Source organism: Dendronalium sp. ChiSLP03b, assembly GCF_034531165.2.
GTDB lineage: Bacteria > Cyanobacteriota > Cyanobacteriia > Cyanobacteriales > Nostocaceae > Dendronalium > Dendronalium minutum.
Genome location: NZ_JAVRBR020000132.1, coordinates 1 through 57,671, shown reverse-complemented (window position 1 = coordinate 57,671; position 57,671 = coordinate 1). Strand labels below are relative to the sequence as shown.

General features: G+C 42.0%; 42 protein-coding genes. 31 read left to right on the top strand and 11 right to left on the bottom strand.

Annotation, left to right across the window (positions count from 1 at the left end; genetic code table 11):
- Positions 1-152: 152 nt before the first annotated feature.
- Complete coding sequence (locus RMY31_RS30850) at positions 153-1,013, bottom strand: phycobilisome linker polypeptide (RefSeq protein WP_322658261.1); 861 nt, start codon at positions 1,011-1,013, stop codon at positions 153-155.
- Between the two features lie 394 nt (positions 1,014-1,407).
- Between RMY31_RS30850 and RMY31_RS30845 the strand changes: the two genes are divergently transcribed.
- From RMY31_RS30845 to RMY31_RS30825, 5 genes are all read left to right on the top strand, one after another.
- Positions 1,408-1,983 (top strand): rRNA large subunit pseudouridine synthase E, encoded by a 576-nt coding sequence (locus tag RMY31_RS30845; RefSeq protein WP_322658262.1) that lies wholly within the window; start codon positions 1,408-1,410, stop codon positions 1,981-1,983.
- Positions 1,984-2,023: 40 nt separating this feature from the next.
- A complete protein-coding gene (locus RMY31_RS30840; RefSeq protein ID WP_322658263.1) occupies positions 2,024-2,473 on the top strand; it encodes a hypothetical protein in 450 nt (149 codons plus the stop codon).
- Positions 2,474-2,570: 97 nt separating this feature from the next.
- Positions 2,571-4,403, top strand: coding sequence for a PAS domain S-box protein (locus RMY31_RS30835; RefSeq protein WP_322658264.1), 1,833 nt, complete (start codon positions 2,571-2,573; stop codon positions 4,401-4,403).
- A gap of 313 nt (positions 4,404-4,716) precedes the next feature.
- Positions 4,717-6,720, top strand: coding sequence for a serine/threonine phosphatase (locus tag RMY31_RS30830; protein ID WP_322658265.1), 2,004 nt, complete (start codon positions 4,717-4,719; stop codon positions 6,718-6,720).
- A gap of 591 nt (positions 6,721-7,311) precedes the next feature.
- Positions 7,312-8,589: an FHA domain-containing serine/threonine-protein kinase gene (locus tag RMY31_RS30825; RefSeq protein ID WP_322658267.1), complete on the top strand. Its 1,278-nt coding sequence runs from the start codon at positions 7,312-7,314 to the stop codon at positions 8,587-8,589.
- 63 nt (positions 8,590-8,652) lie between these two features.
- Here the strand turns inward: RMY31_RS30825 and RMY31_RS30820 are convergent, their stop codons facing one another.
- Entirely contained in the window at positions 8,653-8,874 is a 222-nt protein-coding gene (locus RMY31_RS30820; RefSeq protein ID WP_322658268.1) for a DUF4327 family protein, read from the bottom strand.
- Positions 8,875-9,941: 1,067 nt separating this feature from the next.
- Between RMY31_RS30820 and RMY31_RS30815 the strand changes: the two genes are divergently transcribed.
- From RMY31_RS30815 to RMY31_RS30800, 4 genes are all read left to right on the top strand, one after another.
- Positions 9,942-10,337, top strand: coding sequence for a tetratricopeptide repeat protein (locus RMY31_RS30815; RefSeq protein ID WP_322658269.1), 396 nt, complete (start codon positions 9,942-9,944; stop codon positions 10,335-10,337).
- A gap of 32 nt (positions 10,338-10,369) precedes the next feature.
- Positions 10,370-13,510: a glycosyltransferase family 1 protein gene (locus tag RMY31_RS30810; RefSeq protein WP_322658270.1), complete on the top strand. Its 3,141-nt coding sequence runs from the start codon at positions 10,370-10,372 to the stop codon at positions 13,508-13,510.
- A gap of 8 nt (positions 13,511-13,518) precedes the next feature.
- Positions 13,519-15,174, top strand: a complete 1,656-nt coding sequence (locus RMY31_RS30805; RefSeq protein ID WP_322658271.1) for an O-linked N-acetylglucosamine transferase, SPINDLY family protein — start codon at positions 13,519-13,521, stop codon at positions 15,172-15,174.
- A 161-nt stretch (positions 15,175-15,335) separates the two neighbouring features.
- Positions 15,336-15,914, top strand: coding sequence for a Uma2 family endonuclease (locus RMY31_RS30800; protein ID WP_322658272.1), 579 nt, complete (start codon positions 15,336-15,338; stop codon positions 15,912-15,914).
- A 248-nt stretch (positions 15,915-16,162) separates the two neighbouring features.
- Here the strand turns inward: RMY31_RS30800 and RMY31_RS30795 are convergent, their stop codons facing one another.
- Positions 16,163-18,394, bottom strand: a complete 2,232-nt coding sequence (locus RMY31_RS30795) for an O-linked N-acetylglucosamine transferase, SPINDLY family protein (protein WP_322658273.1) — start codon at positions 18,392-18,394, stop codon at positions 16,163-16,165.
- Between the two features lie 112 nt (positions 18,395-18,506).
- Entirely contained in the window at positions 18,507-19,067 is a 561-nt protein-coding gene (locus RMY31_RS30790; RefSeq protein WP_322658304.1) for a type IV pilin-like G/H family protein, read from the bottom strand.
- Positions 19,068-19,359: 292 nt separating this feature from the next.
- On the opposite strand from RMY31_RS30790, the gene trxB reads away from it, so the two are divergent.
- The 4 genes from trxB to RMY31_RS30770 all read left to right on the top strand — a co-directional run bounded on the left by trxB (position 19,360) and on the right by RMY31_RS30770 (position 23,206).
- Positions 19,360-20,754 carry a thioredoxin-disulfide reductase gene (gene trxB / locus RMY31_RS30785; RefSeq protein ID WP_322658305.1) on the top strand — a complete coding sequence of 465 codons (1,395 nt, stop codon included), beginning with the start codon at positions 19,360-19,362 and terminating at the stop codon, positions 20,752-20,754.
- Positions 20,755-20,875: 121 nt separating this feature from the next.
- Positions 20,876-21,772: an ABC transporter permease gene (locus tag RMY31_RS30780; protein ID WP_322658274.1), complete on the top strand. Its 897-nt coding sequence runs from the start codon at positions 20,876-20,878 to the stop codon at positions 21,770-21,772.
- A gap of 108 nt (positions 21,773-21,880) precedes the next feature.
- Positions 21,881-22,081, top strand: coding sequence for a hypothetical protein (locus RMY31_RS30775; protein WP_322658275.1), 201 nt, complete (start codon positions 21,881-21,883; stop codon positions 22,079-22,081).
- A 228-nt stretch (positions 22,082-22,309) separates the two neighbouring features.
- Complete coding sequence (locus RMY31_RS30770; RefSeq protein WP_322658276.1) at positions 22,310-23,206, top strand: ROK family protein; 897 nt, start codon at positions 22,310-22,312, stop codon at positions 23,204-23,206.
- A gap of 52 nt (positions 23,207-23,258) precedes the next feature.
- Here the strand turns inward: RMY31_RS30770 and RMY31_RS30765 are convergent, their stop codons facing one another.
- Positions 23,259-23,681, bottom strand: a complete 423-nt coding sequence (locus tag RMY31_RS30765) for a hypothetical protein (protein ID WP_322658277.1) — start codon at positions 23,679-23,681, stop codon at positions 23,259-23,261.
- Positions 23,682-23,809: 128 nt separating this feature from the next.
- Positions 23,810-25,447, bottom strand: coding sequence for a CTP synthase (locus RMY31_RS30760; protein ID WP_322658278.1), 1,638 nt, complete (start codon positions 25,445-25,447; stop codon positions 23,810-23,812).
- A gap of 170 nt (positions 25,448-25,617) precedes the next feature.
- Between RMY31_RS30760 and RMY31_RS30755 the strand changes: the two genes are divergently transcribed.
- Complete coding sequence (locus RMY31_RS30755; RefSeq protein ID WP_322658279.1) at positions 25,618-27,447, top strand: N-acetylmuramoyl-L-alanine amidase; 1,830 nt, start codon at positions 25,618-25,620, stop codon at positions 27,445-27,447.
- Between the two features lie 93 nt (positions 27,448-27,540).
- Positions 27,541-30,369 carry a GAF domain-containing protein gene (locus tag RMY31_RS30750; protein WP_322658280.1) on the top strand — a complete coding sequence of 943 codons (2,829 nt, stop codon included), beginning with the start codon at positions 27,541-27,543 and terminating at the stop codon, positions 30,367-30,369.
- Positions 30,370-30,463: 94 nt separating this feature from the next.
- On the opposite strand, the gene RMY31_RS30745 is transcribed toward RMY31_RS30750, so the two are convergent.
- Positions 30,464-32,284, bottom strand: coding sequence for a bifunctional serine/threonine-protein kinase/formylglycine-generating enzyme family protein (locus RMY31_RS30745; RefSeq protein ID WP_322658281.1), 1,821 nt, complete (start codon positions 32,282-32,284; stop codon positions 30,464-30,466).
- Between the two features lie 462 nt (positions 32,285-32,746).
- Here RMY31_RS30745 and RMY31_RS30740 point away from each other — a divergent pair, with 462 nt between their 5' ends.
- Complete coding sequence (locus RMY31_RS30740; protein ID WP_322658282.1) at positions 32,747-34,729, top strand: amylo-alpha-1,6-glucosidase; 1,983 nt, start codon at positions 32,747-32,749, stop codon at positions 34,727-34,729.
- A gap of 44 nt (positions 34,730-34,773) precedes the next feature.
- On the opposite strand, the gene RMY31_RS30735 is transcribed toward RMY31_RS30740, so the two are convergent.
- Positions 34,774-35,361: a Uma2 family endonuclease gene (locus tag RMY31_RS30735; RefSeq protein WP_322658283.1), complete on the bottom strand. Its 588-nt coding sequence runs from the start codon at positions 35,359-35,361 to the stop codon at positions 34,774-34,776.
- A gap of 260 nt (positions 35,362-35,621) precedes the next feature.
- Between RMY31_RS30735 and RMY31_RS30730 the strand changes: the two genes are divergently transcribed.
- Entirely contained in the window at positions 35,622-38,330 is a 2,709-nt protein-coding gene (locus RMY31_RS30730; RefSeq protein ID WP_322658284.1) for an MGH1-like glycoside hydrolase domain-containing protein, read from the top strand.
- 345 nt (positions 38,331-38,675) lie between these two features.
- On the top strand, positions 38,676-40,094 hold the full coding sequence (locus tag RMY31_RS30725; RefSeq protein ID WP_322658285.1) for a sensor histidine kinase: 1,419 nt from the start codon (positions 38,676-38,678) through the stop codon (positions 40,092-40,094).
- A gap of 321 nt (positions 40,095-40,415) precedes the next feature.
- Here RMY31_RS30725 and RMY31_RS30720 read toward each other — a convergent pair whose 3' ends face one another.
- Positions 40,416-40,919: a hypothetical protein gene (locus RMY31_RS30720; RefSeq protein ID WP_322658286.1), complete on the bottom strand. Its 504-nt coding sequence runs from the start codon at positions 40,917-40,919 to the stop codon at positions 40,416-40,418.
- Between the two features lie 316 nt (positions 40,920-41,235).
- On the opposite strand from RMY31_RS30720, the gene RMY31_RS30715 reads away from it, so the two are divergent.
- The 6 genes from RMY31_RS30715 to RMY31_RS30690 all read left to right on the top strand — a co-directional run bounded on the left by RMY31_RS30715 (position 41,236) and on the right by RMY31_RS30690 (position 45,085).
- Positions 41,236-41,517: a Mo-dependent nitrogenase C-terminal domain-containing protein gene (locus RMY31_RS30715; RefSeq protein WP_322658287.1), complete on the top strand. Its 282-nt coding sequence runs from the start codon at positions 41,236-41,238 to the stop codon at positions 41,515-41,517.
- Positions 41,518-41,677: 160 nt separating this feature from the next.
- The gene (locus RMY31_RS30710; RefSeq protein ID WP_322658288.1) at positions 41,678-42,244 is read left to right on the top strand and encodes a HAMP domain-containing sensor histidine kinase; all 567 of its coding nucleotides are present in this window, start codon (positions 41,678-41,680) and stop codon (positions 42,242-42,244) included.
- Positions 42,245-42,303: 59 nt separating this feature from the next.
- Positions 42,304-42,978, top strand: coding sequence for a response regulator transcription factor (locus RMY31_RS30705; RefSeq protein WP_322658289.1), 675 nt, complete (start codon positions 42,304-42,306; stop codon positions 42,976-42,978).
- Between the two features lie 234 nt (positions 42,979-43,212).
- The gene (locus RMY31_RS30700) at positions 43,213-44,004 is read left to right on the top strand and encodes a tryptophan-rich sensory protein (protein ID WP_322658290.1); all 792 of its coding nucleotides are present in this window, start codon (positions 43,213-43,215) and stop codon (positions 44,002-44,004) included.
- Positions 44,005-44,102: 98 nt separating this feature from the next.
- The gene (locus RMY31_RS30695; RefSeq protein ID WP_322658291.1) at positions 44,103-44,402 is read left to right on the top strand and encodes a hypothetical protein; all 300 of its coding nucleotides are present in this window, start codon (positions 44,103-44,105) and stop codon (positions 44,400-44,402) included.
- Positions 44,403-44,455: 53 nt separating this feature from the next.
- On the top strand, positions 44,456-45,085 hold the full coding sequence (locus RMY31_RS30690) for a Uma2 family endonuclease (protein WP_322658292.1): 630 nt from the start codon (positions 44,456-44,458) through the stop codon (positions 45,083-45,085).
- Positions 45,086-45,303: 218 nt separating this feature from the next.
- On the opposite strand, the gene RMY31_RS30685 is transcribed toward RMY31_RS30690, so the two are convergent.
- Positions 45,304-46,002 (bottom strand): Uma2 family endonuclease, encoded by a 699-nt coding sequence (locus RMY31_RS30685; RefSeq protein WP_322658306.1) that lies wholly within the window; start codon positions 46,000-46,002, stop codon positions 45,304-45,306.
- Between the two features lie 114 nt (positions 46,003-46,116).
- Between RMY31_RS30685 and RMY31_RS30680 the strand changes: the two genes are divergently transcribed.
- The 4 genes from RMY31_RS30680 (at position 46,117) to RMY31_RS30665 (ending at position 52,961) form a co-directional block, all read left to right on the top strand.
- Positions 46,117-47,763 (top strand): type II CAAX endopeptidase family protein, encoded by a 1,647-nt coding sequence (locus RMY31_RS30680; RefSeq protein ID WP_322658293.1) that lies wholly within the window; start codon positions 46,117-46,119, stop codon positions 47,761-47,763.
- A 783-nt stretch (positions 47,764-48,546) separates the two neighbouring features.
- Positions 48,547-48,822: a TM2 domain-containing protein gene (locus RMY31_RS30675; protein WP_322658294.1), complete on the top strand. Its 276-nt coding sequence runs from the start codon at positions 48,547-48,549 to the stop codon at positions 48,820-48,822.
- A 630-nt stretch (positions 48,823-49,452) separates the two neighbouring features.
- A complete protein-coding gene (locus RMY31_RS30670) occupies positions 49,453-51,933 on the top strand; it encodes a heavy metal translocating P-type ATPase (RefSeq protein ID WP_322658295.1) in 2,481 nt (826 codons plus the stop codon).
- 521 nt (positions 51,934-52,454) lie between these two features.
- On the top strand, positions 52,455-52,961 hold the full coding sequence (locus RMY31_RS30665; RefSeq protein ID WP_322658296.1) for an FHA domain-containing protein: 507 nt from the start codon (positions 52,455-52,457) through the stop codon (positions 52,959-52,961).
- A 128-nt stretch (positions 52,962-53,089) separates the two neighbouring features.
- On the opposite strand, the gene RMY31_RS30660 is transcribed toward RMY31_RS30665, so the two are convergent.
- The gene (locus RMY31_RS30660) at positions 53,090-53,437 is read right to left on the bottom strand and encodes a hypothetical protein (RefSeq protein ID WP_322658297.1); all 348 of its coding nucleotides are present in this window, start codon (positions 53,435-53,437) and stop codon (positions 53,090-53,092) included.
- 322 nt (positions 53,438-53,759) lie between these two features.
- Between RMY31_RS30660 and RMY31_RS30655 the strand changes: the two genes are divergently transcribed.
- From RMY31_RS30655 to ssuE, 3 genes are all read left to right on the top strand, one after another.
- Entirely contained in the window at positions 53,760-54,680 is a 921-nt protein-coding gene (locus tag RMY31_RS30655; protein ID WP_322658298.1) for a TIGR01777 family oxidoreductase, read from the top strand.
- A gap of 664 nt (positions 54,681-55,344) precedes the next feature.
- A complete protein-coding gene (gene ssuD / locus RMY31_RS30650; protein WP_322658299.1) occupies positions 55,345-56,505 on the top strand; it encodes an FMNH2-dependent alkanesulfonate monooxygenase in 1,161 nt (386 codons plus the stop codon).
- Positions 56,506-56,762: 257 nt separating this feature from the next.
- The gene (gene ssuE / locus RMY31_RS30645) at positions 56,763-57,329 is read left to right on the top strand and encodes an NADPH-dependent FMN reductase (RefSeq protein ID WP_322658301.1); all 567 of its coding nucleotides are present in this window, start codon (positions 56,763-56,765) and stop codon (positions 57,327-57,329) included.
- Positions 57,330-57,671: the final 342 nt, after the last annotated feature.

Below are 57,671 nucleotides of genomic sequence, written 5' to 3'. Positions count from 1 at the left end.
AATTTCCTAGCTTGAGCTATGGATTACTACTCAGTACTCAGCAACGTTATTTGCTACAACTTGGGTAACCGAAGCAACACACTGGCTCCACACTGCGAAAAACCGCGCAAGCGTTTACAGTATTCAGCACTCAGTACTGCTGAAAGCCTATACTAAACGACTGAAACACTGGCAATAATACCGCCTTGTTGATGAATCCGCTGATACTCCTGCGATAGCTGCTCGTAGGGCACCAGAAAGACTTGGTTGGAGCGGCGGAACTTTGAAACTGCGTTGACGGCTTTCGACCGATAGCCAGTAACTTCGATGCGGTAGACCTTGCCGTCAGAGCTAGCACCCACTCCTTGACGATAGCGGGAACCCAATGCTGGTGTGCGGAAGGTTGCACCATCACTAGCAGGTGACACCACCGGAGTGGCGATGGACTGAATGACTAGGGAATTCAGTTTAGGACTCTTTCCTGCTAGGTCGCCCTTCAAGCTGCTGCTAGAAGCACCGCGCACCAATTGGAAGGTATGAGTAAACTGAACCATGTTTTGAATAGCGACACTTTTGTAGCCCCGGATGTAAGGTACAAAGTTTTCACCAAAGTTATCTTGGTATTCATCGCTGTCGAGATAGGAATCAATCTCGGCTTCAAACCCCTTAGTGTCCAAAATGGTGCTGTGCAACCGTGTTTCTTCCAAATCGCGTGGGGCACGACCGAGAAGATGTCTGAAATTGAGTTCAATAAAGCGGTAACGAGCAGTATTGTCGAAAAAGCGAGAACGGTACAAGTCAGATTTTGCCACAGCGCGCACAAACTCGCGGACGCTAAACTCACCCAGTTTAAACTGCGACTCAGGTATGGCAAGCCTCTCACTTTCCATGACGTAGGCATTACCCAACACTTGCCTGTAAACTGCTTGAATAATCGACTCTTTCTCTTCTTCTGATTGACCGGGTATCCATTCAATAGGAGGGGTTTCATCAAATAGGCTGACCCCCAAGCGTGAAGCTGGTCCAAAAGGCATTAACGATATCTCCTGCGTTAACGACAGAGTTTAAGAAATTTGTTTCAAAAAGTGAAGAAATCTCAGATTGTTCACCCAGGCAAATCAAGCTGTTGGATTGATTTGTTGAACAACAAAGCTTGAATTTCTTCACAGAAAATCTTACCCCGCGAATTATATAAATTTTCGGGGGTTTTATACGCTTTGTTATGATCAATCTTCATATGAGTCTGTAACGAACAACATGAAGATTTATGAATCTTATTGGATATTGGAGACTGGGTACTAGAAGAAATCATTTTAGAACAGGACTTACGCAACTGTCATAAGCGAAGACACTGCACAACTGCTAGGAAGAATAATTACTGATAACTGTACAGACGCGATTAATCGCGTCTCTAATGACTAATGACTAATGACTCTTGACCATCGATATATTATTTTTCACAAACCCTACGGCGTTCTGAGCCAATTTACTCAGGAAACTCATCAACATCACACTCTCAAAGATTATATTGATGTACCTAACGTATATCCTGTAGGACGTTTGGACTGGGATAGTGAAGGCTTGCTGTTGTTGACGAATGATGGACAATTGCAACATCGCCTTGCCAATCCGCGTTTTGGTCATAAACGAACTTATTGGGCACAGGTAGAGCGCATTCCCGATATAGATGCTATAAACAAGTTGCAAACAGGTGTGGAAATTCAAGATTACCGCACTCGACCAGCAAAAGTGAGGCTATTGCCAGAAGAACCACCTGTATGCGATCGCAATCCACCAATTAGATTTCGCAAAAATGTCCCAACAGCATGGTTAGAAATGATCTTGACTGAGGGCAAAAATCGCCAAGTGCGTCGAATGACTGCGGCTGTGGGGTTTCCGACTTTAAGACTAATTAGGGTGAGCATAGCCCATCTACACTTAGACAGTCTACAACTAGGTCAGTGGCGCGATCTGACTCCATCCGAACTCAAGCTTATGCTTTAACTAGGACTGGGGACTGGAGAGACAAGGAGAGAAGTCGCTCATGAGGAGCCACTGCGTTGGTGTTAGCGTAGCGTTAGCGACGCAGGAGCGTCACCCAAAGGGTCTTGGGGGTTTCCACGCCACTTCCTACCCTACGGGAAGGCGTTCCGCCTACAACGGGGGTAACCCTCCTTCGGGTTCGCAGTTCCTTCAAGTCGGCGAAGCCGCCCAACGGACTGCTCACCGCAACGGAGTGGCTCCCCATGAGCGACTGCCGTTAGCGCAGCGAAGCGCGAGTCCTCGCCCAAGGGGCGACGCTAAAAGCGAACGAACGTCAAAGGTTCCCCGGCTTGTAGACGCGCTCTGCGCGGCTTCCCGCAGGGTAGCAAGTGGCGTGGTTTCCCGCAGGGCTAACTTCTCCTATGGTCGACGCTACGCGAACGGACAGACAAAGGAAGATAATTCTTCACTCCTGATTTCTAACTCCAAAAAGCTTCGTATGACTTTTTAATTGCCTTGTTTGACAAAAATTAGATGAAAAGTAGTATAATACTATTTTTTTACTTACGCCGAATAAACATTAGCCATTGGGTGCAAGTTTAAGTCTTATGAGCCTTAATCAACAATCGCTCTGGCATCAAACGCGCCAACAACAGGATATCTTGTCGGCAACACCTGTACGCTTGGAACTTGTGCCCGAAAGAGCCTCCGATTTAGAACTGGGCATAGCAGAGAAACTGCGTCGCACCCAAGAGGAACTCCAATGGTATCGCAAGCTTTATGAAAATGCCCCTGCTATGTACTTCAGCTTGGATGCGACAGGGATAATTATGTCTGTAAACCAGTTCGGTGCAAACCTTCTTGGTTACACACCAGAACAATTGATACAACAGCCTGTCTTTAACTTGTTCGATCGGTCAGACCAACAAAGGCTCTCTGATGTATTCACAAGTTTATTAAAAATTGTGCCTCACGAAACTACCGGAGAGTTTCGTTTAGATTGCCCTACCAGTAAAATTATATGGGTAAAAGTCTTAGTGCGGATATTGCCGAGTGTGGACGAACACTTTCTGGCGGAGGAAAGTCAACGAACACTTGCTACTTTATCCTATCCTTTAGGTACTGCAAAGCAGTATGGAAACGATTTCGGTGTTGAGCGAGAAGGCGTTTCGCTAACAACTGTGGAAACTCCCATACCACTATGTTCTCAGAAAAGTCCAGTCATACTCATGGTATGTGAGGACATTACTGCTCGCAAACAGGCGGAAGATGCTTTAAGAGAAAGCGAACAACGCTTTCAAACTCTGGCTAATAGCGCACCAGTAATGTTGTGGATGGCAGGATGTGACGGGCTGTTTACCTTTTTTAATAAGTCTTGGCTAAATTTTACAGGACGCAGTATAGAGCAACAGCAAGAATGGGGCTGGTTGGAAGCAGTACATCCACAAGAGCGAAATTTCTGCCAAGAAAACTATGATTCTGCCTTTCATGCACGAGCCAAATTTGAGATAGAGTATCGCCTCAAGCGCCACGATGGTGAATATCGTTGGATGTTAGATACTGGTATTCCTAGATTTACACCTAGCGGCAAGTTTGCTGGTTACATTGGTTGCTGTCTTGACATTACAGAACGCAAATTAGCAGAAGTAGCCCTCAAACAAAGTCAAGAAGCAGCGCAAGCGCGGTTAGAGGAGATGGAAAACCTCAATCGTCTAAAAGAAGAATTTCTCAGTACGGTTTCCCACGAACTACGCACACCATTAACTAATATGAAAATGGCAATTCAGATGCTGGGAATTGCACTGCATCAAGAGCAGAACTTTTTAGCGGAAATGGCAAAGCCAGCAGCAGAACGCTCAAAAGCAGCTCGCTATTTTGAAATTTTAGACAACGAGTGCGATCGCGAAATCAATTTAATTAACAACTTCTTAGATTTGCAACGACTAGATACCAGTGCTAAACCTTGGGTACTGGAAACAATTCAAATACAGCAATGGCTTTGGCGGGTGGTAGAGCTATTTAAAGCACGTAATGGCAATTCCTGTAGACAAAAGTTACGCCTCAGCATAGCCTCCAATCTTCCTTCTATCGCCTGCGACCCATACAGTTTAGAACGCATCTTGATAGAATTGCTTACCAATGCCTGTAAATTTAGTCCTCCAGATGCAGAAATTACCATTTCCGCCCAACTGAAAGCTCACAACATCCAGTTTCAAGTAATCAATTCTGGTGTAGAAATTCCAAGCTCTGAATTACCGCGTATTTTCGACAAATTTTACCGTATTCCCAGCAACGATCCTTGGAAGCAGGGCGGCACGGGATTAGGACTGGCATTAGTACAAAAACTTACGAAACATTTAGGAGGAACAATTGAGGTTGAAAGTGGGTCAAACCGTACTTGTTTTGCTATCCAACTAGCCCTGAATAGTGAACGAGAATGAAAGCAGGTGCAAGAGGACACGGGGATGCGGGGACGCAAGGACACGGGGAAAGTCCTCGATAGATTCTCCGCATGTCCCAATTCCAAGTCCCCGCGTCCTCTTTCCTAGTCCCCACTTTTCCTTTTATCAGCAATTGTCTTGCTGATGTCTGAAATATTTAGCTAATATGCGTCACAATTAATACTGCCACCAAAATTCATTGGAGAAACCACAATCTCTTGTTAGGTCTACTGTAGGCAGGGGCGGCCAATTGTGGCACTTTGGATATTAGTGGCTAGAAGCACCTTGGAACCGGAATTAAGGAACTTCCACTATGCTGATTTGCCCTCAGTGTAAATTTGAAAACCCCCACGCTAACAAATTCTGTCAAAACTGTGGCACGTCCCTGACTCACAAAGTCTGTCCTGAATGCAGTACTGAAGTACCTGTAAATGCACAACTTTGTCATCAATGTGGTGCGGAATGCGGAACAGTTTGGTGGGCAATTATTGCCAAGGAACCTACCTTTGCGGAAAGTAGCTTTATACCTGTGGGAATAGAGGGAGATGAGGGAACAGTATCTGCCACGTCTTCCTCATCCTCGTCTCCTCTACCCTCTACTTCTCAGCTAGCAGTAGGTTCTTATTTAGACCAAGAACAGCGCTATCAATTGTTAGAATCGCTATCAACCCCAAAGGAAAATGCTGTTAGTACAGAATTGGGCGTGAGAGTTTTAGACTGCCAGCCTTATCAACTATCACCGATTGAGGCAATGTTAGCCAATCAGCAACAAGGGCTAACACCGTCAGTAGAAACAAATGAAATTCCCAGCCTTGCTAAAGCTTATATTTCCCTACAATCTCAAACTCACCCAGGAATACCATTAATTCATGATGCATGGCAGCAGGATGATATGCAGGTAGTAATCATCCAAGACCGTTCAAATTGGCAAAATTTACTCGATTTGTGGCAAGAAGAAACAACGAGTTCGTTACAAATTTTACACTGGTGTTATCAGATGACCCAACTCTGGACGATACTAGAGCCAGTTAAGTGTCGTCAAAGTTTGCTGGAGTTGTCGAATCTGCGATTGGATGAAGACCAAACACTGGCATTACAACAGTTGTACGTGGAACCCTTGAATAGTCAGTTGGCGATCGCCGAATTGTCAGACGATGAAGAAGCAGATACATTTGCTTTGCAAGGGCAGCCTTTTACTATCCAAGCTTTGGGTCGGATTTGGCAGACGTTATTTAGACAGTCTCAACGCACTCAATTTGGCTCTATAGTGCAGATTTTGGAAGATTTGCAAGTAGGTAGAATTCAGAAGATTGCACAGTTGCGCTCGCGTTTGGAAGAAACTGCGGCTAAATTAGAAGCACCCGTTACCTCAACTTTTCAGCCAACGGAAGAACAAGAACCAGACGCGCCTACTATCCTGCAATTAGATGAACTAGAAGATATCTCTGTCAAAGCTGACGACCTGCCGACAGTTGTACTGTCAATGCAGTTAAGTAGCCTGGAAGATGCAGGACGCACTGATGTAGGCCGTCAACGTCATCACAATGAAGACTGCTTTGGCATTGAAACCAAAATTGAGAAGCTAGAATTACCTAAAAACCGAGTCTTACTGGCCCGTGGGTTGTATATTCTTTGCGATGGTATGGGCGGACACGCTGGCGGTGAAATCGCCAGTGAGTTGGCAGTCAACACCCTACGGAAATACTTTCAAGAACACTGGATTGCCAACCAAATGCCAACGGAAGACAGTATCCGTGAGGCAGTCTATTTAGCGAACCAGGCAATTTTCCAGATAAATCAACAAGATGCCCGTTCTGGTGTCGGACGTATGGGCACAACCTTAGTCGTGCTTTTAATTCAAGGCACGCAAGCAGCAGTTGCTCATGTAGGAGATAGTCGCCTTTACCGCCTGACTCGCAAGCAGGGACTGGAACAAATCACAGTAGATCACGAAGTTGGTCAACGGGAAATTGCTAGAGGAGTGGAAGCAAGTATAGCTTATGCCCGTCCAGATGCTTATCAACTGACCCAAGCCTTGGGGCCTCGGGATGAAAACTCAATCAATCCCGATGTGGAATTTTTTGAAATCAATGAAGATAGCCTCCTCATCCTGGCCTCGGACGGTCTATCAGATAACGATTTACTAGAAATCCATTGCCAGAATCACCTGATTCCCATACTGAGTTCTGACACTAACCTAGAACGGAGTGTGACAAAATTAATCGATTTAGCAAATGAATACAATGGTCATGACAATATTACTGCTATACTTGTCCGGGCAAAAGTACGCCCGAATATGGAGGGGACTGGAGAGTAGGGAGTGGGTACTAGGGACAAGGAGGAGCCACTACGTTGCGCGGGTTCCCAATGCACTCCGTTGGGGAGGCAGTACGTTGCGGAGCCAGTCTCTTGGTGAGGCAGCGCGGTCTTGGGGGTTTCCACGCCACTTCCTACCCTGCGGGAAGGCGTTCCGCCTACAACGGGGGTAACCCCCCTTCGGGTTCGCAGTTCCTTCAAGTTTGTGAAGCCGTCTAACGGACTGCTCACCGCAATGGAGTGGCTCCCCATGAGCGACTGCCGTTAGCGCAGCGAAGCGCGAGTCCTCGCCCAAGGGGCGACGCTAAAAGCGAACGAGCGTCAAGGCTCTGCCGACTTGAGAGAACTGGCGTGAGGTTCCCTCCGTTGAAGTAACTGCCGTCGGCAAAGCCGACTTGTTCGCTCTTGGCGTTACCGTACCCCTGCTCTTAAGCAAGCTACGCGTAGCGGCGACCTTAGGAGAAGCGCAGCAAGTGACGTAGTTTCCCTCTGGGCGAACCTCGGTGGGACAAGGGAGATAATTTTTGATACCTAACTTCTGATTTCTAACTTCTAACTCTAATTCTCACACTTTTATCTTTTAGGTTGCATTGTGGTTACTCTGACCCTGTTAGAACCGCAACAAAAGACACCGCTCAAGCAGTGGTGCTTTGAAAATTCCTCCGTGATTCGGATTGGTCGAGCGGCTGACAATCATATTGTTTTAACTGATAGTTTGGTTTCCCGACATCATCTAGAACTGAAGCAAATTAGTGACAGTAGCAATAGTGGTTCTTGGCAAGTGACTAGTCAAGGCACAAATGGTACTTTCCTCAACGGCGTTCTTGTGTTGCAAAGTCCGTTGCCCAATAATTCCCTGCTGCAACTGGCACAAGGAGGGCCAATTTTGCTATTCCAAATTCAGGAGATGACAGCAGAGAGTGGGCTGCGATCGCAAGAGATTGGCGGGACGAAGGAAAATACTGTTGTACCAATATTCTCAGCAAACAAACCTGCAAGTGCATCTTACACTTGCACCCACGAAGGTAATTCTCCCAAAAATCTATTTTGCATCCACTGCGGTCAACCTTTATCAGTGCAACATACGATTCGTCAGTATCAGGTGTTGCGAACACTGGGACAGGGAGGTATGGGTACTACCTATTTAGCTTGGAATGCAGCAGGTTTAATGGCAGCACACCCACAACTGCTGGTATTAAAGCAAATGAATGCTGATATGGCTAAAATTGCCAAAGCTCAGGAATTATTTGAGCGGGAGGCGTACACGCTCAAATCCCTTAATCACTCTGGAATTCCCAAGTATTATGACTTCTTTGTAGAAGGCGGCAAAAAATACTTGGCAATGGAATTAGTTCACGGACAGGATTTGGAAAAGCGAGTCTATGCCACTGGGCCAGTAACGCCAAACCAAGCGATCGCTTGGATGATCCAAACCTGTGACATATTGGATTATCTTCACAGCCAAGATCCACCACTGATCCACCGTGATATTAAACCCGCTAACCTAATGGTGCGAAATTCTAATAATCAGATAGTAGTGTTGGATTTTGGGGCTGTGAAGGAAATTGGTACGACACCGGGTACTCGTATTGGTGCAGAGGGTTACTGCGCTCCCGAACAAGAACGAGGACAACCCGTGACTCAATCTGATTTATACGCCATTGGGCCAACACTAATTTTTCTGCTGACAGGCGAAAACCCTTTCAAGTTTTATCGCCAACGAGGGCGAAATTTCCGCTTTGATGTGGCAAGCGTTCCCACAATTACTCCCCAATTAAGAGAGATTATCGATCGCGTTACCGAACCATTGCCACGCGATCGCTATCAGACTGCCAAAGAATTGGTTGAGGCATTAGCTGCTTGCCATTGAGAGGACTGGGGGCTGGTGACTAGGGAAGAGTTAACAGTTTTCCCAATCCCCAGTTCCCAATACCTAATCTTCGTCCCACGCCTCTACAGCTAGCAATTCGCTAATTGGGTCTTGCATACTAAACCCAAAATCTAGCAGTTCCTGTTTCCAGTGCTGCCAATCATTGCCATAGAGTAAAGCAATCTTCCAAATGCTATCAGTTGGCTTGATAATATTGGATTCTACGAGTGATTGCACATTACGTTGCAATTTCACCATAGGGTGAAGAATCACTTGCTGAGTCATAACCTAAGTTCAATTCAGATTTTGTTTGGTAAATGCTTAATCAAAACTGCTTTCCGTTTTGCAATTGTCACCGATGCGTAGAGTGTTGTAATTGGCAAAGCTAGTCTTAACTTTCTTACTATACCATAACAAACTCTACTTATTTGCTGACAAATTCGGTCTTGTACGGTAATTACCACCACAAAACTGAAGTTTCGCCGAGCTGCGATCGTGGATGCCGAACGCCAAAACTAGTCGCTCTGTGAAATTGCACTGACACCATCGGTGGGGATGACATGTAAAGTCTTAATTCTTTGTAGACACCAGATCTGCGTGTTTGTGGAAAAACCGTAGAATCAGGGCTATTTTGAAGGTTTTTGTACAACAGATAAAGAATATTTTCAGTGCATGTTTATAACGTTATATACGATATCGCAAACATCTAGGTTTAGACAAATTCATTGCAAATCTTTATATAAATTTAATTTTTATCCAGATATTCAGCGCAGATGTATTTAATTTCTCTCTTTGGACAGAGATAAGAAAAAACTGACAGTTTTTCTTTATACTAAAAAATACAAAAACAGCTTGGGTACAACAGCTTAAGCTCAAAGAAAAAACATGTATAGGGAGGGGTGCATCCCAATTTTTATTTTGCAATGAGATAATAACTGTCATTGCGAGAAGGAACGACGTAGGCAGAGCCTTCTCGCAGAGTAGCAATCGCATGGAGTAGCTCGTAGTTGGAGATTTTGCGATTGCTTCGCTTCACTTCGTTTCGCTCGCAATGACATGCAAAAAAGTGGGATACTCCCATGTATAGCACTTAACTGCTGAAACTTGAGTATAATTTACAGCAGCTTTTTATTCAATGTTTTTGATGAGGCTAGTTTTGAAATTACTTGGTAAAAGTACCGAAAATTGTTGACTAGTATGGATTTTTAGTGCAGCATTGACATCTCTTGATATTCAGCATGACCTAAGTGTGAAAAATTTGTAGTTCAAATGTTAGTTTCTACTGAACGCTGGGTATTCTCATAACTAGAGATTGCTGTTCTCTAAGTATTTACTACAGCAACCATTTAGATATGTCTAGTTCTGGTGAAGACTACCTAACTGCCCGTGCCAAGAAGATTGAGCAGCGAAAAAAGCTTTTAGCAATAGTGTCGATTGTGTCATTTCTAGGTTCTACAGCTTTTGCCGCGATTCCTGCAATACAACATGCTGTTCAGAATCCTGAGTCAGCAACTGTGTCCGTTGAATCTTCATTGCAACAAGAGGCACGGGGTTACGAACTAGTTTTACAGCGAGAACCAGAAAATCAAGTAGCACTGGAGAAACTATCTTTATTGAGGTTGCAATTGAAGGATACGAAAGGTGCAATAGAACTTGCAGAAAAGCTGGTGAATTTGCATCCAGACAGACAAGATTACAAAGTTGTTTTAGAGCAAATGAAGAAACAGCAGAGTAAGAGCGATCGCTAGGAATAATTAAAACTAAAAATAAGAGTAGAAATATGAATAATGATATTGCTAATTCTGAATTGAACCGTTTAATTCCTCCTGAAATCAAAAACGATGAATTTTATACAGCTATTCAACGTATTGCTAAAGAAGAAGATATTCAAACTGTCTTAGAAATAGGTTCATCTACAGGAGAAGGAAGCACAGAAGCATTTGTAACAGGAATGCTGCAAAATCCTAACAAGCCAATCTTGTTTTGTATGGAAGTTTCAAATAGTAGATTTAATGAGCTAAAAAAGAGATATAATAATGAAAATTTTATTAAGTTTTATAACATATCATCTGTACCTTTAGAAAGTTTTCCTGACGAACAAGAAGTTATTGATTTTTATAATAAAACTGATAATAATCTAAAATTTTATCCATTAGAGCGTGTTATTTCCTGGCTCCAGCAAGATATTAAATATGTAAAAGAATCTGGACTGTCTGATAATGGTATTAGAAAAATTAAGCATGAAAATAATATTGAGTATTTTGATTTAGTATTAATTGATGGCTCCGAATTTACTGGTAGTGCTGAATTAGATGAAGTCTACGGAGCAAACTATATTATTCTAGATGATATTAATACATTTAAGAATTATGAAAATTTTAATCGTTTATCAAAAGATAATAATTATTCGCTTATTAGCTACAGCCATAAAATCCGTAATGGTTATGCTATTTTCAGACGTGTTAATAGTAATCAAAAAATAGTATCACCTATTCACTTTTTTACTATTGTCCTAAATGGACAACCATTTATCCGTTATCACATTGAAATTTTTAAACAATTACCTTTCAAATGGCATTGGCATATTGTTGAGGGTGTCGCCGAGTTAAAACATGATACCAGTTGGAGTATAAAACTAGGTGGACATATCAGTGATGATATTCATAAAAATGGGCGTAGTTGTGACGGTACTACAGAATATATAGATGAATTGGTGCAGCTTTTTCCAGAGAATATCACAGTTTACCGTAAACCTGAAGGTGTTTTCTGGGATGGGAAAAAAGAAATGGTAAATGCACCACTTATCAACGTTCAAGAAGAATGTTTGCTTTGGCAGGTGGATGTAGATGAACTATGGACATTAGAGCAAATTTGTAATGGTAGAGAAATATTCATTAGTAACCCTGACAAAACCGCTGCTTTTTATTGGTGTTGGTACTTTGTAGGCGAGAAACTCATCATTAGCACTCGTAACTGTTATGCACAGAATCCTCAACAGGAGTGGCTAAGAACTTGGCGCTTTAAACCTGGATATATTTGGGCAGCACATGAGCCTCCTGTCTTGGTAGAACCTTTAGCTGATGGTCAATATAAAAATGTGGCTGCTACAAATCCTTTTTTACATCAAGAAACGGAAGCACATGGTTTAGTTTTTCAGCATTTTGCTTACGTAACACAAGAACAATTGAGCTTTAAAGAAAAATATTATGGTTATAATAATGCTGTTTCTCAATGGCTCTCTTTACAAAAAACTACTAAATTACCGATTTTATTAAGGGAATATTTCCCTTGGGTTCAAGATGTAACTCAAGTAGACATTGCACATAGACACGGAATAATCCCAATTGCTCAAAAAGACGATAGTAACAACAATTGGAAATTTTTACAACCTGAAGAAGTACAGCAACAAATTGCTAAAATCAGCAAATTGTCACCAATCATTATTATTGATGCAGTCTTTTTTCAACTCTATCAAACTGGAATTGCCCGTGTTTGGAAGTCTCTATTAGAAGAATGGTCAAATAATGAGTTTGCTAAACATATTATTGTGCTTGACCGTGCTGGAACTGCACCTAAAATTCCTGGCATTAGGTATTTGAATATACCACTTTACGAATACGAAAATGCTGATTTTGACCGGGAAATACTACAGCAAGTGTGTGATGAACAAGGAGCAGATTTATTTATATCCTCTTACTATACTACTCCTAATACAACACCTTCTGTATTCATGGCTTATGACATGATACCAGAAGTTATGGGATGGAATCTGAATCTACTTATGTGGAGAGAGAAACATAAAGCTATTCAGAACGCCTCCGCCTATATAGCAATTTCCGAAAACACAGCTCGTGACCTTGTAAACTATTTTACTGATATACCATTAGAGATTATTACTGTAGCTCATTGTGGAGTTAAAAATACTTTTGCCTTAGCTAAATCTGAAGATATTAGTGCTTTTAAAGCAAGGTATGGAATTACAAAACCATATTTTGTTTTGGTTGGTGCTGGATCTGGTTATAAAAATAGTATTTTGTTTTTCCAAGCTTTTTCACAACTTGCTAGTAGTTATGGGTTTGATATTGTTTTAACAGGTAGTGGTGGGGTATTAGCATCTGAATATAGAGTTTATACATCAGGTAGTGCCGTACATATTTTGCAACTTAGTGATGAAGAGTTAGCAATAGCTTATTCCGGTGCTGTAGCTCTAATTTATCCTTCTAAATATGAAGGTTTTGGAATGCCTATAATTGAAGCAATGGCTTGTGGTTGTCCTGTCATTACTTGTCCTAATGCTTCAATTCCAGAGGTAGCTGGAGAAGCTGCAATATATATAAATGATAATGATATAGATGGATTAGCAAATGCACTGTGTGAGATACAAAAACCTGCTATCCGTCAATCATTAATCACTGCGGGTTTAGCACAAGCACAAAAGTTTTCTTGGTCAAAAATGGCAGAAATTGTCAGTTCTGCTTTAATTAACACTACTCTTCTAGCATTACATCTACAAGAAATTAATTTAATTATCTTTCCTGATTGGTCAGAATCGGAAGATTTAATCGGTTGGGAGTTGGCGCAAGTAATCAAGACTCTAGCAATTCATCCTGAAAATAGCAAAACTACTTTATTGATTGATATCACTAATATTTCAACTGAAGATGCTGAGTTGTTGTTGTCTAGTGTAACAATGAGTCTTCTAATGGAGGAAGATTTAGATATTACTGATGAATTAGAAATTTCTCTGGTGGGAAGTTTGGCTGAGATTCAGTGGAAAGCTTTACTACCTCGTATTCATGGTCGAATCGTTTTAGAACATGAAAATCAACAAGCACAGATCCAAGCCAAAGTAGAAACTCTCAAATCTTATGAACTCGCAAGCTTTAACCAGGTACGAGATGAAGAGTTTTTTTTTGCCTGAGTAACAAATTGTTTGCTCAGGAAAAATGGCAAGAAGCGATCGCCCAATATAAAAACCTCTTAGAAATATCATTAGGTGATGTAGAGATTTATTGGCGATTAAGTCATTGCTATAGACAGTTAAACTTGCTAAATGAATATTTCCAAGCTCTCCAACAAGGAATTCAACTTTACCCTACAGACGCAAGACTACATTTTACCTTAATCATTGACTTGCGACGCTATGGGCGTATAGAAGAAGCCATTTACAGCGCAGAAAATGCTGCTAAATGCTTACCTGATGATTACACTTTTCAACTTCTCAAGTATCTGACAATTCCATCAGTATACGACAATCAAGAGGAAATTCACTTTTATCGCCAGCGCTTTGTTGAAGGACTGCAAGATTTAATTCAGCAAACCTCTCTCAAAACTTCTGAAGAACGAAATAGTGCTTTAGCAGGTATAGGTCGCCTGACAAATTTTTACCTGTCATATCAAGCACAAAATGATATAGATTTGCAACGCCAGTATGGGAAATTAGTGCATGAAATTATGGCGGCTAATTTTCCCCAATGGCTAGCTCCTTTATCCATACCTAAGCTTCAGCCTAATCAAAAAATTCGTATTGGCTATGTTTCTCATTACCTACATTGCTATAGTGGAACATTATGGTTGACTGGCTGGCTGCGTTACTGCGATCGCCAAAATTTTGAAATCTACTGTTACTACATAGGAAACGAGCCAGATCCAGTCACACAGCAATTTCAAGAGTACAGTGATGTTTTTCATCATATTCCTTATAATTTACCAGCAGTCTGCGAACAGATAATTGCCGATAAATTGCACATCTTGGTTTTTCCCGAAATTGGGATGAATCCACAAACCATGCAAATGGCTGGATTACGGCTTGCACCAGTGCAATGTGTCGCTTGGGGACATCCAGTGACAACTGGCTTACCTACAATTGATTACTTTATATCTAGCCAGTTAATGGAACCAGAAAATGCTCAAGAACATTACTCAGAGAAACTAATTCGTTTACCTAATATTGGCGTTTCTTATCCAAAACCATATATTCCACCTGTCGTCAAAACCCGTTCAGATTTTCAGCTATCAGATGATGCGGTCATCTATTTATCTTGCCAAGCTCCTTTCAAATATCTGCCGCAATACGATTTTATTTTTGCAGAAATTGCTCGCCGTGTTCCCCAAGCTAAATTTGTATTTTTGCGTGGTAGTTTACTTCAGCCGCGTTTGAAGCGTGCTTTTGCTGCTATCGGACTGAACTATGAGGATTATTGCGTATTCCTGAGCATTCCAGAGCGGTTAGACTATCTGATGATTAACTTACTTTCGGATGTTTATCTGGATACATTCACTTGGTCTGGTGGTAATACTAGTCTAGAAGCGATCACTTGTAATCTTCCCATAGTTACTTGTCGTGGAGAATTTATGCGAGGTCTTCATTCTTACAGCTTCTTGAAAATGCTAAGAGTGACAGATACCATCGCTGAAAATGAAGCGGAATACATCGAAATTGCTGTCAAATTAGGACTAGACCCAGTTTGGCGACGTGATATTTCACAAAGAATGAGCCAACGTCACGACCGACTATTTGACGATAAAACCTGTGTTGAAGGTTTAGAAGCCTTTTATAAACAGGTTGTAAGAGAAAGTTTGTAGTAAGCACTTCAGTGCTGATTTGAGGAGAGGACTAAAGTCCTCATTACCAACAAATTTAAAAGTTTGTAGTCAGCGGTTTTAATATACGATGCGATGTAAATTAAGATCGGAGCTAGGTATGTTATGTCTTAAAGGCTATACCTATATCTTAAAATATTGCTATGACCGCTATTACCATTAACTTTAACAATGTTGTCAAACTTAGCGACGACCAATTTTATCAGTTATGTCGAGATAATCCTGATATCAAATTCGAGCGCAATGCCAATGGAGAACTGATAGTAATGCCACCGACAGGGGGAGAAACTGGAAAACGTAACGCCAAACTGACTGCACGATTTGTTTTGTGGAATGAACAAACCCAGCTAGGTGAAGTTTTTGATTCGTCTACTTGCTTTAGACTCCCCAACGGGCCAAACCGTTCTCCTGATGTTTCCTGGATAGAACTCAGTAGATGGAACGCTCTTTCAGCAGAACAACGCGAAAAATTTCCTCCCATCGCTCCTGATTTTGTTTTAGAGCTAATGTCCCCATCTGATAGTTTAAGTGAAACACAAGCTAAAATGCAAGAATATATGAGCGCGGGAGTCAAGCTGGGTTGGCTAGTAGACAGAAGAACACGCCTTGTCGAAATTTATCGACAAGGACAACCAAAAGAAATATTAGAGTCCCCCACAAGTTTATCTGGAGAGGATATATTAGTTGGTTTTACTTTAGACTTGCAGATTATCTGGAGTTAACCCACTGCATATTCTGTAAATTTCCTCATAAAAGGAGACTGAAAACTTAGCACAATAATTATATTTATTTTTTTTATTACTATACTTGGTAAATTAGTTAGACACTTTAAGATGAAAAAATCTTCTGCAAGGAAAAGTATTAACTTTATCATTCAAACTAAAGTTGATACCTGATTTTAAGAATTTATGGTAACAGCTTCAGCCCATAGTAATAGATGATTTTGAGGGCTTTAGCCCTCACTATAAACCTATCCTTCAATATATTTCTGCCACATTTGCTCGTAAGCTTTTTCCATTTCACGGGTAAACTGCTTACCATTCCATAGAGGTGATGTTTTTCTTGATTGTTTCAATTTCCAAGCGATTTGCTGTCTTAAAGCTTCATCTTTACCCAAGCGCACGCCCCACTCTACATATTCTTCATCAGTCCAAGCAATACCTTCTGTAATACCAGCATTCATCATCATCGTATAGCTATTACGTGCAGCAAATTGCTCACCTACTTTTGTCACCATAGGAATACACATCCACAGAGTTTCTAAAGTAGTCGTGGCTCCATTGTAGGGATAAGTATCTAATACTATATCGGCAATACCTAAATTAGCTCGGTGAATTGATTCTGAAGGCACACCTGGAAGGAATCGCAGTTTTGAGATATCTACACCTTCTTCTTGTGCAAGCTTATAAAAGAATGTTTTCATAGATTCTTCATCAGAAGAAATTCCTTTAATCAAGAAATAGCTATTGGGAACTTCTTTAATGATTCTCAATTGTAGTTTTGTAATAACTGGATGTCGCTTAAAGCCTCGCTGACCACAAAAATATACTACTGCATCACTAGGAATATCCAAGTCTTTACGATGTACTGTAGGTACACCCACTTCAAAACCATCTACAGCTATATATGTTTGAGGTAAACGCCAAATTTTTTCTCTGTAGTGTTCCTGTGCTGATTCTGGTAAGACATAAGGGTCAGCAATAAAATAATCGACTGATGGACTGCCGGAAGCATCCCAACCCAACCAAGTAGCTTGTATTGGTGCAGGTTTGCATTGTACAACTTCACAGGTAGTATCTAAAGTAATACTATCTAAATCAATTAATATATCAATTTCATCTTGATATATTTGTTCTGCCATAGACCAAACATTTGTTGATTTATATGCTTTATCAACTTGGTCAATATACCACTGATGCAGAAAATCTAACATATTATCTGCACCCATAAGATAGCCGTTAATTTGAAATTTATCTCGGTCGTGATGTTGAAATATCCATCTGGCTAACCACCCGACAGAATGTGTTCTCAGACAATAAGATATGTATCCTATTTTTAATTTATTGTTAGATGTACTTTGTTGCTTTCTTTGTAAGTGCCCCTGAGAATATTTTTCTACTTGTTTCCGAGCATACACAGCAGTATTATCATTACACAACTTAAGTAGTTGATTTTGAATTTTTCTATTTTCCGGCAAATTATCTTCAATATAAGGTGCAAAATAATTAGCACCTAACAGTCTAACTATATTAATTTGAGCTAAATCTTGAGGATTTTCTTTGATAACTTTTGCTATTAAATCTTGCTGTTTACGATTGGCAACGCAAGATTCTTCCCAATAACCACCAGCGCTAATTAAACCACGTAATATCTGACGATTGGCAAATATTTTTTCTGCCAGAGAATCTACTAAAGAATAAAATAGTTTAGCAGTTTTTATGCCCAAATCAAAATTACCTTCATTTTGATAAAAAGCTGTTAAATGTCCTAATATTTCCGTATTTTGAGGGTCTAAGCGTAAATACAATTCAGCTAAATTTGTTGCTATATCTGAATGCCCATGAGAGTAGGCAATGTCTACAGCTGCGGGTATCAATATACTTCTGAGAATTTGTAGATTGTCTACAAAATAAGATAGACTAGCTTCCAAAAAATCTAGGGAAGAAGACTCTAAATATGCATAGTCCAAAATACTCCGCAAAACTAGCGTTAACAATTCTAAATTAACTTCTAGCTTTGGCTCTGATTGGAGTATTTCAATCAAACCATATTCTTGTAAATCCTTACTTTTATATGTTTTTGATTCTATTGCTAGTTGTACGAGATGCAATAAATTGTGAACATCTTTAGGAAAAAGTTCTTTAATACTTTGTCTAATCTTCCAAGCAACTGAATATTCTTCTAGCTTTTCTTGGCGTTCTGCTTCTGTTTTTAATATTTCTCTTAATTCTGCATTCTCAGCCCCGATTTGTTCTGGTTCTTCTTCCATTATTGCCATTAACCAAGTCGTCTGGGCTTCTATTTCTTGTCCCTGTAACAACAAGATTAAGCCTAAATACCAATAATTGGACTTGACATCGGGTTCTCTAGCAATTATTTGCTCGTAAATACTAGCAGCCTGAAGGTAATTACCTTGGAGTAGTAACTCATACCCTTTTTGTTGCAATTTAACTTGAGGATCAATCAAATCAGATTTATTCATATTATCTCACTCAATATATAAGACAAAAGTGAGTAGCCTTTACACTACTCACTCCTACAAAACATCAGCTAGAAATAGCTGTAATTTTCAGATAAATCAAATAGATTTTGTCTTATCTAGCTAAACTCTTGTAATCGTTAGCACAAGTAGTGGGACCAGCTGTATTGATATCAGCAGCGGGCGTATTAGCCACAGCTGCAAAGTTAGCTACATCTTTGGGATCTGGAGATTCACAAGCTATTGCTACTGTCAGTGCTTCAGAGGTAGCACCGGCACCTGTTTGAGTACCGACTGCTCCATAGTATGATTTCAACGCTTTTTTATATGCCGAGGCATAAATGATTCCTAGATCAGCGGTTGTAACAACAGAGTAGAAGAAATTTTCAGTTTGGCTCTTAACCCCTACTTGCAATGTTGACATATCTTTAGCAAAACCTTGGTATTCTAAGAAGAAGGCTTGCTGGGCGCGGTTGATTGTACCGACGTTGTTCTTGGCTTCAGCTTGTTTAGCTTTATTTACCTGACCGAGTAGTGAAGGCAACGCAATAGCTGCAAGTACACCGATAATAATTACTACAACTAGCAACTCAATTAAAGTAAAACCTTCTTCTTCTTTATTCTTACGGTTGCTGAGGTGGTTGAGGAATTTAGCTTGTAGTTCTGGCTTGAGCATGGGGTTTCTCCTGAAGTTTGGGGGTAGAAGGCGATCGCTGTTTCCTACAAAGAACTTACCCACTGGCGATTGCCGATCTATCACCTCTGGTAAAAAAAGTTTCTACTAAAATTTAATCTCAGTAATTTCCGCAAGAAACTTCCTAGATATTGAAGTGGCTTGTCGTATCCCTCCCTACAGGGAAGCAAGCTAAATGCAGCGTCGATCGCTCCAGAAGATATCGCTCTCGCGCCATTCCTCATCTTTCCAATTGGCGATCGCAATTTATTATGTTATATTAAGCGTAGTCGTTATGAGTTCATTTATAACTGTCATGACTAACCCGACTGTAGAAAACTTGGTGATTATCGGTTCTGGGCCAGCAGGGTACACAGCCGCTATTTATGCAGGACGAGCTAACCTGAAACCCGTTGTATTTGAAGGTTTCCAAGCCGGGGGGTTGCCTGGTGGGCAATTAATGACAACGACGGAAGTAGAGAACTTTCCTGGGTTTCCCCAAGGCATTACCGGGCCGGAACTGATGGATCAAATGAAGGCGCAAGCAGAGCGCTGGGGGGCTGAATTATATACTGAGGATGTGATATCAGTTGATTTAAGTCAGCGTCCTTTTACCGTGCGATCGCAAGAAAGGGAAGTTAAAACCAATAGCTTGGTTATTGCGACTGGTGCCACGGCAAAGCGTCTGGGTTTACCTAACGAACATGAGTTTTGGAGTCGGGGTATCTCGGCTTGTGCAATTTGCGATGGTGCGACACCAATTTTCCACGGTGCAGAACTGGCTGTCATTGGTGCTGGTGACTCAGCGGCGGAAGAGTCAATTTACCTTACCAAGTATGGTTCTAAGGTAAATATGTTAGTGCGCTCCGATAAAATGCGGGCTTCTAAAGCTATGCAAGACCGGGTTTTGAATAATCCGAAAATCCAGGTGCATTGGAACACAGAAGCCGTGGATATTTTCGGTGACGGTCATATGCAAGGGGTGAAAATCCGCAATACCAAAACTGGTGAAGAGAGCCAACTGGACGCTAAAGGATTATTCTACGCTGTTGGTCACACTCCCAACACTTCTCTATTTAAGGGGCAACTAGAACTAGATGAAGTGGGTTACGTTATCACCAAGCCTGGTTCTGTGGAAACAAGTGTAGAGGGCGTTTATGCCGCTGGTGACGTGCAGGACCATGAGTTTCGTCAGGCAATTACAGCTGCTGGTACTGGCTGTATGGCGGCGATGCTGGCAGAACGTTGGTTGTCGTCCAATGGTTTGATACAAGAATTCCATCAAAAGCCAGAGACACCAGTTAATGAATTAGAACATCAGCAAGCCGCAAGAAAAACTGAAGCCGAAGAAGAAGCCGGATTTAATTTGCAGGCGACACGCCATGAAGGGGGTTACGCATTGCGGAAGCTGTTCCACGAAAGCGATCGCCCACTCCTTGTTAAATATGTATCTCCTGGTTGCGGCCCTTGCCATACCTTAAAGCCCATATTAAATAGAGTAGTGGATGAATTCGACGGCAAAATTCACTTTGTGGAAATTGACATCGATAAAGACCGCGATATTGCCGAAAATGCTAATGTCACTGGAACGCCGACAATTCAATTGTTCAAAAATAAGGAACTGTTGAAGGAAGTCAAAGGCGTTAAGCAAAAGAGCGAGTACCGCCAGCTAATTGAAAGTAATCTCTAGGAGTGGGAAATCGGGATTGGGGAATTGGAAAGAATTTTTCCAATTCCTACTCCCCACTCGCCACTCCTTACTCCCATATGTACAATGGTCAGCGTATCTTGCTTGATGCAGGCGATCGCTCATGACCATTACCAAACTTCAGCTGCCAACATTTTTACGACTTCCCAAAAATTCCAACCTTTCTCAAAAATTAATGCTGATTGGGTTGGCAATTACTCTGTTTTTCATCTTCCTGGCTTTCTTTGCACCTGTATTTCAGGCTTGGGGATGGCTGCAAAACCCGAAGGAATTTCTTTCTAATCCAATTCAGAATCCGCCATCAGCCCAACACTGGTTCGGTACAAGTCGTTTGGGGCATGATGTATTTTCCCGCACGATATTCGGCGCTCAAGCGGCGCTGCAAGTTGTAATCTTAGCAACAGCGCTGAGTATGATTATTGGTGTGCCATTAGGCATGGTGAGTGGCTATCTCGGCGGGAGATTAGATAAGATGTTGCTGTTTTTGATGGATAGCATCTACACCCTACCAGGGCTACTGCTGTCGGTAACGCTAGCATTTGTAGTGGGGCGGGGAATCTTGAATGCTGCGATCGCCATTAGCATTGCTTACATCCCTCAATATTACCGCGTTGTCCGCAACCACACTGTGAGCGTGAAAACTGAAGTTTTCATCGAAGCGGCGCAAGCAATGGGCGCTTCCACCTGGATTGTGCTTTCTCGATATCTATTTTTCAACGTCATTCAAAGCGTACCCGTACTATTCACCCTTAACGCCGCCGATGCGATTTTAGTATTAGGCGGCTTGGGCTTTTTAGGCCTAGGGCTTCCCGAAGAAGTGCCAGAATGGGGACATGACTTAAAACAAGCTCTAGAAGCACTACCCACAGGCATTTGGTGGACTACGCTTTTCCCCGGTTTAGCAATGACATTCATGGTGGTAGGGTTATCACTACTTGGTGAGGGGCTAAATGAATTTGTCAATCCCCGATTACGGCGAGAAAATGGAATCCGGAAATAGTCAACAGTCAGCGATCGGTTTTTTCTTTTCTGCCGACCGCTGACAAAGGACACCAAAAAACTGTTTCGTCGTCTAAATATTTTTTGTAGTTGTTACTGAGAGATTTGTGTGAAAGATAACCTTTCTTTAATCGCCGCTGCTGCTGGCGGCTTCATGCTTTCCGTCGCCCTTTCTGGTATCTTACGAGGTACACCAGTGACAATTTGGCAAGGTCAAGTGGATGTAACTTCATACAGAGTCACTAATTTGCGACTTGCATCCGTGCGTTCGGGTGAACCAGAGAGTTACTTTCAGGAAAAACGGAAGTAAACTACTGTCATTATTCATGAATAGCACTTTTGTAACTTGAGCGATCGCCCTCCAACACCACCAAGGGGGTCGCCTTTCTCAAGTAGCTAAAGAGCCACAAATTCTGGTAACTTGTACTAATTCGTAATTGAGGATGAGTCAATGGTCAGTCGTCAGGTATGATTTTTCGTCCCCTGCCTCCCCATCTCAGCCATAGTATAAATACCTGAATGTTTCGGATGTGCAATTGTGGTTAAACCTGAAGTAATTGGCATTGATTTGGGGGGAACAGCGATTAAGCTGGGACGATTCAACGAAGATGGTACTTGCTTGCAATGTCTGACTGTACCAACCCCCCAACCTGCGACACCAGAAGCAGTTACAGCTGTCATGGTAGATGCGATCGCTCAAGTTGACCCAGATAATCAAACTATTGCTATTGCTGTTGGTACTCCTGGCCCTGCGGATGCCACAGGACGCATTGCTAAAATCGCCATTAATTTGACAGGATGGCATGATGTCCCTTTAGCAGACTGGTTAGAAGCTAAAACTGACAAACCTACCATTGTTGCTAACGACGCTAACTGTGCGGGTCTGGGAGAAGCTTGGTTGGGAGCTGGTCGCCGCTTTCAAAATTTTATCCTGCTGACTTTGGGGACTGGGGTTGGTGGTGCGATTATCCTGGATGGCAAACTGTTTACAGGATGTCAAGGAGCAGCTGGAGAATTGGGTTTAATCTCCTTCAACCCTCATGGGCCAATATGTAACAGTGGCAATCAAGGCTCTTTGGAACAGTATGCCTCGGTGATGGCTATTCGTCGCCGCACAGGGAGAGAACCAGCGGAATTGGGCGCTCTTGCTGAAGCAGGAGATATTAATGCTTTGACTTTTTGGCAAGAATATGGTATCTATTTGGGCGTTGGCTTGACCAGTTTGATTTATGTCCTGACACCAGAAGCGATCGTGATTGGTGGCGGTGTCAGTGCTAGTTTTGAATTTTTCTTCCCAGCCGTTAAGGCAGAAATTGAGAAGCGAGTTATGCCTACATCTCGTCTGGGTTTACAAATTTTGCCAGCAGAATTGGGCAACTCGGCGGGAATGGTGGGTGCAGCGAAGTTGGCATGGCAACACCTTTTAAGATATTAGATTATACGCTATTGGTGAAGCGAGCAGTTATAATACCAACTAGACGGGAATTTTAAGAAAAAGAATATCCTGTTGCTTTCTGAACGAATTGTAAAACTTTTTCATAAGAATCTGGATTACTCACAGGGTTGATAATGATTGGGATAGTGCCATCAGGCAACCAAAAAGTTATCCTGCCATTAGATTCCTGACAAAAGGAACTGATACAGGTAAGGTTAATTACATATTCATTTCTTTCATAAATGATTTTTACCCAGTGAGCATTTTCTATTTCTAAGCCAGTAACGCATTCTAGATAATTCAGAACTTTTTGATAGTCGTCCAGGTTATTTTGTGGGTTGATCACAATTGGAATAGCACTATCGGGCAACCAAAAGGTAACCCTGCCATTCTGTTCGTAACAAAAAGCATTAACACTGTCGAAATTAACTACATATTCTTTCCTCTCGTAAAGGATTTTCACCCAGTACGCCACAACATCTCCTTAAGTCCGAAGTTTATGAAAGATAGTCACCCTGTATGTCAAAATTTACTCAAGTTCTAAGTTAATGTTGTTGTGCGTCGATTCAAAAATCAAAAAATTTCTTTTGACTTTTGAATTTATCAAGATACCTCCACAGGAGTTTGTAAGCCAGTGGTTGGATGGGTACGGGCGATCGCGGCTTGCATAAACCCTTTAAATAAAGGATGAGGGTTATTCGGACGCGATTTAAACTCTGGATGAAATTGGCAAGATATAAAAAAGGGATGTTGGGGAAATTCCACAATTTCAACTAAGCGTCCGTCGGGGGAAGTACCACTGATCAGATAACCAGAATCTAACAATAACTGGCGGTAATTATTGTTGAACTCGTACCGATGACGATGCCGTTCGTTAACTACTTCTTCTTGATACAGCTTGAAAGCTAGACTGTTGGGAAGAATGTGACAAGGATATAGTCCTAAGCGCATTGTGCCGCCTAAATCAACTACGTCCTGTTGTTCTGGCAACAAGTTAATTACTGGATAGTTGGTGGTGGGGTCGAATTCAGCACTGTTACCACCTGTTAATCCGCCTACGTTCCTGGCCCATTCAATCACGGAACATTGCATACCCAAGCATAAACCTAGGAAAGGAATTTGGCGATCGCGGGCATATTTTATTGCGGCAATTTTGCCGTCTACTCCCCGAACACCGAAACCTCCTGGCACAAGCACACCATCTACACCAGCCAGATAAGTTTCACCTGGTTCAGTCTCCAAATCTTCTGAGTTTACCCAACGTAAGCGCAAATCGCCGTGAGTAGCAATGGCAGCATGACGCAGTGCTTCGACTACAGAAAGATAGGCATCTCCTAAGCTGACATATTTGCCGACAATGGCAATTTCTACAGTGTATTTGGGACTGTACAATCGATCCACCATGGTTTGCCACTGCACCAGATTTGGTTGCCGCTGTTCCATGTGCAACAACTCTAGCGCTTGCTGTGCTAGTCCTTGCCGTTCTAAAATCAACGGTACTTCATAAATACTGCTGGCATCTTGGCATGTAATTACACATGCTTCGGGAACATCGCAGAATTCTGACAATTTGCGTTTTAATCCCACAGGTATGGGGCGATCGCACCGACAAACTAAAATATCCGGTTGGATACCAATGGATCTGAGTTCCTTTACCGAATGCTGCGTCGGCTTAGTTTTCATTTCACCAGCAGAGGCAATCCACGGCACTAAGGTGACGTGCATATACAATACATTCTGCCGTCCTACTTCCTTACGCAACTGGCGGATAGCTTCCAAAAATGGCAGCGATTCAATATCTCCCACCGTACCACCTATTTCTGTAATTACTACAGATGGATTAGTATCTTTGGCAACCAATAAAATCCGTTCTTTTATTTCATTGGTGATGTGGGGAATCACCTGCACTGTGCCGCCATCATAGTCTCCACGACGCTCTCGATTGATTACCGCTTGGTAAATCGAGCCAGTGGTAACACTGTTCAGCCGGGACATAGAGGTATCGGTAAAACGTTCGTAGTGCCCCAAGTCCAAATCTGTCTCAGCACCATCTTCAGTAACAAACACCTCTCCATGCTGAAAGGGACTCATCGTACCTGGATCGACGTTAATGTAAGGGTCGAGTTTCAGAATCGACACCGAATAATTCCGCGATTTGAGTAAACGTCCCAGGCTTGCTGCTACAATGCCCTTGCCGATACTGGAAACTACACCTCCAGTGACAAAGATAAACTTAGTCATAGTAGTTTGAATTTTTTAGCAACTTCTCAAAGTACATCTGTGTGAAGTCTGAAGTTTGAAGTCTGAAGTTTGAAGTATAAAATTTATCCTTCATCCTTGACACTTTGGTCTTCATCCTTATCTTGGTCATTGTGCCACAGTCACTGTGGTAAATCTTCTGTGATTTTGCCGTGAAAAAACTTCTAGGATTAGTAGTATTAAGCTGTATTGCCACCTCCTCTGTAGCATTGGCAGAGTCATCTCTTGTAGTTGTTTTTCCCCAGACAAACTACCAGACGAGTGCGGAAAAAATCTTCTTTCTTGGCACAGCACCAACAGATGGTCAGGTTCTGATCAATGGTAAGCCAATTACTCGCAGTCAGGCCGGGCATTTTTCCCCAAGTTTACCTTTGCAGTTGGGAGAGAATCTCTTTACTGTGCGTCACCAAAATCAAGAAGTTCAGATTAAGGTGATTAGGGTTTCCACTCAGGCTGAGTTACCACAGGGGTTAGCCTTTGCTAAAGGTTCTCTCACGCCAGCATCTGATATTGCCAGACTACCTGGAGAACTAATTTGTTTTAGCGCGATCGCACCCCCCAATGCCAGTGTCTCTGTTAATCTGGCTAATCAAACTGTTCCACTTTCGCTCCAGCCTCAGCAGGCACAATTACCAAATAATTTGGCAGCCCTCACGGGACGAAATCAGCCTACTGCCCAGTCTACCGCAGGAAAGTATGAGGGTTGCACTACGGTTCCACAACCTGATACTAATGTCTTAACCTTAATTTACGGTAACAACATCTACTCTGGTGCTGTTGTCCCTAATTCAACTAAAGAAGTAGATTTGGGACAACCTCAGTTTCAACTGACGCTCAATGGCAAGACAATAACTCAACCAGGGACTGGCAAAATTCAAATCCTCTCACCCGCACAGTTGCCAGTTGCTGAGGTAGCAGTAGACTCAGGCGTTGCTCGCACTGGCCCCAGTACCGATTATTCTCGACTCACCCCACTGCCTAAAGGAACACGGGCAGCAGTTACAGGTAGGGAAGGTGAATGGTTACGCCTAGACTATGGAGCTTGGATAAATAGTAATGAGACTCGCCTCTTACCAGGTGCAGTTCCGCCACGCACAATTATTCGCAGTGTCGGATACCGTCAACTCTCCAATGCCACAGAGATAGTTTTCCCGCTGCAAGTTCCTGTACCTGTCAGCGTGCAGCAAGGTGAGCGTAATATCACCCTCACACTCTACAACACCACTGCCCAAACAGATATTATTCGTTTGGATGATGACCCACTAATTTCTCGCCTGGATTGGCAACAAATAGCTCCAGGACAGGCACAATACACCTTTAACCTCAAAAAAGCTCAACAGTGGGGATATAAGCTGAGATACGACGGTACAACCCTGGTTTTGGCTTTGCGTCATCCGCCTGCAATTGGGCAAAAAAGACCAAAGCCTTTATCTGGTATCAAAATTGTACTCGATCCAGGTCATGGCGGTAAAGAATCTGGTGCTGCGGGGCCGACTGGGTATTTAGAAAAAGATATTAACTTGACAGTATCAAAGTTACTGCGCGACGAGTTGGTGCAGCAAGGAGCAACGGTGGTGATGACTAGAGACACTGACAAGGATCTCTCTCTGCCAGAACGTCAAGCTATTATTAGTCAACAAGAACCAGCGATCGCGATTTCTATTCATCACAACTCTTTACCTGATGATGGCGATGCTGAAAAAACCAAGGGATTTGCAGCTTTTTGGTATCATCCCCAAGCCCACAATTTAGCAATGTTTTTGCATAACTATGTCGTTAAAAAGCTAGGCAGACCTTCCTATGGTGTGTTATGGGATAACTTGGCACTAACACGTCCGGCAGCTGCGCCATCAGTGTTGCTGGAATTGGGTTTTATGAGCAATCCCAATGAATTTGAGGAGGTGGTAAACCCAGCAAAACAAAAGAAGATGGCAAAAGCTTTAGCCCAAGGCATTACTCAGTGGTTTAGTAGTGTACGTTAGCATTTGACTAAGTTAGAATTCGGTAGGTGTATGACAAAGCTCAACAGTTCCTCTAGCAGTCCAAAGTCACTGAGGCCTAGGCAACAATGGAGCTTGAAGTCGAAAACAACTGCTTGGGCGATCGCCTTGACTATACTGCCAGTGCTGACAGTTGGCATAGCTAACTACCTTGGCAGTCAGTCCATAACTGAGCAAATTACCCAAGCAAAACTTACAAGTGCCGCAGCTGCCACAGAAGTTGACCTGGCGCTCAACAAATACCGCTCATCTCTGTTGCTAAACACTGGGGTAATGGCTGTAGCGGCAGGAGCGATCGCCGCTTTGATAGCAAATCGTGCTACTCGTCGAGTTCTTTCTGCTGCCAAGAAATCTAACGCTTTAGTTAATAGATTACAGCTAGAGGAAGTCAGGACTCAACTTCGCGTTGTTGGTCAAGACGAACTAGTCGCTTTAGAGACAAACATTAACCTACTACAACAACAGTTGCCAGAGTTGCTCTCGAAACAAGAAGTTGAGGCCGGGCAATCCCAGATATTAATCAATATTACTCGTCGCATTCGCCAAGCACTATCTGAAGAAGATGTTCTCAGAACAACTGTTGAAGAAGTGCGTGAAGCTTTTAGGCTAGACCGCGTGGCTATCTTTCGTATTGACTCCAATGGCAGTGGAACGTTTATAGAAGAAGCAGCAGCATCTGGTTTGCCTAAGACCTTGTGGGCGACCGTCTCCGATCCCTGTTTTGAGGGTGAGTACGTCGAACAATATCGCCAAGGACGCGTCCGAGCGATTGATGATATTTATCAAGCTAACCTCAAGGATTGTCACATAGGATTATTGGAGCGATTTGCCGTTAAAGCAAATTTAATCGCCCCCATTATTAAAGATAATCAGCTATTCAGTTTACTGATTGGGCATCAGTGTGCCACCTCCCGTGTTTGGCAACAGTTTGAGATTGATTTGTTCGCCGAAATTGCCACGCAAGTAGGATTTGCCCTGGAACATGCCCAGCTTTTAGAACAGATAGACACCAGAGCCGACCAAGCCCGATTAATCATAGATATTACTCGGAGAATTCGGCGATCGCTCAATGAAGAAGATGTACTCAAAACCACCGTCAACGAAATTCGCAAAGCAATTAGTACCGATCGAGTAATCGTTTATGGTTTTGACAGCAACTGGTATGGCACAGTCATTGCTGAAGCTGTACTTCCAGGCTTTCCCAAAGCATTGCAAGCTAACATCAAAGACCCTTGTTTTGCCGAAGGCTATGTCGAGCAATACCAAGCAGGTCGAGTGCAAGCCACCAATAATATTTATGAAGCCGGACTGAGTAGTTGTCACATCAGCCAATTGGAACCGTTTGCAGTCAAGGCGAACCTGGTAGCACCGATTCTCAAAGACGACCGCTTGTTTGGCTTGTTGATTGCCCATCAGTGTGCTGCACCGCGGGAGTGGCAGCAGTTTGAAATCGATTTATTTGCTCAATTAGCCATGCAGGTGGGATTTGCTCTCGACCATGCCAGACTGCTCCAGCGGATTGATACTGAGAGGACGCGAACCCAGTTACTTGCGGACATTACTCGCAAAATTCGGCGATCGCTCAGCGAAGAAGATGTCCTCAAAACCACCGTCAACGAAATTCGCAAAGCAATTGGTACTGACCGAGTCATCGTTTATGGTTTTGACAGCAACTGGTATGGCACAGTCATTGCTGAAGCTGTACTGCCAGGCTTTCCCAAAGCATTGCGAGCCAACATCAAAGACCCTTGTTTCGCTGAGGGCTATGTCGAACAGTATCAAGCCGGGCGAGTGCAAGCCACTAACAACATTTATGAAGCAGGATTGAGTGCTTGTCACATTAGCCAACTCGAACCTTTTGCAGTCAAGGCAAATTTGGTAGCACCGATTCTCAAAGATGACCGCTTGTTTGGCTTGCTAATTGCTCACCAGTGTGCTGTACCTAGGGAGTGGCAGCAGTTTGAAATCGATTTATTTGCTCAATTAGCTATGCAGGTGGGATTTGCTCTCGACCATGCTAGGCTCTTAAATCAGATGGAGCAGGCGTATGATTCTGTTGAATCAGCTTTAAACGAGCAGAATCAACAAAAACAAGTACTCCAGCATCAAGTATCAGAACTGGTGCAGGGTAGCGAAACTGTTGTGGAAAGTCTCTGTTCTGAGACATTGAGCCAGATAAAGTATGTGACATCTACCTATAATCAAATTCAAGCATTGACTAATTCAACTCGGGAAATGCTTCTGTGTGCCCAACAAGCTGAACCCCAAAAGCAGCAACTCAACCAAACAGTACAAGATGGGCAGCAGGGCATAAACCAGATTTTAGAAAGCATTTCTGCAATTCGAGTCACGATTGCGGAAGCTGCTGTTAGGGCTAAGTGCTTAGACCAGCCTTCTCAAAAGCTCTCCCAAGGAGTGAGCCAACTGAGTAAAGTTGTGTCACAAATCAAGTTGCATACGATGAAGCTTGCACTGGTCACAACCCGTACTAGCGAAGCACATCGAGAGTTTACTGCAACCACCGAGCAAATCCTGTCTCTGGCACAGCAATTGGAAGTCAATATTGCAGAATTCCCATCCTTGGTTGCAGATATTGACACAGCAAATAACGAGGTGGTGGCGTTAATAGAGACTGGAAAGGAAGAGGCGATCGCTCTTACTCAAAGAGCAGACGGAACTCAGCAAATACTCAATCAAATTAACGCTATCAGTGACCAGGTAAACGCACTGGTTGAAGAACTTACCCAAGCGGCTGAAAATCAATTAGAAACTTCAACTGCTGCCAGCCAAGCTATTTTAGAAGTTGCGAGTATCGCCGATCAGACATCAGAACAAGCTGCAACAGTAGCTCAATCCCTAGCTGAGTTGGCAGCAATTGCCCAAGATGTGCAGGAAGAGGAGTAGGAGGCAGGGGGGCAGAGGGGCAGGGGAGCAGAGGGGCAGAGGGGTAGGGAAGCAGGGGAGTGGAAGAAATCACTAACTCTAACAACTGACAATTTTACAAAGAAACTGCAACCCGAAAACCCAGGAGATTGCCCCGACCATCTCGAGGATTCCAACTGCGGTATGCAGATCGACATAACTTCGCAGAACTTTTCCAAGAACCACCTCGAACCAGACGAGAGCGATCGTCATCGCTATCCAACCACACAGTACCATCCAAAGGTGCGCCTTCATAATTTTCGTGCCAGCGATCCGCGCACCATTCCCACACATTGCCGTGCATATCGTACAACCCAAAGGCACTTGCCGGGAAAGAGCCTACTGGGCTTGTTTGCCCATAATTCGACCCGTGGGAGCCAGCACCATAGCTTGAGTTGTTACTGTGGCTATAGTTTGCCAAGCTAGGAGTGAGAGTTTCACCAAAATGAAATGAGTTAGTAGTTCCGGCACGACAGGCATATTCCCACTCGGCTTCGCTAGGCAATCGATAGTTTCGCATTGTTTTCTGACACAGCCTCGCACAAAACTCTACGGCATCATCCCAAGTAATTTGCTCTACTGGACGGTTTGCCCCTCTAAAATTAGCGGGTTCAGGTTCGAGATCGCGGTTGATTGAGGGAAGCATTGCGACTGCTTGCCATTGTGCCTGAGTAACTGGGAACTTACTCATAAAGAAGGATGGGACTGTCACAGGATGCTGTGGGCTTTCAGAATCAAATCGTTCTCGTTCATTGTCGGGAGAACCCATAAGAAATTGCCCACCAGGAATAGAAACCATTTCTAAGGCGATGCTATTGCCCAGTTCTTCGATAAAGCATAGCCCCGATCCACGACTATGGGTGATGTCACAAGTGAGTGTGGAGGCAAACGAGCTTTTCCCTGAAACAGTGGCGATCGCAAACTCAAATTTTTTTAGAGGTAGGATTGCAGTCTCTAACTCACTGCGATCAAACTCAACATCGAGACCGGATTGTGAACTGACCATTGAGTTGAAGTTGAACGATCGCGGTGATAAAGATGATTGCAACCAAGGCGATGGCGGTAATACTTTAATTGCAGTCAGTGCTTGCAATGCTTCCACTGCTGATGGATAGCGCAAATTGCAGTCGTTACATACCATTGTGTCTAGAACATCGGCCAGGCGATCGCTTACGTGCTGTACGCGATCGCGCCAGAAGAGTTGCCCAGTACTAGAATCTTCTGGCAAAAGATAGGGAGAAATTCCTGTTAAGGCTTCAATGCCGATCATTCCTAGAGCATAGATATCACTGCATAGGCGAGGCTTACCCCTGGCTTGCTCAAAAGGCATGTAGCCTAAAGTACCAATGAATACGGTGGTACGAATTATCCTCTCAAAATCCATTGAGAGAGTGCTAAGCTCTTTCACAGAGCCAAAGTCTATCAGAAAGAGCTTGCCATCCTGTTTGCACCGCATCAAATTTTCGGGTTTGATATCTCGGTGAATAACATTGTTTTGATGAACAAAGACCAGCACTTCTAAAATGTCTTGCAATAGCTTGATGACATTGCTTTCTGTAAGTGGCTTTCCGCGCCCTAGTTCTGTTCTGAGGGTGTGTCCCTCCACGTAATCTTGAATAATGTACAGTTGATTGTGTATAGTAAAGTGAGCCAAAAGCCGGGGAATTTGAGGGTGTTCGCCCAACTTCTCCAGTATCACTGCTTCCTGCTCAAAGAGTTCTAGTACTTTTGGATGGTTATGCTTTGGCTTGAGTTGCTTCACTACACATAAAGGTTTGCTAGGACGTTTCTCATCTCTAGCCAAGTAGGTTTCACCAAAGCTGCCTTCACCTAGCTTTTTTAGGATTTTGTAGCGTCCATCCAGTGTTTTTTTATAAAATCCATACTCAAGTGACATCAATGTAGTAACCTCCTGTTAATGAAAATTATACTTAATAATTAAGATTTTTGAATAATTATTACAGTAATTTGATTATCTACAGGACTTACACATTGACAAAATAGACAAATAATGCAGTAAGAGGAATAAGGAAAAACAGGCGATGGCTGCGCCAACGTCTTGTCTGCGAGACGCTACGCGTAGCTTGCTTCCCCGTAGGGGTACGACGAACGCTAATCGCTCTGGAACTGGAAAAACGGATAATTTATGTCATCTCGTATTTAGGTTCAGCCAATCAGAGCAACTACCAAACCATCAACATATACTTTGTTCTTACTGGCAGACTTAATTAACAGTTAAAATTTGAAGTTGTAATTGTCTAACAATTGCTCTCTCATCAACTCTTAATAACACTCTCAGCAGACTATAGAATTCATAACTGATAATCCAAATACCGATCGCCAGAAAGAGTGTTGACTTATGTGTATTGAATTTGGGCGGGAAATCTGCGGCAATCTCGACACCGCAGAGTCACGGGAATGGTTGGTTACTAATAGCATTGGTGGTTACGCCTCTGGAACGGTGGCAGGTTTGTTGACCCGCCGCTATCACGGCTTACTAGTAGCGGCTTTACAACCGCCTCTAGGTCGCACCTTACTGCTGGCAAAACTAGATGAAACTGTCCTGTATGATACTCGCTCTTATTCTGTCAATACGAACCGTTGGGCAGATGGTATCGTCAGTCCCCAAGGCTATCGACACATCGAAAGTTTTTCTCTAGAAGGGACAATTCCCGTGTGGCGTTTTGCTGTTGCTGATGCTTTGTTAGAAAAACGAGTATGGATGCAGCAGGGAGCCAATACAACCTATGTTCAATACATTCTGTGTCGTGCTACCCAACCGCTGAAGCTGACACTTAAAGCAATGGTCAACTACCGCGATTACCACGGCGACACCCAAAGCAACGGCTGGCAAATGAGCGTTGAGCCAGTTACACAAGGGATTTGCGTGACTGCTTATCCTGATGCTGTACCAATATATCTGCTGAGCGACCAGGGTAGTGCGTCGCCTATTCACAACTGGTACTATGGCTTTGACCTAGCAGTTGAACGTTATCGGGGATTGAGCGACAAAGAAGACCACCTCCACGCCGCTACTTTTGAAGTTACACTCAATCCTGGGGAAGCGCTGACGTTTGTTGCTAGCACTGAGAAGCAACCAGACTTCAATGCTGAAGCAGCCCTCAAACACCGCCAGACTCTAGAGCAGAAATTAATCGGACTCTGGAAATCTAACCGACCTGTTAATGCTGCCGATTCTCCTGCTTGGGTCAATCGTTTAGTGTTAGCTGCTGACCAGTTTATCGTTGACCGCTCCGTGCCAAAAGACCCTTATGGCAAAACTATTATCGCTGGTTATCACTGGTTTAGTGACTGGGGACGCGATACTATGATTAGCCTGCCAGGCTTGACCCTTGCTACTGGTCGCCCAGAAGTTGCACGCTCGATTCTTCGCACTTTTGCTAGGCATGTAGATCGGGGAATGTTGCCCAATCGTTTTCCAGATGCAGGTGAAACACCAGAATACAACACAGTCGATGCAACTCTCTGGTATTTTGAAGCCATTCGTGCTTACTACAACGCCACCGAGGATAATGATTTGCTGATGGAACTATTCCCCGTGCTGGCAGACATCGTCAACTGGCACTGTCGCGGCACACGCTACAACATCCACCTCGATTCTACTGATGGTTTACTTTATGCAGGGGAAATGGGCGTACAACTTACTTGGATGGATGCCAAGGTTGGAGATTGGGTAGTAACGCCTCGCATTGGCAAACCTGTGGAAGTCAATGCTCTATGGTATAATGCTCTACGGACAATGGCAAAGTTTGCCCGTCTTCTTGGCAAGCCCCACCAAGAGTATGAGGCGATCGCCGACTGCGCCCAAGTTAGGTTTTCTCGCTTTTGGAATCAGAAGACAGGCTACTGCTACGATGTGCTAGATAGTCCCGATGGGGACGATGCATCGTTGCGCCCTAACCAAATTTTCGCCGTGTCCTTACCCGAAAGTCCGCTCACTCCAGCCCAACAAAGAGGAGTGGTAGGTGTTTGTGGGCAGATGCTACTAACTTCCCATGGATTGCGATCGCTTGCTCCCAACCATTCTCAATATCAGGGAAAATATGGTGGCGATCGGTATCATCGTGATGGGGCTTATCACCAGGGAACAGTCTGGGGTTGGTTGTTGGGGCCGTTTGTTCTAGCACACCTGCGCGTCTACAAAAATCCCCAGCAGGCGCGTCAATTTCTCCAGCCAATGGCTAATCATCTCACCGCACATGGTCTTGGCAGTCTCAGCGAGATTTTTGATGGTGATGCCCCGATAACTCCACGAGGATGTATTGCCCAAGCGTGGACAGTGGCAGAGGTTTTACGCGCTTGGTTGGCGACAGAGAGTTGATGCAGGAAATAACTCAGGACTTAAGTATTGAGTTAGCCTAGTTCTCACCTTTCTGTATCTGCCAAATTAAAGTCAACATTTTCATAGATATCTTCGACTGTGATTTCCACATTTATTGAAGCAAAAACTATGTTTTTAGTGTCAGCTTCGTAGGCACGAAATAGCCATGAATTTCCTTCTGTCTTCGTATACTGCTCAATCCCAATTTCATACTGATTAATTAATACATATTCCTGAAACTCTGGAAGAGAGCGATAGTAACGAAATTTATCGGTACGGTCGTAATCTTTTGTAGATTTTGATAAAACCTCAACAATTAAACAGGGATTCAAAATTGTATCTCTACGTTGCTCTTGAAAAACTGGCTGACCTTTAATCAAAAATATATCTGGATATGTATACTGTCGATACCGGGGAATTAACAACCGCAAATCACCGATATATGGTTTGAAATCTGTTTTACGAAGTATGAATTTCAAATAAGCGTAGACATTGCCTGCAATTTGATTATGATTGATTGAGCCACCCGTCATAGGCACGATTTCTCCATCTCGGTACTCGCTGCGAAACTCTGCAACTTCCTCTTGTGCCAAATATTCTTCTGGAGTGTAGAAGCGTTGTTTGGTATGCATTTCTCACTCTCTTGCTTAGCAGTCTAGTATTTCCATCTCCAAACTAGCATAAGGATATAGCTAAAGTGAAATTCCTTTGGAAACAGATTAAATAGCTAACAAAAAGTTATATGATTTTTTTATGAGTTTATCCTACATTTTTATTTATTAATTTTACCATCAATTCTTAATCGAAATTTCAGCGTCATCTTGGTTAAAAAAGCGATACTCCACATAGCAAATAAACTCAAGCAAAGTGCAAACATGCACAGGGTAAGATTATGAAAACTCCAACCCAAGAAGAAATTAGGTTACAAGAAGCATTAAATCACGTAGCCCATTGGCGCAGATGGGGGCCTTATTTGAGCGATCGCCAGTGGGGAACTGTGCGCGAAGACTACAGTCCTAATGGTACTGCGTGGGACTATTTTACCCACGATCAAGCTCGTTCTCGCGCCTATCGTTGGGGTGAAGATGGGATTTTTGGTATTTCTGATAATCATCAACGACTTTGTTTTGCGATCGCCCTTTGGAATGGCGAAGATTCTATCATTAAAGAAAGAATCTTTGGGTTGACTGGTAGTGAAGGTAATCACGGCGAAGATGTCAAAGAATATTATTTTTATTTAGACAGTACCCCCACTCATTCATATATGAAAGCGCTGTACAAATATCCTCATACAGCCTTTCCTTACTCCCAGTTAGTTGCAGAAAATCAACGCCGAAATCGTCGAGAACCAGAATTTGAACTGTTAGATACAGGTGTATTTGATGACAATCGCTACTTTGATATATTTGTGGAATATGCTAAGGATTCTGCGGAAGATATTCTCATTCAAATCAAAGTAACAAATCGAGGAACAGAAGCTAAGACACTGCACCTGTTACCTACTATTTGGTTTCGTAATACTTGGTCTTGGAATGGGGATACAAATAAACCTACTTTAAAAGAGATTAAATCATATAATGGCTGCAATATTATTGAGGCATGTCACCCAACTTTAGGAAAGAGGTGGCTATATTGTCAGGAAGCAACCGAAATTCTCTTTACAGAAAACGAGACAAATTATCAACGATTGTTTGATTATCCTAATACATCTGCCTATGTCAAAGATGGCATTAATGACTATATTGTACATAATCAAAAAACAGCAGTAAATCCCGATAAATTTGGTACAAAAGCATCTGCTAATTATATATTAACAGTTGGTGCCAGTGAAACTAAAATTATTAAATTACGGCTCAGTGATGTATCTGATTTTGTTGAACCGTTGGGTAAAGATTTTGATGCAATTTTTTTGAAAAGGCAAAAAGAAGCAGATGAATTTTATCAGCGCATTACACCATATCCTCTCAGTGAAGATATGCGGAATGTGCAGCGACAAGCATTTGCAGGAATGCTTTGGAGTAAGCAATTTTATCACTATATTTTAGAGGATTGGCTGAAAGGCGATCGCAACACACCGCCACCCCCATCAGAACGCCAAAATGGCAGAAATCAAGAGTGGTTTCATCTCTACAATGAAGATATTCTTTCCATGCCTGACAAGTGGGAATATCCCTGGTTTGCGGCTTGGGATTTGGCATTCCACACCATTCCCTTAGCAATGATCGATCCAGATTTTGCTAAGTACCAATTGGATGTTTTAACACGGGAATGGTATATGCATCCTAATGGGCAAATTCCTGCTTATGAATGGCAATTTAGTGATGTTAATCCGCCAGTTCATGCCTGGGCGACTTGGCGTATTTATAAGATTGAGCAAAAAATTTACGGGCGAACAGACCGACAGTTTTTAGAACGAGTGTTTCAAAAACTAATGCTCAATTTTACTTGGTGGGTAAATCGCAAAGATGCTCGTGGTAATAATGTCTTTCAAGGAGGATTTCTAGGGTTAGATAACATAGGTGTATTTGACCGCAGTGCAGCTTTACCAACAGGTGGACATATCGACCAATCTGATGGTACTAGTTGGATGGGTATGTATTGTTTAAATATGTTGGCGATCGCTTTAGAATTAGCAAAGACTAATCCTGTTTACGAAGACATTGCTACTAAGTTTTTTGAGCATTTTCTTTACATTGCTGACGCTATGAACAAAATTGGCGAAATGGAAGCCAGTTTGTGGAATGAATCAGATGGTTTTTATTACGATGTGTTACATCTATCGGAACGACAGATTACTTTGAAAGTTCGGTCAATGGTGGGATTAATTCCTCTATTTGCTATTGAAACAATTGAACCAGAAACCTTAAAAATGCTTCCTGGTTTTAAAAAGCGATTGGAATGGTTTATCCAAAACCGTCCTGATTTGCGACAAAATGTAGCTTGCATGGAAACAAGAGGGATGGGTGCTAGAAGATTACTAGCAATTGTTTCACGGGACAAATTAAGAAGTATTTTGCAAAAAATGCTGGATGAAAGCGAGTTTTTTAGCCCCTACGGTATTCGCGCACTTTCTCGATTTCATGCCGAACAACCTTATACTTTTGATGTTAACGGTTGCCAATTTCGTGTAGATTATGAACCAGCTGAATCTAGTAGCGATCTATTTGGTGGTAATTCTAACTGGCGCGGCCCTATTTGGTTCCCGGTGAATTTCTTACTAATTGAATCTTTGCAAAAGTTTCATTATTACCTAGGAGATGATTTTAAAGTGGAATGTCCCACAGGTTCTGGTCAAATGATGACACTTTGGGAAGTTGCATCAGAACTATCTCAAAGGCTAACTAAAATTTTCTTGCAAAATTCCTCTGGTCAACGTCCTGTTTATGGTGGAAAACAGAAGTTTCAAAATGACCCGTACTGGCGAGATTTAATTTTATTCCATGAGTATTTTCATGGCGATAATGGAGCTGGAATTGGAGCCAGTCATCAAACTGGGTGGACAGGTTTAGTTGCTAAACTTATTCAGCAATTTTGTGAGTATGAAACACAACATCAGGAACTAGAAATTGAGCAAGATAAACAAGCTATCTTAATAGTATAAATACACGCTAAACTTATGTATTTAAGCCAGCAGAGACATTCGAGTTTATCTCTACTGGCTTTAACAGTAGCAGAAGTTTTAATAAAATTCTCAGCTTAAATTAATTTAATTACTAGTGAATGCATTTAAATTATTATTAGAGAGGCTTTGCAGACTCAAGAGGGCGATGAAATAAAAATTTTTAGTAATCTTTTTGGAATAACCGCTCTTTTCACTGTAGGTATGCAACAGAGGTAATTTTAAATCAGTTATAACTAAAGATATAGATGTTGCCAATCAAATTAAATTTAGCAGTCTGATTTTATTAGTAAAGCCTTTTTTTGCACCCAAAACACAACCCGAACAGTGAAGCAAATCAAAAGAGTTTGGAGAAATATAGATCCATTTTCATTACAGTTACGCCTAACAATTGGCATAGCTACATTTTCAGCTTTGGTATTAGGTAGCCTCGCTACATGGACTAGTTGGAAAATGCAGCAAATCTTAATTGATAGTCATAAGTATAACATAGAACAAATCGCCAAGCGTTTGCCGCGAGATGTACAAATTTATAGTGAAATGATGCAGCCTGAAACTGGTTTGCAAAAGGCCATTGATAACTTAGCAAATACCAATATATTATTATGGGTAAAAAGTCCTAATAATCAAATATTAGCAAAATCTACAACTTTAGATTCGTTATCTGATTCTATGCTAGCTGAGTTAATATCCTTGACTCAGATGCCGATTAGATCGCAAGTTTACAAAGTTAACCAAAGCTACTTTGTTTTATGTGGTGCTTCTATAGAAGTACAGGGTAAGTTACTGGGCGAATTATTTGTTGTGAAAGATATTACCCGCGAACAGACAATGTTTGTGGTAATGGTGCAGAGTTTAGGTGTTACTAGTATTTTGGCAATTATTGTCTTAACAGCTGCGATCGCATTTTATATTAAGCGTTCTCTGCAACCTCTGCGCCAGCTAAGTCAAATGACTGCTGTCATTTCCGCAGAAGATTTAGGAAAAGCACAATTATATCTTGATAATGCACCCAGCGAAGTTAAAGAATTAGCTCAAACCTTAACTATGCTGTTGTCGCGCCTCTCTCAATCGTGGGAGCAAGAACGAGAATTTGTGAGTAATGTTTCTCACGAGTTACGCACACCTTTGACAATTGTACATGGTTACTTACAAAGCGTTTTGCGACGGCAGAATAACTTAACTCAAACCCAACAAGAAGCTTTAGAAACTGCTGCATCAGAAGCCGAACGTACCATCCGCCTGCTACAAGATTTACTTGATTTAGCAAGAGCAGATAGTGGTTATTTGCACTTTCAGATGAAATCTTACGTGCTGAATGACTTAATTGAAGAAATTGTAGTTATGGCAGAAAAATATAGCGATCGCGTCATTACCATTGAGTCAACAAGTTATCCAATTGAAGTGAAAGTAGACTACAGTCGTATCAAACAAGTATTACTGAATTTGATTGATAATGCTGTTAAATATTCTGAAGCTGATACACCTGTGATTTTCAAGTTAAATCAACTTAAGGAAACAGCAATTATTCAAGTTTGCGACAAGGGTTATGGCATTCCTTTGCAACACCAAGCACGTATTTTTGAGAGATTTTACCGCGTAGATGAATCCCGCAGTCATATGACTGGGGGTTGCGGTTTGGGTTTATCGATTGTCAAGACACTTGTAGAAGGTATGGGGGGTAGTGTGAGCGTGCAATCAAAGTTAGGGGAAGGGAGTATATTTACAATAAGTTTACCTGTATAGCTAGTGAAGGCAGGAAACAGGAAGCAGAAGTAAAGAAAGTTTATAAAGTCGGCTTGTCTGTCAACCTTTTTCAAATTGATATTTAATGTATGCCATATTGCACTAATCAATAAGCTTTAAAGGAATTTTTATTTTATAATGATTTTTATCTTTATATTTAAATAGAAATACTAACATTTAAATGCCAACTCTGTTAACAAAGTCGGCACTTTTGAATATACAGTATTTTGCAAGTTAATGAGGTAAACCTTTTAAACTCAAGGGCGAGATTTAAAGGAAATTTTACTTCTGAGTTTTGACTCCTAATTTATGCTGTATATTCTAACCTTTATCGGGAAGATCAATTCTCGCTGTTCCAATAGGGATGTCTCCTGCCAATCCAACCCTTTTAGCGGTTACTCCATAAAGTAGGATTTTATGAACTGGAATTCTTGTTTGCACACCTGTAAATTGTACTTCCACAGAACTTCCAGGATTTACGGGTTGGTCAAAGGTGATTGACAAACGTTCTTTACTAATCTCTGTTTTAGCTGCAATTTCTCTACCCGAGCGATCTTGAATCCGAACTCCATTAAAGCGTTCCATCTGACTTGGTAACGAAATCATTAGGTCTTGCAGAGACATACCAACTACTGCCACTCTAATAAAATGAGTATCATTTCGTACACCAGAGTGAGTAATATGGGGAACGTCTACGTTAAATGCTACTTGAGATTGTCTATGTCTATCTGCATTTGACTGTTCATACTTTACAGGTGTAGCGATCGCCGCAGTAGATGTAGTAAGTATTAAAGCAGATAAACTACCACAAATTAAACCTTTCATGATGATATCCTCGCTTTTGGATGAATCAAACTTGTAACTAATAGATTGCTTCATTACTATGAGTTCAAGCTGATGCATAAATTAAAGTATTCTGAGATTTCAAGCTTAATATTCTTATAAAAATATTTTTTTAAAAATGGCTTGATAACACTTATGCAGAAAGGTTTTCAGCTTTTTAAGCAAAAGCTATAGTTATATTCAGGGAAAACTCATTTTTTTCACACTCGTCTACATTAAAGTGGAATTATACCTAAAAAATCTATTATTTATCTCTTCAAAACAAGTATAAATAATCAAACAGGAGAAAAATTTAACCATGAAAAGCTCAAGTCATATGGAATCTAATAATGGTCTACTAAATCCTCTGCGTCATTGGTTGGAAAGTATAGAAATTCAAAACCAAGAAGTAGCCCATTTATTGTGCAAAATCATTCCAGCTTATTGTCCTTTCGAGAGAAATATTACACTTTTTGGCAAAAAACTCTTTCATATTCCACCTCTGTGTAAACTCAATCCTCTCTATGAACAAGTCGTCAGTCTTCGCTTCAAATCTTTATCTTATTTGGCAGATGTATGTGGTGAGTCAGCGCTGAGGTGAGACAGCAGTAACAGTTTATTAACAATTTAGCTCATGAGTTACAGACACCTCTCATACCAATTCGTAATTCGTAATTCGTAATTCGTAATTAAGAAAGTCCCATTTAGTCTAGGTTTCTGGGTTTGGATCTGTATCATTATTTTTGGGAAATGGTATCAGCATGGTTTATCCTCCATATCTGCAAAGAAGCTGGCAACGTAGTCATAACTTAACAAATGCCCAACAAGAAGCTTTAGAGATGGCTGTCTCAGAAGCAGAACGTATGACTCATATTTTGCAAAACTTATTGGATCTGACACGGGCAAGTCACAGTATGATGCCCTTACAATCTGAATCACTGATATTGAATGATGTGGTTGCAGACATAGCGGAGATGACAAAGAAATTTGAGCATCGAGTAATCCATTTAGAAGTTGCACCCTTTCCTGTGAGAGTGAAGGTAGATCGAAATCAACTCATGCAGGCGTTAAGCCATTTGATTGGTAATGCAGTGAAATACTCGAATGCAGATGAGCTAGTTAGCTTGCAACTCACTCAGGCTGATAGTTGGGCAGTCATTCAAGTCAGCGACAAGGGTGATGGTATTCCCCTTTGCGATCAGTCCCGCATTTTTGAACCTTTGTATCGAGTCGATCCCTTCGGCGCTCGTTCGACTGGGGAAGCAGGCTTAGGTTTATCCATTGTCAAACACTTAGTCGAAAGCATGGGTGGCAAAGTCATAATTTAATTAGAGCTTGGTTACAGCAGTACTTTCATTCAGAAATTACCTAGTTGAGCAGCAAAAATATGACAGCACATATCCTTTTGGTTGAAGATGAAGTCAAACTAGCGCGATTTGTCGAGTTAGAACTGAGTAGCGAAGGATACAAAGTTAGCATAGCCCATGATGGCATCACTGGATTGACATTGGCACGCGAGTCATCGCCAGATTTAGCCGTTCTAGATTGGATGTTACCAGGGTTAACGGGTTTAGAAATTTGCCGCCGTCTGCGTGCAACAGGCTCTTCTGTGCCGGTGATTTTGTTGACAGCAAGAGATGAAGTGAGCGATCGCGTGGCAGGATTAGATGCAGGAGCCGATGATTATGTAGTTAAGCCCTTCAGCATTGAAGAACTGCTGGCAAGAATCCGCGCCCATCTGCGGCGCACTCAAGACACAGATGAAGACTTGTTACAGTTTGAAGATTTGAGCTTAAATCGCCGCACCCGTGAAGTATTTCGAGGTAAACGAAGCATTGAGTTAACAGCAAAAGAGTTTGACTTATTAGAATATCTCCTTTCACATCCTCGTCAGGTATTTACTAGAGACCAAATTTTAGAAAAAGTTTGGGGTTACGATTTCATGGGCGATTCTAATATTATCGAAGTCTATATTCGCTATCTGCGTCTGAAGCTAGAGGAAAACAACGAGAAACGCTTAGTTCATACAGTGCGTGGTGTAGGTTATGCACTACGGGAGTAAGAAAGAGTTTAAATTTGCTCGCATTGACATTTAGCTCTCAAAATAAAAGTATAAATTTAATTAATTTTTTCCGAAGTTTTGGGTTTTCCAGCAGCAGAACAATGTATGGTTACACGACCATTACAAGGTAAGTCTAATTAAGCACTGCTTTAAATGACTGCTGACTCCCAGTCCCCAGTTCCCAAAAAATTGCTAGTGTGAAAACATAGAAGATATATATCGTCTCACTTTCCCATGCAGCCATCTACATCTAGCAAAAACTGGGATTTTCTACGCCAGTTTGTTACCTTATTTGGAATTATCGGCGCTTTCATTGTCAATATCGCATCAAATATTTTTCCGCTCAATGGACTTAGCATAGGGGAAATTTCCAACACTTTGTTCAACAATGTTCTGATTATCCCTGCTAACTATGCCTTCATCATCTGGGGACTGATTTACCTGGGATTATTTGCATTTGGAATTTATCAGTTTCTACCTAACCAGAAACATGATTTAGATTTACGCAAGACAGGATATCTATTGGTAATTGCCTGTATAGCTCAAAGTATTTGGGTGTATCTTTTCCTCTCCAGACTTTTTGGACTTTCTATAATTGCAATGCTCTTAATTCTAGTGCCTTTGATTGGTATTTACCTGCGATTAGGAATTGGATACAAGCAAGTACCTCGTTCTAAGAAATGGAGTGTTCACTTTCCCATCAGCATTTATCTAGGCTGGATTAGCGTCGCAACTATTGTGAATGTAGCGTGTGCCTTGTATTTTCAGAGATGGAACGGATGGGGCATCTCTGCTCAAATTTGGACTGTCATCATGTTATTGGCGGCTTCTTCAATTGCAGCAATCATTGGCATCCAACGTCAAGACATTGCTTACATAGGAGTAACAGTCTGGGCACTGGTTGCGATCGCAATTAAGCACTGGAACAATTCTTTGTTAAGAAATGTAGCATTAGTTTTAGTAATTGTTCTGATTGCGATCGCCACGATTAAAAATTTACCTAATCGTTCAGATTCTATTAGTTAAATTCATCGGTTTCATACCTTGTATTACTTTAAAACTCATAATTTCCGCTATATTTAAAGTTGGATAATACAGAATTAGTTGTCTATAGCAGGATTTTTATGAGTACAAAGCAAAAATTGTTTCTTCTAGTAAAAGTTATATCTACAGTTCTGATCGCTAGTGCAATTATCTTAGAATTATGGAATCTTTCCGCATTAATAACTAATAATAAAATACCAGGTAGTCTAAATATAATTTTTTGGATAGAGCGATTTGCGATCGCAGCTCATTTTTTGGAAGGAGTAATCGCCACTATTTATGCAAATTCCAGAAATAAAATGCCATTGCAATATGGTGTTTATACTTTTTTTGTAGGTACAATTGGTTTATTAGAACTATTTAGCCAGGAAGATAAATAGCTTTTAGCAGTTTACCAGAATGACTAGTATTCTGACATTAGAAACATTTTAATATGCTTGTAAAGTCAACACCAGCCGAACAAAGAACAGTGCTACATAACATTAGCTGGGAAACCTTTGAGGCTTTGCTAAGAGATACAGGTGAAGATAGAGGTTCGCGGTTTGCTTACGACTGCGGCACTTTAGAAATTATGACTCCACTGTTTGAACATGAGAACCCCAAAAGCAATTTTGGGAATTTTATTATTGCTCTAGCTGAAGAATTAGGAATTGAAATTAGAAGCGCTGGCTCAACAACATTGAAACGTAAAATATTAAAGCGGGGAATAGAACCAGATACTTGTTACTATATCCAAAATGAACTAGCTATTAGAGGTAGGGAAACTTTAGACTTAGAAACCGATCCGCCGCCTGATTTAGCAATAGAAATTGACATTACCAGCAGTTCAGTTAATAAATTTGGAATTTATTCAGCGCTGGGTGTTCCTGAACTGTGGAGATATAACGGTCAAGATTTAAAATTTTATCAGTTGATAGAAGGGCAATATGTTGAGTGTGAGTTTAGTATTGCTTTTCCCTTGGTTTCAGTGAGCGATCTGAGTAGATTTATTCAGCAAAGTAAAACTACTGGCGAAATTACCTTACTAAAATCATTTCGGGCTTGGGTGAGGAAAAAAATATAGTAGAATTAACCTAAAACGCAGCTATTATTCCAGTTATTTTGGTAACTATATAATTCAAAATCTAACCGTATTTAAACTGAAAAAATTAGATTTTTTTGATCAATTAAATATTAATTACTGAAATTTAGTGAATTTAATTGATTAATCTCCAGTAGGCTTTTAATATGCGATCGCATTTCCCAGCCACAACACTAATAAAACAAAATTAGCTAACTTACTCAACTCAAAGTATCAGGATTTATCCCCAACCTTCGCAACTCTTCTGCCAACCGTTGAGCGCGTTGTTCGGCAGTTGTAGCGCGTTGTTCCGCAGCTACAGCCCGTTCTTCTGGTGATAAATATCTAACTGTTTGCTCGTCATACCAATATAACCAATCCCGCGTAATTCCTTGATAAGTTCCCCGTTCGTAACCCATTGCTAAACCTACCTCTGGCAACCAAACAGGATTTCCCGATCGCAATACATATTCACCATTATCAAAGCGATACACTTCTAAAGGTGGTTTTCTGCGGCGTTGAGGATTGTACACAACATAATATAAAATCTCCATTTCAGCATAGAGTTTCTTTTTGTGTGTATATTCCCCACGTCGCCGATGAGAAACAACTTCTAACGCCATAATTGGCATTACTTTTTCTTCCCACAGCACATAACTTAAGCGCAAGTTTTCATCAAAAACTCGCTCGACTCCCAAGCTTAAAAATCCATCAGGTACAATCGGGGGTAGATCGGGATCGTAATAAATTCCCATATCAACCCCGAAAAACCAATCCATCCGGCTTGCCCACAACCAAGCTAAGATAGCTTCGAGCAAAGCAGGAATTAAATGCTGTAACTGATTATCCACAGGTTCATCGTCAGAATCGGGCAAATCCTCAGCGGAGGGTAGGCAGTGCAATGGGTTGTAATTTAGCATGACAGGCGCGATCGCAGATTCATAATATCGATCGTAATCTATCCACCTCTTGCTTTTTCTTGCGATAATTCCCAAGGGGGACGCGCTCTCCACTGGTTCGTCAAAGGGGGATAGATGACAATTAAGCGTTTGATTTTATTTTTTGTGCTAACACCAATAGCTGTTCTGTTGGCAATTTCTTCTTTATTTGGTAGTTGGCAAGAACCCCAGTTCCAAAGTCGCCTGGAATTGTACCAAACTAACATTGCTCTGCAAGCACAAGCTTGGCAACCAGGAGACAGTAAAGGTGATACTTTCCCGGCAATTCGAGAAGCGATACTTGGTGACCAACCCCTGGAAAACGCCACAAAGCAGTATCAGGAGGCGCGTCAATCAGTTGAAACTAATTTAGACAAAGCTCAAAAACAACTCGCACAACTGCGTTCTCAATCTCAGACACTTCCCACACCTTCTAAACCTCTACCAGAAGGTACTCCCACTACTAACTCTGGTGGGGATCAACAGCAAAAATCACAGCAGTCACTCAAGCAACTACAAAAATTGCTGGCTGAATTAGACTTGCGACTGGGAATTTTACAAGCACAGCAAGGAAAGACTAATACAGCTCTCAAAACTTGGAGCGAATTACAAAAGCGATTAGAAAAAGATAACCCTGCCACAGATGCAAAACTCCTAACTCCTAAATCCTCACTCAGCACTCAGCCGTCCAAACTCAGCACTGAAATTGGTGGAACGGCTACTGTGTTAAGCGGACTTTGGAGTAATCCCCCTCGTATACTTCCCAACGCTCAACAGCTGATTCAAAAGAACTTAGAAGGTTGGTTTCGCTCTACTGCCTTGATTCAACTTTACCAACTTCAGCAACGACAAGAAGCTCTATCATCTGTTCAAGCCGCACAACAAGAAGCCGCTGCTCAAGCTGTGTTGAAATTAGCGCTGATTGGTACTATTCCCACCTTAGCCGCATTGGTCGGCACGATTGTGCTGATTTTCTTAATTGCTCAGCGCTTATTGAAGGGAAAAGCAGCCTTATTAGCTCAAAATGGTGATGTACCTTGGTCAACGCCTTGGGATGGAGAAATGATTGTGCAGGTTTTTGTCCTGGGCTTTTTCTTCATGGGACAAGTTTTTGTACCCCTAATCTTATCGCTGATCCCCATCCCGCGTCCTGTTGGTAATGTGCGAATTCAGGCTGTCTTCGTCTTAATTAGTTACCTGCTAGTAGCATCAGGTGCGCTGTCGGTGTTATATTTCTCTATTAAACGCTTTTTTCCACTACCAGAGTCCTGGTTTCGCTTTCGTTTACAGGATAAATGGTTTTTGTGGGGACTCGGTGGCTATTGCGCTGCTTTACCTATAGTTGTGGTGGTATCGTTAATTAATCAACAACTATGGCAAGGACAGGGTGGTAGTAATCCGCTGTTGCAACTAGCGCTAGAAAGCCAAGATGCTGTAGCACTTGGCATCTTTTTCTCGACAGCTGCGATCGCAGCTCCATTTTTTGAAGAACTTCTGTTTCGCGGCTTTTTGTTGCCTTCCCTAACTCGTTACTTGCCTGTTTGGGGATCGATTATCGTCAGTGCTGTGTTGTTTGCGATCGCTCACCTGAGTTTGTCCGAAATTCTGCCACTCACAGCATTGGGGATCGTCTTGGGTTTTGTATACACGCGATCGCGTAACCTCCTTGCGCCTATGCTCCTCCACAGCCTCTGGAATAGTGGCACACTACTGAGCCTCTTCCTCTTAGGTGGAAGTAATTAATGTAACTTGCGCCTTACGGTTGCAGAATATAAAAATATTTGCTTTCATCGGCGTTAGTAGTAATACATTACTGGTTATGCTTCATAAGCATGAATCTTAGCTTCAGTGTAAATAGCCTAGCAACAGATATAGTTGTAGCAATACTGTTAAATAGATTACAAAATGTTTAGGTTAACATTTAGTAGTATCTAGAAAACTTGAGCGATTATTAAGCTGTTTGTGGCAGGAATAATTGGGTTTTAAATCCCAGTTTTACCTATACGCGTGAAGAGCAGCAACTAACTGAGCTTCTAAGCTATTTCTATCCAATTCATCTGTGATAAGATTGTTTCCTCCTAGCAGATAACAACATGCCCTTTATGCCTAATGCAGGCATTTCCAATTAAAGCGTATCCTCATCATTACAGCCATTGAAAAAAGTCCGGAGGTAACACTGATGGACTTGTATAAAGTGGTGTAGTATGAACGTTTTTGCTCGTTATTGGGATTATTTCTGCTTAAGAGACTCTTACTTAAGAATTGGCAAAACTACTGTGCTAGGTTTTATAGTCACAGTTACTAAAGGTCATTGAAAAGCCTAGTAGCTGCTGAATAGTCATTACCCTCACACTGCACTAGTGTTCCCTCTATAATCTTGGCATCTTGGTTGAGCCAATTTATTGTTGGGACGTACTGCTACTAACAAAAACACTAAAAATATATTTACTAGGCAAATATATTCTCGTGTTTTATTACAATAAATTATTTAATTTTGTACTCAGTTAAATGAGGAGGAACACTCACATGTCAAATCTCAATCCCAGTCACCCTACCAAACAACTTCTCGCTGGATACTGTGGCATTATTTTCGGAGGTTTTGGGGTTCATAAGTTTATTTTGGGATACGCTCCAGAAGGTTTCATTATGCTAGTTATATCAGTAGTAGCAGGTTCCTTCACCTACGGCGTTACATTGTTGATTATGCAACTTGTGGGATTGATTGAAGGCATGATCTATTTGAACAAGTCTCCTGAAGAATTCGTAAATACCTACTTTGTCAACAAACAAGGTTGGTTTTAGGAGAAGAAGGCAGAGGGGCACAGACAAGATAAAACTTCTGATTTCTAACTGCGTGGTTATTTTACCATGCTGCACCAAAAATTCGATTCTCACAATTTAATTCCTATTTTTGTCTATAAATTCTAGGTGCATACTTACAAATTATTCATACTCAAATGCTAACCATCAAACGTAAACATCTTTCCTGGGTACTATTTTTGCTGTTAGGTGTAGGCTACTTTAGCACTATGTCTAATTTAGACACCAACTATTTTTGGAAAAGCCTCATTATCATGATGCCAATACAAATTGGAGCTATTATCTACATAACTTACAGCAGAATTCAGAATTCAGAAGTTAAAATTCAGAAGTAAAACAGGCTTTCTGCGTGACTTTGAGACTTATAAATCTGTTGTATCGAAGTTGGAGCCGTAATTGACACTTTGCTAAAAACTAGGGACTGGGAACTGGGAAGAGTTTTTCCTATCCTTACCTGAAGGACTTTAACTCCTAACTTTGAACTCCCACTTACCATAATTTAATAAAATTAATATTATTGACGTTCTGTCATAGTCGCAGATTTCGCCTACGCTCGAATTAGAGACGCTTTTAGTGAGGCGTTGAATCTTTGTAGCGAATTAAACACTTGCCATGCCACTCGTCCCAAAAACTAACCTTGCTCCGGCACTAGCCCTTACCTCAGAGAAAATTATTCTGGATGTAGGGGGTATGAAGTGTGCTGGGTGCGTGAAGGCTGTAGAGCGACAGCTAACCCAACATCCAGGAGTCAAGAGTGCCTGTGTGAATCTAGCTACAGAAGTAGCAGTCGTAGAGTCAGAAACTGGTGCGGTAGATGCAGATGCACTGGCAAAGCGATTGACAGCAGCTGGATTCCCGACCCAACCACGGAAAGCTAGCGATAAAGAAGCAGGCGGAACCCTAGAAGATCCAGCAGAACAACAGCGCCAACAGATGCGTTCTGCCATCAGGCAGTTGATTGTTGCAGGGGTGCTGCTGGTATTGTCGGGAATTGGACACTTTGGCAGCATTACTGGCTCAATATTGCCAGTATTAAATAACATTTGGTTTCACTGCGGACTGGCAACGGTAGCACTACTAATTCCTGGTCGCCCAATTTTAGTAGATGGCTGGCTGGGCTGGCGGCGCAATGCGCCCAACATGAACACTTTAGTAGGATTGGGAACGCTGACTGCCTACACTGCTAGTTTAGTAGCGCTGCTGTTTCCTCAAATGGGTTGGGAATGCTTCTTCGACGAACCTGTGATGATGCTGGGCTTTATCCTACTGGGAAGAACATTAGAGCAACAAGCTAGAAGACGTGCCGCCGCAGCATTTAGACAATTGCTGGCACTCCAACCACAGGTGGCGCGATTAATTGCCAATCCCGACCCCGAAAAGTTAGGAGGGGGATCGAATAGTGTAGAGATTCCTGCTGAACAAGTGCGCGTTGGTGAATGGTTGCAGGTACTGCCAGGAGATAAAATCCCCGTTGATGGAGAAGTTCGTTTTGGAAATACAACGGTGGATGAGTCGATGCTGACTGGAGAAGCAGTGCCAGTTATCAAGCAGCCAAGAGATATGGTGGCAGCCGGAACTATCAACCAGTCAGGAGCGATCGCAATCCAGGCAATGCGTACTGGTAGTGATACCACTCTAGCTCAAATTGTCGCCTTGGTAGAAGCCGCCCAAACTCGTAAAGCCCCAGTACAGAAACTAGCAGATACAGTAGCTGGTTACTTTACCTACGGTGTTTTGACAGCTGCTGTATTGACATTTGTATTTTGGTACTTTTTCGGCAGTCACATCTGGCCAGATCTCGCCATTTCAGGTGGCATGGAAATGATGAGCCACGCCGCACATAATGCTCCCCACTCTACACTGTCCACTCACCACTCCCCATTATTAACTAGCTTAAAACTAGCGATCGCAGTTATGGTCGTCGCTTGTCCTTGTGCTTTAGGACTTGCCACTCCTACAGCCATTCTTGTGGGAACTGGCATAGGCGCAGAACGGGGTTTGTTAATCAAAGGTGGTGACGTGCTAGAAAGAGTCTACCAGTTAGACACAGTGGTATTTGATAAAACTGGTACCCTCACCACAGGTAATCCCACAGTCACAGATTGTCTTACGCTGGAGGGACTGGGGACTGGGGATAAAGAAGACAAAAAGAATTACCAATACCCAATACCCAATCCCCAATCCCCAATACCCAATCCCCAATCCTCAATACCCAATACCCAATCCCTAATTCAACTAGCAGCAGCAGTAGAAAGTGGCACTCACCATCCCGTAGCAAAAGCGATTCAGCAGGAAGCGCAACGACAACAATTATCTATTCCAGATGCTGTAGATTTCCATACGGAACCCGGATTGGGTGTATCTGCGGTAGTAGAGGGAGCAACTGTGCTGTTGGGGAACTGGGACTGGTTGAGTTGGCATGGAATTTCCATAGGTGACACCGTACAACAGGTAGCTCAGAAGTTGGCAGCCGAAGGTAAAACAGTTGTTTATGCGGCAGTTGGGGGGACTCTAGCCGGACTAATTGCTGTTCAAGATACCCTCAGATCCGATGCTCAAACCACAGTAGACAAGTTACGTCAGATGGGTTTACGGGTAATACTGCTCAGTGGCGATAGATTAGAAGCAGCTAGTGCCATAGCTAAACAACTAGGACTAAATAGCGCTGACGTAATGGCAGGAGTTCCTCCCAGTAAAAAAGCGGCTGTCATCCAAGAATTACAAGCGAATGCCTGTAAAATCGCAATGGTTGGAGATGGAATTAATGATGCTCCAGCTTTATCGCAAGCAGATGTAGGAATTGCTTTACACTCCGGGACGGATGTAGCAATGGAAACAGCCGAAATTGTTTTAATGCGCGATCGCTTAAACGACGTTGTCGAATCAATTCGGCTTAGTCGTGCCACCTTCAACAAAATCCGCCAGAATTTATTCTGGGCTTTTGCGTATAATACAATCGGTATTCCTTTAGCAGCAGGTGTTTTGTTGCCAAGTTTGGGTTTTGTCCTTAGCCCATCTGGTGCCGCTGCATTAATGGCTTTTAGCTCAGTTAGTGTTGTCACTAACTCACTGTTATTACGACGGCTAGCTTAATAAAGATAAAGGAGATGAAGAGAAAGATTTGTTGCAAATTCCCCCTCTTCCCTTGCTCCTTTGCAATCTTAATGATATTGCGATAGCCAAAGCGACATGAGAGGAGTATTGCTGCCAAATTTATCAGTCATCAGTTCCTTTGAATCTTGCCAACCAAAATGTTGGTTTTTCCCATCTCAGGTTAAACTAAATCGATAGTTAGGTGTTACGCATTACCCCTGTTAAAGTGTGATTTGAGAAAAAACTCTTTTCTTCTGGTTCTTCGCGCCTACGCGGTTCAAAAACTTTTTTGAACGACGTAGACGCGAAGAATACGAAGGTGAAATCTCGAAAATCGAGCCGAATTTTCCAGATTTTTACTTACCTTAACAGGGGTAGTGTTATGCATCTCACAAACCCTGTTGAAACTCCTTCAAGGGCAACAGTAGTCATAGAGTAGAACATGGTTGTTCTACTTTTGCAGTAAATATGCACTTTTAACGCTCATTTAAACCAGTACTATCAACTATGAGTGCGCGAGAATGCCAGGGAAAGATACCAAAAAACTCTTAATTAATCAAACTCTAACTGATTGTAGTAACGATAGATCGATGCCAGCAGAAACAAATGAAAGCCATCTACTGATTATTGAAGACGATCAAGGTCGCAAGGAATTTTCTTTGGAAAATCCCCTCTACTCTATCGGTAGAGATCGCGAGTGCAATATTCGTTTAGTGTCTCAGTTTGTCTCACGTCGCCATGCTACATTAGTGAGATTGCCACGAGAACACAATAGTCACAGCTATTATTACCGGATTGTAGATGGTGACGCTAAAGGAAAGCCGAGTGCCAATGGTATGATGATTAATGGGCGCAAGATGCCAGCCCACGATTTGAAAAATGAAGATGAAATCGTTTTTGGGCCTCAAGTTCGTGCCATTTATTATCTATTAAAAAATACTCAGCGATCGGGACAAACTGATTCTAGCGAGTATGACATTACACTCATAAATCCCGGCATGACTGAAGATGAGGATATAGAAGATTAAAAATATGCCAATTTTGGTAGTTTTTTACTATTGGCCTGCTTACTTTCAAACACGATATATTGCTAAAGCTAGCTTTGCTTAAAGCTAGCCACAGCACACTAGCATTTTGACTAGAAGCAGAAAAACTATTATCCAGCAATACTTTCAATCAGATGCCAATGGCGACTGTGTTCAATGGCCTCCTTGATAAATTCAAACATTTGTCGGCAGTGGTTATCAAGTTGAAGTGGCAGTTCTTCGTTTTTAATTACGATACTCATCCGAGTTTCTGTTTCGGTAGCTGTTGATTTATCAATCAGAACTTCTGCTGTCACCATCTTCGAGAAAGAAATACTACCAGGAATCTCACGAGCCATAATGTAATCGGCTGTGTAGTATTGAATTTCCAAATCACAATCCTGTAGAAGATCTACAAGCAATGGCTGGATATGCTCAATTGGGATAGAAAGAGTAAATGAACAGGTATAGCGAGCCATAATAGCCCCAGGCCTTGCAACACTCCGTCCATCCTATAATACCGAGGTATCTAAACGGCAAGTCATTATAGTTTCATTAAGTTTAAGAACCAAACTAGGGACTGGGGAAAAATCAGTGCTGAGCAATTATTACTGAGGAACTGCCGTTAGCGCAGCGAAGCGCGAGTCTTTGAGCGTCACGAGCGTCAAGGGTCTCCCGACTTGAGCGGACTGGCGTTGCTGAGTGGGGAATTTGACTCAGCAACGCCACTTGCTACAACTAAGAATGCAAGTTGAAAGTTTGATAAAAAACTTTAAAATAAGGGTTTGGTGGAGGTGCATTATGAAAATCGCAGTTACTGGTGCAACAGGATTTGTGGGTAGTCGCTTGGTAGAACGACTCCACAAGGAAGGTAATAGAGTGCTGGTGTTAACCCGCAATACCAATTTTGCTCAAAAGGTTTTTCCACCTGAAGCTTTTCCTCATGTAGAAATTGTTGCCTATACACCAAATGTATCTGGTTCTTGGCAAGATGCGATCGCTGGTTGTGATGGTGTGGTTAACCTAGCAGGAGAACCCATCGCAGAGAAACGTTGGACACCCGAACACAAACAAGAAATCCTCAATAGTCGTCAGCTAGGCACGCAGAAAATAGTCGAAGCAATAGCTAACGCCAATCCTAAGCCAACTGTCTTAGTCAACGCTTCAGCTATTGGCTATTACGGTACTAGTGAAACCGCTACTTTTGATGAAACAAGTCTATCTGGTAACGATTTTCTCGCCCAAGTCTGCCAAGCTTGGGAAGCAGAAGCGAGAAAAGTAAAAGATGCTGGTGTGCGGCTGGTAATTCTGCGTTTTGGTATTATCTTGGGGTTGGGTGGTGCCTTGGGCAAAATGATTACACCCTTCAAACTCTTCGCAGGTGGGCCTATTGGCAGTGGTCGGCAATGGTTTTCCTGGATTCACGTAGACGATTTAGTTAACTTGATTGTACAAGCTTTAACTAAACTAGAAATAGAAGGTGTATACAATGCCACTGCCCCCAACCCTGTTCGTATGGCAGATTTAAGCCAAACTATGGGGCAAGTTATGAATCGTCCTTCTTGGTTGCCTGTGCCTGCTTTTGCTTTAGAAGCTCTCTTAGGAGATGGGGCAATAGTCGTCTTAGAAGGTCAACAAGTCCTACCCAAGCGCACGCTGGAAGCAGGCTTTGAGTATCAATATCCGAATTTACAACCAGCACTCAGACAAATTCTCAAATAAAGTTAATGGCTAATAGCTATGACTTTTGGTAAAAGCGCACAGTAAAGAATGTGAGTTACACTTCGTTAGCGCAACGCCAGTTGCAACAACTTTGGGAACCAAAGCAATGCACTGGCTCACCTGCAAAGTTAAGATTTACTTGATAAATGATTTCTATTAGGATAATTATCCTTAACAAGGATACTTTTAAATTTATAAAAGCTCCTCAGAATGACATTAAGGAGCTTTTAAGGTATGAAACAAACAGTGAATAATTAAAAGTTATCTTTATCTAGTTGGTTTCATCGTCTATCTAAAGAAATGACTTAATATGAAGCTAACTTGTACTATCAAACACAAGATTTAAAAAAGACGATGTTTTAATACCAATTCTCCAAAACAAGGCAACAGATGCAAAGCTGGAAATCTAGATAAAATCAGACTTTTGAAATTTGTAATTCCGAATTGGTATAAGTTCACACCTTTAGGTAATTAATATGTCAGGGCACTAGAGGTTTACAATAAAAAGCTCATTATTTATTAGTTTAAATACATTTAATAGATAGAAATACCGTAGTTTTTTTTGAAAACCCCTTGCTTACTTAAAGGGAATGTGTAATACTCTTAAGCTATATAAAAACTACGGTATTACTACGGTTTTACCGTATTTTAAAGGACAAGACTCATGCAGCTACTATGGTTCATCCCTACTCATGGCGACGGACGCTATCTTGGAACTGCAACAGGCGGACGAGCAGTTAACTTTCCATACTTGCGACAAATTGCTCAAGCAGTGGATGACCTGGGCTATACGGGAGCATTACTACCCACAGGGCGCTCTTGCGAAGATGCATGGATTGTGGCATCAAGCCTCGTACAACTAACTCGACAGATGCGTTTTCTGGTGGCAATACGTCCCGGATTAGTGTCGCCAGCAGTAGCAGCACGGATGGCAGCAACCTTCGATCGCATCTCTGGTGGACGTTTGCTGATTAACGTAGTTACAGGTGGCGATCCCGTGGAGTTAGCAGGAGATGGCTTGCACCTGAGTCACGACCAGCGCTATGAATTAACGGATGAATTTTTGACAGTTTGGCGGGCGATCGCTAGCGGTCAAGTAGCTAATCTCAAGGGCAACTATCTCGACATTCAAGATGGAAAGCTGCTGTTTCCTCCTGTTCAGCAGCCATATCCATCCTTGTGGTTTGGCGGTTCCTCTGCCGTTGCTCAAAAGATTGCTGCCAAGCACGTAGATGTCTATCTAACTTGGGGCGAACCACCAGCACAAGTAGCCGAAAAAATTGCCTCAGTTCGCAGACTTGCACAGACACAAGGACGAACTTTGCGGTTTGGCATTCGCCTACATGTAATAGTGCGGGAAACTGAAAGCGAAGCTTGGGATGCAGCAAATCGATTGATTCGGTATGTAGATGACGAAGCGATCGCGAAAGCTCAAAACGCCTATGCACGTATGGATTCAATTGGGCAACGCCGGATGACGCAATTACATAAAGGCGATCGCAAAGCGTTACAGATTAGCCCAAACCTTTGGACTGGCGTTGGTTTAGTCAGAGGAGGTGCAGGAACAGCCCTGGTAGGCGATCCCCAGACAGTGGCAGCCAGGATGTTGGAATATGCAGATTTGGGTATTGAAACCTTTATCCTCTCTGGCTATCCTCACCTAGAGGAAGCCTATCGGGTCGCGGAACTTTTATTCCACCATTTGCCTTTAGAGAATCTGCCCCCAGTCGAACAGCAACATGTTTTAAGTCCATTTGGCGAGATTGTTGCCAATGAAGATTTTCCCAAGCAGCAGTCGAGAGAACAAGCTACACCCGTATCCTAGTATGAGGAAGGTTACTCAATTTTGCATAGGACTTACACAGTGATACGAAAAATCAAGGGTTTAGACAAGCGGTGTAAGTGAGCAAAACCCTTACACCCAGTCTCAACAGATAACCTTTGTGCGTAAGTTTGGATTTTCGATTGAAGAAAAATCTCAAATCGACAATCTAAAAATTGCCACGGTCAATATAGGCAAAGCTATGGATCGCAAAACCACAAAATACACTAAACCTGTTTTAAAAATTGGAGTTTAATTAAATGACTCATATTCTGGCGATCGCTGGTAGTCCATCTCATCCCTCAAGAACCTACGGTATTTTGGAATATACTGCCAAGCTTTTAGGACAAGAAGGCTTGCATGTAGACATTATCTCAGCTCGTGATTTGCCTGCTGAAGATTTAGTTTTTGGAAGATATGACAGCCCAGCATTGGAACAGCCAAAAGCCTTATTGGCAAAAGCAGATGCTGCGATTATTTCTACCCCAATCTACAAAGCGTCCTATACAGGTGTACTCAAAGCGTTTTTGGACTTACTACCACAGAAATCATTCTCAGGAAAAGTCATACTACCAATCGCCACTGGCGGGACAATAGCTCATTTGTTGGCAATTGAATATGCTTTAAAACCTGTCTTATCTGAATTAGGAGCGCGACATATCCTAGGTACTATTTATGCAGTAGATAAACAGATTCAATGGCAAAGTGATGGTAGCATACAGCTTGATGAGGAAATTGACCAACGACTTAAAGAAGTTCTCAAAGAACTGGTCAAAGCTGTGAAGTATTCTGCTGCTGAATCTCAACATTTGGCTCATGCCAATTAAGTAATCAAGTTTATACCTCCGTCTACTAGTAGCAGATGGGTAGTTTTTACCCATCTGCTATTTTCTTTGTTCAATCCCCTAACTTTTAGTTATGGGTTTACACTCAGCACTACTGAAAAATCTCCTTCCGAAAACTTGTACTCATACTGTGAAGCTAAATATATATTGACCAAAAAATACACGGTAAGTCGCATGTGTTTGATTTCAAGGGGCGACAATCGCCTCTAAATCAAGCCAGATAAAGGTTTGGGAGGCACAGACCCCTTGAAAAAATTAGGTGCTTATTGAGAATGAACTGTATGCTTATTAAGCAGCTATCTGTAGGGTACAGTTTAATGGTAA

Coding starts and splice junctions, on each gene's coding strand:
- RMY31_RS30850 (WP_322658261.1), bottom strand. CDS start 1,013: ATGCCTTTTGGACCAGCTTCACGCTTGGGGGTCAGCCTATTTGATGAA.
- RMY31_RS30845 (WP_322658262.1), top strand. CDS start 1,408: ATGACTCTTGACCATCGATATATTATTTTTCACAAACCCTACGGCGTT.
- RMY31_RS30840 (WP_322658263.1), top strand. CDS start 2,024: ATGAGGAGCCACTGCGTTGGTGTTAGCGTAGCGTTAGCGACGCAGGAG.
- RMY31_RS30835 (WP_322658264.1), top strand. CDS start 2,571: ATGAGCCTTAATCAACAATCGCTCTGGCATCAAACGCGCCAACAACAG.
- RMY31_RS30830 (WP_322658265.1), top strand. CDS start 4,717: ATGCTGATTTGCCCTCAGTGTAAATTTGAAAACCCCCACGCTAACAAA.
- RMY31_RS30820 (WP_322658268.1), bottom strand. CDS start 8,874: ATGACTCAGCAAGTGATTCTTCACCCTATGGTGAAATTGCAACGTAAT.
- RMY31_RS30815 (WP_322658269.1), top strand. CDS start 9,942: ATGTCTAGTTCTGGTGAAGACTACCTAACTGCCCGTGCCAAGAAGATT.
- RMY31_RS30810 (WP_322658270.1), top strand. CDS start 10,370: ATGAATAATGATATTGCTAATTCTGAATTGAACCGTTTAATTCCTCCT.
- RMY31_RS30800 (WP_322658272.1), top strand. CDS start 15,336: ATGACCGCTATTACCATTAACTTTAACAATGTTGTCAAACTTAGCGAC.
- RMY31_RS30795 (WP_322658273.1), bottom strand. CDS start 18,394: ATGAATAAATCTGATTTGATTGATCCTCAAGTTAAATTGCAACAAAAA.
- RMY31_RS30790 (WP_322658304.1), bottom strand. CDS start 19,067: ATGCTCAAGCCAGAACTACAAGCTAAATTCCTCAACCACCTCAGCAAC.
- trxB (WP_322658305.1), top strand. CDS start 19,360: ATGAGTTCATTTATAACTGTCATGACTAACCCGACTGTAGAAAACTTG.
- RMY31_RS30780 (WP_322658274.1), top strand. CDS start 20,876: ATGACCATTACCAAACTTCAGCTGCCAACATTTTTACGACTTCCCAAA.
- RMY31_RS30760 (WP_322658278.1), bottom strand. CDS start 25,447: ATGACTAAGTTTATCTTTGTCACTGGAGGTGTAGTTTCCAGTATCGGC.
- RMY31_RS30745 (WP_322658281.1), bottom strand. CDS start 32,284: ATGTCACTTGAGTATGGATTTTATAAAAAAACACTGGATGGACGCTAC.
- RMY31_RS30740 (WP_322658282.1), top strand. CDS start 32,747: ATGTGTATTGAATTTGGGCGGGAAATCTGCGGCAATCTCGACACCGCA.
- RMY31_RS30735 (WP_322658283.1), bottom strand. CDS start 35,361: ATGCATACCAAACAACGCTTCTACACTCCAGAAGAATATTTGGCACAA.
- RMY31_RS30730 (WP_322658284.1), top strand. CDS start 35,622: ATGAAAACTCCAACCCAAGAAGAAATTAGGTTACAAGAAGCATTAAAT.
- RMY31_RS30720 (WP_322658286.1), bottom strand. CDS start 40,919: ATGAAAGGTTTAATTTGTGGTAGTTTATCTGCTTTAATACTTACTACA.
- RMY31_RS30715 (WP_322658287.1), top strand. CDS start 41,236: ATGAAAAGCTCAAGTCATATGGAATCTAATAATGGTCTACTAAATCCT.
- RMY31_RS30710 (WP_322658288.1), top strand. CDS start 41,678: ATGGTTTATCCTCCATATCTGCAAAGAAGCTGGCAACGTAGTCATAAC.
- RMY31_RS30705 (WP_322658289.1), top strand. CDS start 42,304: ATGACAGCACATATCCTTTTGGTTGAAGATGAAGTCAAACTAGCGCGA.
- RMY31_RS30700 (WP_322658290.1), top strand. CDS start 43,213: ATGCAGCCATCTACATCTAGCAAAAACTGGGATTTTCTACGCCAGTTT.
- RMY31_RS30695 (WP_322658291.1), top strand. CDS start 44,103: ATGAGTACAAAGCAAAAATTGTTTCTTCTAGTAAAAGTTATATCTACA.
- RMY31_RS30690 (WP_322658292.1), top strand. CDS start 44,456: ATGCTTGTAAAGTCAACACCAGCCGAACAAAGAACAGTGCTACATAAC.
- RMY31_RS30685 (WP_322658306.1), bottom strand. CDS start 46,002: ATGCTAAATTACAACCCATTGCACTGCCTACCCTCCGCTGAGGATTTG.
- RMY31_RS30680 (WP_322658293.1), top strand. CDS start 46,117: ATGACAATTAAGCGTTTGATTTTATTTTTTGTGCTAACACCAATAGCT.
- RMY31_RS30675 (WP_322658294.1), top strand. CDS start 48,547: ATGTCAAATCTCAATCCCAGTCACCCTACCAAACAACTTCTCGCTGGA.
- RMY31_RS30670 (WP_322658295.1), top strand. CDS start 49,453: ATGCCACTCGTCCCAAAAACTAACCTTGCTCCGGCACTAGCCCTTACC.
- RMY31_RS30665 (WP_322658296.1), top strand. CDS start 52,455: ATGCCAGGGAAAGATACCAAAAAACTCTTAATTAATCAAACTCTAACT.
- RMY31_RS30660 (WP_322658297.1), bottom strand. CDS start 53,437: ATGGCTCGCTATACCTGTTCATTTACTCTTTCTATCCCAATTGAGCAT.
- RMY31_RS30655 (WP_322658298.1), top strand. CDS start 53,760: ATGAAAATCGCAGTTACTGGTGCAACAGGATTTGTGGGTAGTCGCTTG.
- ssuD (WP_322658299.1), top strand. CDS start 55,345: ATGCAGCTACTATGGTTCATCCCTACTCATGGCGACGGACGCTATCTT.
- ssuE (WP_322658301.1), top strand. CDS start 56,763: ATGACTCATATTCTGGCGATCGCTGGTAGTCCATCTCATCCCTCAAGA.